Origin of the sequence: Paludisphaera soli (genome assembly GCF_011064595.1) — a bacterium.
Classification (GTDB): Bacteria; Planctomycetota; Planctomycetia; order Isosphaerales; family Isosphaeraceae; genus Paludisphaera; species Paludisphaera soli.
The window spans coordinates 115,344-173,014 of record NZ_JAALJI010000014.1; the positions used below are offsets into that span (position 1 = coordinate 115,344).

Below are 57,671 nucleotides of genomic sequence, written 5' to 3' on the forward strand. Positions count from 1 at the left end.
CGGGCGCCCGCTTGTCGCCCCGGGCCTTCGGTACCCAGATGCGGCCGTCGTTGCGGAGCGACTCCGACATCAGGGTCAGCTTGCTCTGGTGGTCGCCGGTCACCGGGATGCAGGTCGGGTGGATCTGCGTGTAGCAGGGGTTGGCGAAGGCCGCCCCCTTCTTGTACGCCCGCCAGATCGCCGTGCAGTTCGCGCCCTTGGCGTAGGTCGCCAGGTAGAAGACCGTGCCGTAGCCTCCCGTCGCCAGGATGACGGCGTCGGCCGCGTGCGACTCGATCTCACCCGTCTCCAGGTTCCGGACCACGATCCCTCGCGCCTTCCCCTCGACCTTGACGACCTGCTGCATCTCGTGCCGCGTGTACATCTTCACCGCGCCCAGGCCGACCTGCCGCTCCAGCGCCTGATAGGCTCCGAGGAGGAGCTGCTGACCGGTCTGGCCGCGGGCGTAGAAGGTCCGCGAGACCTGGGCCCCTCCGAACGAGCGGTTCGCCAGCAGGCCGCTGTACTCGCGCGCGAACGGCACGCCCTGGGCGACGCACTGGTCGATGATGTTGACCGACACCTCGGCCAGGCGATGGACGTTGGCCTCGCGGGCGCGGAAGTCGCCGCCCTTGATGGTGTCGTAGAAGAGGCGCTGGACGCTGTCGCCGTCGTTCTGGTAGTTCTTGGCGGCGTTGATGCCGCCCTGGGCGGCGATCGAGTGCGCCCGCCGGGGGCTGTCCTGGTAGCAGAAGCAGGAGACCTGATAGCCGAGCTCGGCCAGCGAGGCGGCGGCCGAGGCCCCGGCGAGTCCCGATCCCACGACGATCACGGAATACTTCCGCTTGTTCGCCGGGTTGATCAGCTTCATGTCGAACTTATGCTGCGTCCACTTGGTCTCCAGCGGACCGGGAGGGACGTTCGATTTCAGTTCCACGTTCGAGCTCCGATCACAGATGGAGGACGCCGGTCAGGACGGCGAGGGGGACGGTCGCGAAACCCACCGTGACCAGGATGGTGAAGATCGTGGCGACCGTCCGGCCCAGCGACCCGTAACGTCCCTCCGGGAGGCCGAGGGTCAGCATCATGCTCCAGACGCCGTGCCACAGGTGGAACGCCAGCATGGCCATCGCGGCGATATAGATGAGGCCGTTCACCCCGCCGAGTCCGGTCACCAGGTTGTGATACACGGCGCCTTCCTCGTAATCCGGATGCACCGTCCCGGTCGTCAGGTGGAGGATGTGATAGACGATGAACGCCAGGAGCAGGGGCCCGGTGAGAGTCATCGACCGCGAGGCGTAGCTCGACTCGCGCCACTTCCGCTGCCGGTAGCCCTTCGGCCGCGCCGTGTTGTTTCGACGCGTGAGGGCCAGGTACGCGAAGATGTGCATACCCACGAGCCCCAGCAGGCCGAGCCGGACCCCCCAGAGAAGCGCGGGCTCCTTGTGGAGCAGCGCCCCGTAGGCGTCGAGCGCCTCGGCCCCTTGATAGGCCTGGAGGTTGCCGAGCATGTGGCCCAGGGCGAACAGGGAGAGGAAGACGCCGGAGAACGCCATGATCAGCTTCAGCCCGATCGACGAGGTCAAGAACCTCTGGAGGCGCGATCGGGGGGCCGGCCTCCGTCCGGCGGCGGGACTCGAGGCAACCACGCTCATTTCGTGTTCCTATTCAACGAGGAAAAGGGCCGGTGGGACGCCGAGGCGACGACGCCTCCGGCTCGACGAATCGAGGTCGACGCGGACGGAGGGGGCCCGTTCCGCGCTTTCGCTTCATTCTATGCAGGGAGGTCCAGCCCGGGGAGGAATCGCCCCCACGATCGAGGCCTACAGGCGCCTCGATCCGGGCGGAAGGCTGTCAGTGCGGCTCCTTCACGACCTCGCAAAGCTCGGTCAGGACGCCGAACGTGCTTTTGGGATGGACGAAGGCGATCTGGAGGTGGTGCGACCCGGCGCGAGGCTTCTCGTCGACCATCCGCAGCCCTTTCGCCTTCACGTCGGCGATGCGGGCCTCGATGTCCTCGACTTCCAGAGCCACGTGGTGCAGGCCCTCGCCCTTCTTCTCCAGGAAGGCGGCCACGGTGCTCGTCGGGTCGGTCGGCTCGAGCAGCTCCATCCGTACGTCGCCGATCCGGAAGAAGCCGACCTTGACCTTCTGGTCGGCCACGACCTCCTCGCCCTCGAAGACGGCGCCGAGGACGTTGGTGTAGTAGTCCTTCTGGGCCTCGATCGACCGCACGGCGATCCCGATGTGGTTGACGGCCTTGACGGGCGTCATGACTGGCTCCTTGAAACGTCCCCGATCGGCGCCGGAAGGCGGCGGACGCATCGACCGCCGCCCGGCCCGGCCGGGGTTATTCGAATTCGATGAGGACCTGTCCCTGCTTCACGGCGTCGCCGGCGGCGACGTTGATCTTGGCGATCTTGCCGGCCGCGGGGGCCGTGATCGAGGTCTCCATCTTCATCGCTTCGATGACGACGAGCACCTCGTGGGGCTGGATCTTGGCCCCCACCTGCGCCTCGACGCGCGACACGGTCCCGGCGAACGGGCTGCGGCAGACCTTGGTCTCGTCGCCCACGGTCTCGACGGCGAGGGAAGGGGCGGGTGCCACGGGTGAGGCCGGCACGCGGACCTGGCCGATCGGCGGGACGAAGCCGGGCTTCGCCCGCTCGGGTTCCGAAACCTCGACGTCGACCTCGTACAGCTTCCCGTCTACGGTGATCTTGAGTTTCAAGGCTGACTCCTCGCCGTGCTCAGGGCGTGCGACGCCTGGATGGTGACCCGGCCTTGCTGGGCCCAGGCGGCGGAGCCGAGCAACTGAATCTGCCGGATGTGGGCTTTCTTGCCGAGGAAGGCCGCGATCGCCGCGCCGATGACGAGGATCGTCTCATCGCTCAGCACCGGGCCGTCCCGAGTCGGTTCCCCGGCCGAGGCCGAGTTCGAGGAGGGGCGGGGGGCGGCCGCCTCGAGGGCGGCGATCCGCTCGCCCATGCGGGCGAGTTCGGCCTGGATCGCGGCCAGGGCGCTCGCGACGTCGGCCAGGCTGGGCGTCTCCGTTTTCATGGGTCTCGCTCCAGCTCAGAGGGGGATCAGGCCGTGTTTCTTGGGCGGCCGCTGTTCGCGCTTGGTGCTGAGGTACTCGAGCGCCTGCGCCAGGTGGCGCCGCGTATCGGCCGGCTCGATGATATCGTCGACCAGGCGGCGTCCGGCGGACGCGAAGGGCGACGAGAAGGTCGCCTTGTACTGCTGAATCAGCTCGGCCCGCTTGGCGGCCTTGTCCTCGGCCTGGTCCATCTCCTTGCGGAAGACGATCTCCACGGCCCCTTCGGCGCCCATTACCGCGACCTCGGCCGTCGGCCACGCGAACACCCGGTCGGCGCCCAGGTCCTTCGATCCCATCGCCAGGTGCGCCCCGCCGTAAGACTTGCGGAGGATCACCTGGATCTTCGGGACGGTGGTCGCCGAGTACGCGAACAGCAGCTTCGCCCCATGGCGGATGATGCCGCCGTACTCCTGCTGGACGCCGGGGAGGAACCCGGGGACGTCGACGAACGTCACCAGCGGGATGTTGAATGCGTTGCAGAACCGGATGAACCGGCTCCCCTTGGTCGACGCGTTGATGTCGATGGCGCCGGAGAGGACCTGGGGCTGATTCGCCACGATCCCCACCGGACGCCCCAGGATCCGGGCGAAGCCGACGACCATGTTCATGGCGTAGCCGGCCTGGACCTCCAGGAAGTCCCCCTGGTCGACCACCGCGGCGACGACCTTCCGCACGTCGTAGGCCTGCTTCGGCTCGACGGGGACGATCGTGTTCAGCTCGGGGTTGGGGTCGACGTTGTTCGGGGCCTCGATGCGGGGCGGGTCCTCCAGGTTGTTCGACGGCAGGAAGCTCAGGAGCCTCCGGCAGAGGTACAGGGCCTCCTGATCGTCCTCGGCGACGAAGTGGAGGACGCCCGAGTTCCCCATGTGGGAGTCGGCCCCGCCGAGCGCGTCGGCGCTGATCTGCTCGCCCGTGACCTGCTTGATCACCTGCGGCCCCGTGATGAACATCTGGGCCTTGCGGGTCATGATGATGAAGTCGGTCAGGGCCGGCGAGTAGGCCGCCCCCCCCGCGCAAGGCCCGCATATCAGGGAGATCTGCGGCACCGCGCCGGACAGCGAGACGTTCGTGAAGAACACCTTCCCGTAACCCGAGAGCGAGTCGATCCCCTCCTGGACGCGCGCGCCGCCTGAATCGTTGATGAAGACGAACGGGCTCCCGGTGTGGAGCGACATCTCCATCACCTCGGCGACCTTCAGCGAGTGGACCTCGCCGGCCGAGCCCCCCAGGACGGTGAAATCCTGGCTCGCCAGGTGGACGAGGCGGCCGTCGATCGAGGCCGCGCCGGTCACCACGCCGTCGGCCGGGACTTCCTTGCCGAGCATGCCGAACTCGACCTGGCGGTGTCGCGCGAACAGGCCGATCTCCTCGAAGCTCCCCTCGTCCACCAGGGTTGCGACCCGTTCGCGGGCGGTGAGCTTCCCGTCCTTCTTCTGCTTCTCCAGCCGCGCCGGGCCGCCCCCCTCGCGGATGTGGGCCCTGGCGGCGCGAAGCTCTTCGACGAGCTTCTCCATCGATTTCGATTCCGTGCTCATGATCGAGTCTCGCTTTCTCGGGTCAGGCCGGTTGGACGGTCACCTTGTGCGTCTTGTCGCCGACCTGCACATCGTAGGTGACCGGGCCGGTGATCGACCCGGAGCCGTCGAGCCCCATGGCCCCGGGGCTCGCCGACTTGGACGCCGCGGTGGCCGGGCTCTTGCAAGGGTCCTTGGGGCCCTCGGCCCGGCGTGCGAAGAATTTGGGGGCGACCTGGGGGAACATGGCGTAGGTGAGGGTGTCCTCGGGGGTGCCGTCGTTGCCCGGCAGCGCCTTGGCGGCCCGGTCCAGGGCCTCCCATTCGGGCTTCAGCAGGTCGGCGGGGCGCTCGGTGATGGACGACTTCTTGGCGTGCTTCTCGGCCGCCGCGATCACCTCGGGGTTCCGCTCGGCGATCGTCTCGCCGTAGTATCCCAGCATCAGGTCGGCGAACTCGCCGGTCAGCGCCTTGTACTCGCCCATCAGGACGTTGAAGACGGCCTGGGTGCCGACGATCTGGCTCGAAGGCGTCACCAGCGGCGGATAGCCGGCGTCCTTGCGGACCCGCGGCACTTCGGCGAGAACTTCCTTCAAACGGTCGCCAGCCCCCTGCTGCTTGAGCTGGCTTTCCATGTTGGAGATCATGCCGCCGGGGATCTGGCTGTCGAAGATCTCGGTCTCGACGCCGTAGATCTTCGACTCGAACTCGGCGTAGCGGGGGCGGACCTTGGCGAAATGCTCCTTGATCTTGAGCAGCCGTTCCTTGTCCAGCCTGGTCTCGTAGCCCGTATCCCTGAGCATCTCGACGAGCGCCTCGGTCGGGTTGTGCCCGGGGCCGAGGCTGAGCGAAGAGATGGCTGTGTCCACGATGTCGGCCCCGGCCTCGATGGCCTTCATCAGGCTGACCATCGTCACCCCGGTCGTCGAATGGACGTGGACGTGGACGAGCGTGTCCTCGCCGCATTTCTCCTTGATGCCGCGGACGATGTCGAAGGCGGGCCGGGGGCGGAGGAGGGCGGCCATGTCCTTGAGGCAGATCGATTGCGCGCCCATGTCCTTCAGACGCTGGGCCAGCTCGACGAACTTCTCGACCGTGTGCAGGGGGGAGGTCGTGTAGCAGATGGTCCCCTCGGCCCACTTGCCGGTCCGCTTCACGGCGTCCATCGCGCGCTTCAGGTTCCTCGGGTCGTTCAGGGCGTCGAAGACCCGGAAGACGTCCATGCCGTTCTCGGCGGACTTGTCGACGAATCGATCGACGACGCCGTCTTCATAATGACGATAACCCAGCAGGTTCTGGCCCCGAAGGAGCATCTGGAGGCGAGAGTTGGGCATCAACTTGCGGAAAGTCCGCAGCCGGTCCCAGGGATCCTCGTTGAGGAAACGTATGCACGAGTCGTACGTGGCTCCGCCCCAGCACTCGACGCTCCAGAAGCCCGCCTGGTCGATATCCTCGCAAGCCGGGATCATGTCCTCCAGCGTCATGCGAGTCGCCAACAAGCTCTGGTGGGCGTCGCGGAGGACCAGCTCCGTGACCTCGACCATGCGTGACATCTTGCCAAACTCCTCTGCAAAGTTCCGGCCGCCTCGCCGTGCGTGTACACGCCCGGCTGCGAGCCGAGATTCCAACAAGGTCGGGGCGGACGGGGAGTCCGGTATGATCCGGGGCCGTGCGCGGCGGCTTGCGTCTCATCGGGAAGGGGAGGACGACCTGAGGTCAAGTGAGGACCCGCTCGCCAGAATCTCATCATAGACGACCCGGCAGGGGAGTGCTATATCACAGGAAGGCTTTCCGCTTCAATTTTTCGACATTGCAGTCAAAACCGAAGACACGATCGCGGCTCCCTGGTCGGGACGCAGCCAGGAAGCGCGAAACGACTCAACGGCGTGCAAGAGGCAGGGGGAGGAGGGATTCATGAAAAAAGTATCCCTGGACGTCATCGTCCGATCGACCGAGATCGATGTGAATGCGCACGTCAACAACGCCAAGTTCGTCGAGTATCTGGAATGGGGTCGCGAGGAGTGGTACGACCGCAACGACCTGGGCTACGATCGGCTGAAAGCCCTGGGTGCGACCACCGTGACGGTCAACGTCGACGTCAATTACCGCAAGGAATGCGGCCAGGGCGAGGTCCTGACGATCCTGACCCGTCCCGGTCGGCTGGGGAGGACCAGCTTCGTCTTCGATCAGGAGATTCGGAAGGCCGACGGCTCCGTCGCCGTCGACGCCAAGGTCACTTTGGTGACCATCGACCCCGAATCCCGCAGGCCGCGGGTCGTGCCCGACGAGCTGGGCGCGGCCCTCACGGCCTGATTTCGAGCGGCCGTCTCATTCCGCCCGGGGGTCCGCGCCCTCCTTCCGCAAGATCGGCGGAAGGCGATGGGCGGGGCGGCCGGGCTCGTGGACGCTGTCGGAGATCGGATTGAGGGTCTCCCAGCGATGCTCGGCCTTGATCGTGCGGATGGTCCCGGATCGGGAACGCATGACCACGGACTCGGTGGTCGCCCCATCGGGGCTGTACCGCACGCCGCGAAGGAGCGAGCCGTCGGTGATGCCGGTGGCGGCGAAGAAGACGTCCTCGCCTCGGACGAGGTCGTCGGTGGTGAGGATGCGGTCCAGGTCGAAGCCGGCGTCCAGCACCGCGCGTCGCTCCCCGTCGCTCTTGGGGCAGAGACGGCCCTGGATCTCGCCGCCCAGGCACTTGAGGGCCGCCGCGGTAATCACCGCCTCCGGGGTCCCGCCGATGCCATACAGGAGGTCGATGCCCGTGCCGGGGGTCGCCGCCGCGATCGCGCCGGCGACGTCGCCGTCCGTGATGAGGTAGACGCGCGCGCCGGCCGCTCGGACGCGGGCCATGACCTGGTGATGCCTTTCGCGGTCGAGGATCACGACGGTCAGGTCTTCGACCTCCATCCCTCGGGCGCGGGCGACGTTCCGAACGTTGTCCTCGATGGGAGCGGACACGTCGAGGACGCGGCCCCCTTCGCGGCCGGCGGCGATCTTCTCCATGTAATAACAGGGGCCGGGGTCGAACATCGTCCCCCGCTCGGAGACGGCGACGACGGCCACCGCGTTCGCCTGGCCGCCGGCGACGAGCTTGGTGCCGTCGATGGGATCGACGGCGATGTCGACCCGGGGGCCGTCGCCGGTCCCCAGGCGTTCGCCGTTGAACAGCATCGGCGCCTCGTCCTTCTCCCCCTCGCCGATCACGACGACGCCGTCGAACTGCATGGAGTTGAAGAGCAGGCGCATCGCGTCGACGGCCGCGCCGTCGGCGGCGTTCTTGTCGCCGCGGCCGACCCAGCGCGCGGCCGCGAGCGCCGCGGCCTCGGTGGTGCGTACCAGGTCGAGGGCCAGGTTGTGGTCCGGCGTGATCTGCGGTCGAGGCCGATTCATCGGTCGCCTCCTTGGCGCCGGGGGCTCGCGGCGGGGCGGGCGGGCCGCCGGGCCGCGAAGGGGACGGGGGCGGCGGTCAGGCCTGGGGATGCCAGCCGGCGTCGGCCCAGAGCTGGCCGCTGACGGCCGAATTGCAGATCAGGAAGTAGATCGCGTCGGCGATCTCCGACGGGGCGATCAGTCGGCGGAGCTGGGTGTAGGGGAGGATGTTCTTCTCGATGTACTCCTCGCCCAGTGCGCGGGTCATCGGCGTGTCGGTGTAGCCGGGGTGGATCACGGCGCAGCGGACGCCGAAATTGATGGCCTCCTTGGCGAGCGTCGAGGCGACGCCTTCCAGGCCCGATTTGGCCGCGGCGTAGGCGACCTGCCCGGAGTTCCCGTGGGACGAGACGGCGCCGAGGAAGATGATCGTGCCCTGGATCCCCTCGTCGGGATCCCAGGTCTTGCGGCCCCGCTTGTGGCGGTCCTGGGCGATCCGGGCGATGGTCTCGATGGCCCAGGCGGCGGGGGCGATCAGGTTGACCTCGGCGACTTCGCGGAACTTCTCCAGCGGGTAGGTCACGGCCTTCCCCGTCGCCTCGTCGATCTGGACGGCGAGCTGGTCCCGGCTCACGCCCGCGGCCGGGATGCAGATGCTGGGCGCGCCGTACTTGTCGGTTATCAGGTCGAAGGCGTGGGAACGGAAGGCCGGATCGGTCACGTCGCCGATGATCGCCTCGGCCACCGGCCGCTCCATGCGGTCGTTGATCGCCCGGGCCACGTTGATGACGCTCTCGCTGCTGTCGACCAGGCCGACGGCGCCCACGCCGCGCTCGGCCAGTTCCATGGCAACGGCCTGGCCGATGCCGCTGCCGGCGCCGGTGATGACGGCCGATTTCCCCTTGATGATCATGGCGAAACTCCCGAAGAACTGGCGGACTTTGTACGCCGTCGCTCGGCACTCCCCCCCGGGCCGGCGGGTGGGGGGCGACGGGCTCCCTCGCCCGATGGGCGACGGCGACTCGGTTTATCGTGGCAGATTCCCGGGGCCTGTCAAGGCCGTGGCGGAGTAAACGTTCAAGAATTTGTTTACCTGATGTTGGAGCTTCCGGCCCGTTCGCAAGGGCCGGAATCGACGCCTCCGGCGAAAATGGCGAAATGTCGGAAACTCGCCGAAGCCGCGCTTCCGCGATGGCCGAGGCCCTCCGGAACGGGTATCCTTGCACGAACAGAACACCCCGATGCGGTCGCCGATCGCGTCGCTCGGGGCCCCGCCTCCGATCGCGGGACGCGTCCAAGCGCCCGCGGACGACGAGCGGATCGCACATTTCCAGGGACCAGCGTCGTCGATGACCAGGCCTGGTGCGGGGCGTTCACGCCTTCGAAAATCCGGGCGATGAAGGATATGCGCCGCGGTGATCCCCACTTCAAGCTGAGGGATGAGAGGCCCGATAACGATGAGCGAGTCATTGCCCAACTCCTCGAACCTGGGCGGCTGGGAGAAGGCCGCGGCGAAATTCGCCCCCGGGAACAAGGTCGAAAATCTCGATTGGAGGACGCCGGAAGGCGTCGACGTCAAGCCGCTGTACACCCGTCGCGACGTGGAGGGCCTGCCCTTCGCGGACACCCTCCCCGGCTTCGAGCCCTTCGTCCGCGGCCCTCAGGCGACGATGTACGCCGTCCGCCCCTGGACGATCCGCCAGTACGCCGGCTTCTCGACCGCCGAGGAATCCAACGCCTTCTACAAGCGGGCCCTGGCCGCCGGGGGCCAGGGGGTCTCGGTGGCGTTCGACCTGGCCACCCACCGCGGCTACGACTCCGACCACCCCCGCGTCCAGGGCGACGTCGGCAAGGCCGGCGTGGCGATCGACTCCGTCGAGGACATGAAGCTCCTCTTCGACGCCATCCCGCTCGACAAGGTGTCGGTCTCCATGACCATGAACGGCGCCGTCCTGCCGATCCTCGCCGGCTACATCGTCGCGGCGGAAGAGCAGGGCGTCGCGCTCGACGCGCTCTCCGGGACCATCCAGAACGACATCCTCAAGGAGTTCATGGTCCGCAATACGTACATCTATCCCCCCGAACCCTCGATGCGCATCGTCGGCGACATCATCGAGTACACGGCGCGGAAGATGCCCAAGTTCAACTCGATCTCGATCTCGGGCTATCACATGCAGGAGGCCGGCGCCACCCAGGCGCTGGAACTCGGCCTTACGCTCGCCGACGGCCAGGAGTACGTGAAGACGGCCCTCGCCAAGGGCCTCGACGTCGACGACTTCGCCGGCCGGCTGAGCTTTTTCTTCGCGGTGGGGATGAACTTCTACCTGGAAGTCGCCAAGCTCCGCGCGGCGCGGCTCCTGTGGTGGAAGATCATGAAGGGCTTCGGCCCCAAGAAGCCGAAGTCGATGATGCTCCGGACCCACTGCCAGACCTCGGGGTGGTCGCTCACCGAGCAGGACCCGTACAACAACATCGTCCGAACCACGATCGAGGCGATGGCGGCCGTGTTCGGCGGGACGCAATCGCTCCACACCAACTCGTTCGACGAGGCGATCGCGCTGCCGACGGACTTCTCGTCGCGCATCGCCCGGAACACCCAGATCATCATCCAGGAGGAGACGCACATCACCAACGTCGTCGACCCCTGGGCCGGCTCGTACATGATGGAGAAGCTGACCCAGGATCTCGCCGATAAGGCGTGGGCCGTCATCGAGGAGGTCGAGAAGCTGGGCGGCATGACCAAGGCCGTCGAATCCGGCTGGGCCAAGCTCAAGATCGAGGAATGCGCCGCCGAGAAGCAGGCGCGGATCGACTCGGGCCGCGACGTGATCGTCGGGGTGAACAAGTACCGCCTCGAGACGGAAGATCCGGTCGAGATCCGCGAGATCGACAACTCGGCCGTACGCGACTCGCAGATCGCCCGCCTCAAGGCGGTCCGCGCCTCGCGGGACGCCGAGGCCGTCCTTCGGGCGCTCGACGAGTTGACCGAGGTCGCGCGCGGCGGGGAGGGCAACCTGCTCGACGCGACGCTCAAGGCGATGCGGCTCCGGGCGACCGTCGGCGAGGTCTCCGACGCCCTGGAGAAGGTGTGGGGCCGCTTCCGGGCGAACAATCAGGTGATCTCGGGCGTGTACGGCTCGGCCTTCGGCAAGGACCACGAGTGGGAGGACCTGAAGGCCGACGTCGAAAAATTCGCCGCCGACGAAGGTCGTCGGCCGCGCGTGATGATCGCCAAGCTCGGCCAGGACGGCCACGACCGGGGCGCCAAGGTCGTCGCCACGGCGCTCGCCGACCTCGGCTTCGACATCGACATCGGCCCGCTCTTCCAGACCCCGGAGGAGGCGGCCCGGCAGGCGGTCGAGAACGACTGCCACGCCGTCGGCGTCTCCACCCTCGCCGCCGGCCACAAGACCCTCGTCCCCGCCTTGATCGCGGCGCTCAAGGAACTCGACGCCGACGACGTCTGCGTCTTCGTCGGCGGCGTCATCCCGGCCCAGGACTACGAGTTCCTGAACCAGGCCGGGGCGGTGGGGATCTTCGGGCCGGGAACTCCGATCCCGGCCTGCGCCCGCCAGATCCTCGACGCCATCCGTCGGACCCGCGTCTCGGCATGACACGGTCCGGCCCGGATCTCGGCCGATCGCGAACGGGGGCCGGGGCGAGACGACGCCCCGGCCCCCGTCGATTGACGCGGGCGGCGCCCCGGGCGGACAATCCTGTTCCATCCGGGGCCGAAGCCGCGAAGATTCCCTCCAACCCTCGAAGATCCGCTCCATGTACGACGAATCGACGCCGAGCCGCGTGACCCTGGAAGCCTCCGACCAGGCGCTCGTCGACGGGATCCTGAAGCGACATCCTCGCGCGCTGGCCAAGGCCATCACCCTCGTCGAGTCCACCCGGCCGGACCATCGTCGTCGCGCGGCGGGCTTGCTGGATGCGATCCTGCCGCACACGGGCCGCTCCATCCGGCTGGGGATCAGCGGCTCGCCGGGGGCGGGGAAGTCGACGTTCATCGAGGCCCTCGGCCTCAACCTGATCGGCCGCGGACATCGCGTCGCCGTCCTGGCCATCGACCCCTCCAGCAGCATCTCCGGCGGCTCCATTCTGGGCGACAAGACCCGGATGGAGCATCTCTCGGTGAACCCGGACGCCTATATCCGACCCTCGCCCTCACGGGGCTCGCTCGGCGGGGTCGCCGACAAGACCCGCGAGGCCATGCTGATCTGCGAGGCCGCCGGCTTCGACGTCATCCTGGTCGAGACCGTCGGCGTCGGCCAGTCGGAGACGACCGTGGCCGGCATGGTCGACGCATTCGTCCTGATCCAGCTCCCCAACGCGGGCGACGACCTCCAGGCCATCAAGAAGGGGATCGTCGAGGTCGCCGACGTGATCGTCGTGAATAAGGCCGACATCGACCCCGACGCCGCCGAGCTCGCTCGCGCTCAACTCGCCGGAGCTCTCTCGCTGCTGCGGCACGCCTCGCCGAACTGGAACCCCGTGGTCGTCGCCCTGAGCGCGGCCAGGAATCAGGGCATCGACGAGTTCTGGGGCGAGATCGAACGACTCCGCGAGGCGTTCTCGTCGTCCGGCGAGCTGGAAGCGAAGCGTCGCCGGCAGTCGGTGGACTGGATGTGGAGCCTGATCGACTCGGGGCTCCGCTCGCGGTTTCGCGAGAATCCCAGGGTGCGTCGCGACCTCGACTCCGTCAGCCGATCGGTGTCCGAAGGGGCGATGACGGCGGCGGCGGCGGCCTACCGACTGCTCGATTACGTCGAGGCCGCCGACGGCTGAGCCAACCCCTTTGATCGTCGTCCTTCGCGAGGCCGCCCATGCACGAGATCATCCGTCAGCTCGATGAGAAGCGCGCCGCGGCCCGGATGGGCGGGGGTGAGAAGCGGATCGCGGCCCAGCACGCCAAGGGCAAGCTCACCGCCCGTGAGCGGCTGGAACTCCTTCTGGATCCCGGGTCGTTCGAAGAATGGGATATGTTCAAGGGCCACCGCTGCACCGACTTCGGCATGGACGCGAACGTCGTCCCCGGGGACGGCGTGGTGACCGGCTACGGCACGATCAACGGCCGGCTCGTCTTCGTGTTCAGCCAGGACTTCACCGTCTTCGGCGGCTCGCTCTCCGAGGCGCACGCCGAGAAGATCTGCAAGATCATGGACCAGGCCGTGAACGTCGGCGCCCCGGTCATCGGCATCAACGACTCGGGCGGGGCGAGGATCCAGGAGGGCGTCGCCTCGCTCGGAGGTTACGCGGACGTCTTCCTACGCAACGTCACGGCGTCGGGCGTCGTCCCGCAGATCTCGCTCGTCATGGGCCCTTGCGCGGGCGGTGCGGTGTATTCGCCGGCGATGACCGACTTCATCTTCATGGTGAAGGACTCGTCCTACATGTTCGTCACCGGGCCGGACGTGGTGAAGACCGTCACCCACGAGTCCGTCACCCCCGAGGAGCTGGGGGGCGCCGTCACCCACACGACCCGTTCCGGTGTGGCCGATCTTGCGTTCGAGAACGACGTCGAGGCCCTCATGATGACCCGGCGCCTCTTCACGTTCCTGCCCTCGAACAATCGCGAGAGCCCGCCCGTCGTCCCGACGGAGGCGCCGGTGGACGAGGTGGACCGCTCGCTCGATTCCCTCGTCCCCGACGACCCGAATCGGCCGTACGACGTCCGCGAGCTGATCCTCAAGGTCGTCGACGAGTGGGACTTCTTCGAGCTGATGCCCGACCACGCGAAGAACATCGTCATCGGCTTCGGCCGGATCGACGGCCGGAGCGTCGGCTTCGTGGCGAACCAGCCGCTGGTGCTCGCGGGCTGCCTCGACATCAAGAGCTCCATCAAGGCCGCGCGATTCGTCCGCTTCTGCGACGCGTTCAACATCCCGATCGTGACCTTCGTCGACGTCCCGGGCTTCATGCCCGGCACGGCCCAGGAATACGGCGGGATCATCAAGCACGGCTCCAAGCTGCTCTACGCCTACGCCGAGTGCACCGCGCCGAAGGTCACGGTCATCACGAGGAAGGCCTACGGAGGCGCCTACGACGTGATGTCGTCGAAGCACCTGCGGGGCGACGTGAACCTCGCCTGGCCGTCGGCGGAGATCGCCGTCATGGGCCCCAAGGGGGCCGTCGAGATCATCTTCCGCGAGGAGAAGGGGGACCCGGACCGGCTCGCCGCGCGCGAGCGGGAATATCGCGAGAAGTTCGCCAACCCCTTCATCGCCGGCCATCGCGGGTTCATCGACGACGTGATCATGCCCCGCGAGACCCGGCGGCGGCTGGCTCGCTCGCTCGAGATGCTCCGCAAGAAGCACGTCGAACGACCCTGGCGCAAACACGGAAACATCCCCCTCTGAGCGTCGAGGCCCGAATGTTCCAGAAGATCCTGATCGCCAACCGCGGGGAGATCGCCTGCCGGATCCTGCGCACGGCCCGCGCGATGGGGATCGCCACGGTCGCGGTCTACTCCGAGGCCGACAGGGACGCGCTCCACGTCGAGCTTTCCGATGAAGCGATCGCGATCGGGCCGCCGCCGCCTCGCGAGTCGTATCTCGACATCGACCGGATCGTCACGGCCTGCCGCTCGACGGGCGCGCAGGCGGTCCATCCGGGCTACGGATTCCTCTCGGAGAATGACGCGTTCGTGCGGCGGCTCGAAGCCGAGCGGATCGTCTTCATCGGCCCGGGTTCCGAAGCCATCGCCGCGATGGGCGACAAGATCGCTTCCAAGCGGATCGCCCGAGCGGCCGGCGTGAACGTCATCCCCGGGCACGACCAGGCGATCGGCTCGGCGAGCGAGGCGGTCCAGATCGCACGCGAGGTCGGATATCCGTTGATGATCAAGGCCTCGGCGGGCGGCGGCGGCAAGGGCCTGCGGATCGCACGCGACGAAGGCTCGTTCGTCGAGCAGTTCGACGCCTGCCGCGCCGAGGCCGCCGGGGCTTTCGGCGACGATCGGATCTTCCTGGAACGGTACATCGAGAACCCCCGTCATATCGAGATCCAGGTTCTCGCCGACTCGTTCGGGAGCACCGTGCATCTCGGCGAACGCGAGTGCTCGCTCCAGCGCCGGCATCAGAAGGTCGTCGAGGAGGCCCCGTCCCCATTCCTGGACGATGCCACGCGAGCGGCGATGGGCGAGCAGGCCGTGGCGCTCGCCAGGGCGGTCGGCTATCGCTCCGCCGGCACGGTCGAGTTCGTCGTGGCGAAGGATCGCCGCTTCTACTTCCTGGAGATGAACACGAGGCTCCAGGTCGAGCATCCCGTCACCGAAATGATCACCGGCCTCGATCTGGTGGAGCAGATGATCCGGATCGCCGCCGGCGAGCCCCTGGGGTTCACCCAGGAGCAGGTGCGAAGGGACGGATGGGCCGTCGAGTGCCGGATCAACGCGGAGGACCCGTCCCGCAACTTCCTGCCGTCCACCGGCCGCCTCGTCCGATACCAGCCTCCGGAGGACGAGTCGCGTTCGATCCGCGTCGATACGGGAGTGGTCGAGGGGGACGAGGTCCCGATTCACTACGACTCGATGATCGCCAAGGTGATCACCCACGGCTGGTCCCGCGGGGAGGCCCTCGCGAGGATTCACCAGGCTCTCGACGCCTTCCTGATCCGGGGCGTCGCGTCCAATCTCGCCTTCCAGGCCCGGCTGACCCGCCATCCCCGATTCCTCGCGGGAGATTTCGACACCGGCCTCATCCACGAGAGTTATCCCGATGGGTTCCAGCACGCGACCCCGACTGCAGAGGAATCAATCCTGCTGGCCGGCGTCGCCGCCTACGCGCGTCGCCGCTACATCAAGCGGGCGACCGCGACCAGCGGCCAGCTCAAGGGCCATGCCCGTCGCGTGGACGCCGACTGGGTCGTGCTCATGCCCGAGGGACGCGTCGAGCTGGGGGTCTTCCTGGAAGACCAGGGCTGCCAGATCCTGCACGGGGGCGTGGTTCATCATCTCCGAACCCAGTGGAGGCTCGGCGAGTTCCTCCTCAAGGGGACCTGGGACGGCGATCCCATCTGCGTGCAGGTCGAACGATCTGGCCTCAACTATCGCATCGCTCATCGCGGGCTGCAGGTCGACGCCATGGTCATGACTGCCAGGGCCGCCGAGTTGCTTGCCCTCATGCCCACGAAGGCCCCCCCGGACCTTTCCAAGCTCCTCCTGTCGCCCATGCCCGGGCTGCTCGTCGAGGTCGCCGCGGCCCCCGGTCGATCCGTCCGCGCGGGGGAGAACCTGGCGATCGTCGAGGCGATGAAGATGCGGAACGTCCTCAGGGCTGAACGCGACGGCCTCGTGGCCGAGGTCCTCGCAAACCCCGGCGACAGCCTGGCCGTCGATCAACCGATCCTGCGGTTCGAGTGAGCCGGTCGGACGCGGGCGAACGTCCGGTATTCACAACCGATTCGGAGTCGTATCGGTGAGGCTGGACCGAATGAACCCGGAATCGGCGGGGGCTTCGTAATCGATCCCGGCCAGGTCGGGCGTGTCGATCCGGCGGGAGCCCTGGATCCGGCTCTCCAGCGCCACGTCGAGGATCCCGCCGGAAAGCAAGGTCCGCCGGACGGGGTAGGGGGGGGCCGCTTCCCGGAAGAAGTCCTCGATCCGCAGCACCAGCGGGTTGAAGAAGCTGGCCCCGGGGGGAGCTGGGAGATAGGTCAGGGTCGAGGCGATCGTGTCCCTCCCCTGGGCGTCGACGGTGCGGACCGCCACCGTGGTGTCGTCGACGTGGCCGTTGAGGATCAGGACCGTCCCCCTCAGGCCGTCGACGTATTCCACCACGAAGGCGACCGGCCGATCGAGGATCGTCGCGGCGTCGCGCACGCCCGGCCGCTTGAAATCCTGCGTGTTCCGGCGGACGTCGCCGGGGTTGACCGTGTTGCTCCGGCCCAGCGCCTGCGCGAGCAGCTCCCACGACCAGACCCCCTTGTCGCCGGCCTCCCAGACGGCGTCGCCTTCGAGGCACGTGACGGCCGCCACGCCCTGGGGCTTGCCGCGCCGATCGCGACGTTCGGCCATGCACTGGAGGACTTCCAGCGCGTGAAACCCGAAAATCTCCAAGTTCCCGCGCGATGCGACGAGGACCTCGCTCATCGGCCGGCGCAGGGGGATCTCCAGCTCGGGCCGACGCCAGGTGATCGGCAGGCTGGACCCGGCCATGAGCGGGACCTTCATCGCCTCCGCCTGGTCGACCATCTCCGCCGCCTCGTCCCGCCTGTAGGAGAGATGCTTGTCTACGAAGACCGGCACCACCCGGCCCGAAGTGCGGAAGACGTCGAGGACCTCCCGAAAGTAGCGGCCCCGCGGATAGAGCTTCTGGAGCTTTTCGTTGATCGGGTAATCGCCGTGCTCGGCGATCAGCAGGACGCCATCGACCGCCAGGCCCCCGGTCCCCAGCGTCAGGGCGTCGGCGATGGTCGGGGAGAGGCGGACGCCGTGCCTCGCGGCCTTCGCTCGTCCCAGATCGGTGTCGTCGGCGACCTGTTCGATGAAGAGGCTGGCGATCTCGAACGGCGGCCTGTGCAGGTTCTGCTCCGGCGAGCGCCCCGGCCCGCCGTCGTAGACCGGGAATCCGTCGAGGAACCGACCGACGATGTGATAGGCGTGAGAGAGGTAGAAGTACGTCGAGGCGAGGGCCGCGATCCTCGGCGGACGAGCGGGTTCCTGGGCCCCGCCCCCCGACCTCGGGGCGACACCGCCCGCCAATCCGGCCGCGAGTCCGACACCTTCCAGAAACGTGCGGCGCGACGATCCCGATCTCACGACGGCTCCTCCTCGATGCGGACGTTTCAGGACCGGGTCGCCCCGACGCCGTCGGCCTTGTCGACGACGGTCGCCGGGGTCGTGGGCTTCGCCGGAGCCGTCGAAGGGGCCTCGTCGAGCGAGCCTTCCAGGGCGGTCGGCGACTGCCAGTCGACGCTCATGAGTTCGGCCCAGCGATTCAGCTCGGGGACGGTCTGGCAGACGATCTTCAGGGTCGCGGTGAACGGCATCGCGAGCACCAGGCCCGGGAGCCCCCAGATGTACCCCCAGAACAAGCAAGCGATCAGCACGGTCGTGCCGTTCAGGTCGAGCGACTTGCCCATGACCAGGGGCGTCACGACGTAGCCTTCCACCCCCAGGACCGCCAGGTACATCGAGGCCACGATCAGGGCGTCGCCCAGCGAGCCGGTCTGTCCCAGCGCGATCAGGGCCGGCAGGGCCCCACCCGCGAGCTGGCCGATATAGGGGATGTAGTTGGTCACGGCGGCGAACAGCCCGAGCGGGAGCGCAAAGTTCACGCCGAGCAGCCAGAGGCCGAGCGCCACGACCAGCCCGACCCCAAGATTGATGAGCGTCCGTGCGATCAGGTAGGCGCGGACCTTCCGCGTCACCTGATCCAGGATCGATCGCGCGTTGCGCGACGATTCCGGGGTCCGGGCGAAGAACCGGAGCACCTTGGTCGTGAGCATCTCGCTCTCGATCAGCAGGAAGATCACCAGGACCAGGACGATGAACCCCTGGACGACCCAGGTGGTGAAGTCCGACAGCCCGAGGCTCAGCTTCTCGATCAAGAGGGCCCGGTTGGTGTCGCCCAGGCGGTCGATGGTCCCTGGCTCGGGCAGGATGACGCGGAGCGAGGGCTGATCCCGGATCAGGTCGGTGAGACGGCCGCTGAGCTGACCCGCCAGCCGCTCCAGGTCCGACGGCAGGGTGTTCGCCGCATGGATCAGGCTCTCGGCGGCCAGGCTGGCGAGGTAGACGCCGCCGAGCACGAGCAGCAGGAAGACCGTCAGGACCCCGAACGGCCCGTAGGAGAGCCTCCGCCGGAAGAACGAGGCGAGCGGCGAGAGGATCGAGGCCAGGACTAGCGCGAAGGCGATCGGCGCCAGGATCGTCTTCAGCAGGTAGAGCGCGCCGATGACGCCGAGGACGGCCAGGATCACCTGAGACGAGGTGGCGTACTTCGCCGCTCGATCCAAGAGGACTCTCCCGGGTCGGAGTTCAAAGGGGCGGTCGTGGATCCCCGCGCGACGGCGGACCGTTCCATCATCGGGCCCCCGGCCGCCGGCCGCAAGCCCGCCGTCCCGGGCCCGGGTGCGATCCACGCATCTTGAAATCCGAATCATCCCCCGGGGCCGGCCGCACGCGAGGAGGCCCGCCCTCCGCCGCCCCGGACGCGCGAATCGGCCGGGCGTGACGACATTCCCCAAGGGGCCCGAATTGAGGGAACTCCGGCTGGCATCGCGCCGGCCCCTCAAGCCGCCCCCCAGCCCCTTTGACCGGGCCCGGCGGGGGGAGTACGATCCATAGGAGATGACAAGACGATCGCGGCGGGGACGTCCCAGGCCCGCCCTGGATCCTTCCTCGATTTCTCGTGCGAAAGGGAGCGGATCATGCCTCTCTTCGAGGTCGAAACGACGTCGCATATCATGATTGCATCCGCGGACGACGAGGACTCGGCCCGGACGTTCGCCCAGGCGAACTATCCCGCCGAGGAGATCCTCCGCGTGGCGCATCGCCCCCGCGACGCCTGGGTGATTTCCAAGAACCTGCTCGGCGTCCAGTCCGACGTCGACCCCTGCTCCACGGCCCGCGAGTGCCTCGCCAACGCGGCGGGGGACAAGCTGCACGCCGTCCGCCTCTACATGCAGAAGACGGGCGTCGACCTCGAGAAGGCCCGCAAGGTCGTCGAGTCGAACATGTCGCGGGGATGGTGAACCCGCGGGCGGTCGTCGGACTGTCCGTCGATCGTCCTCGCGACCGCCTCGCCTGCGCTCGGGGTCCGATCATATTACGCCCGCCCGCCGGCCCCTCGACGTGGCCGGCGTGGGGGCGGGCCAGGCCCTCGCCACGCTTCCCGGCGCGAGAATTGTAAGACGAAGCCTCGGACGCAGAGTCGAAGCCGTCACGAAGTCCAAAGCCGCATCCGCGGCCGTCGTACCACGCGACGGTTCGCCTCGCCCTTGAAGGAGGGTTCCATGCCTCGGGTCATCTCGTTGATCTTGGGCGGCGGGAGGGGCACTCGCCTCTACCCGCTCACCAAGTCGCGGAGCAAGCCCGCGGTGCCCATCGCCGGGAAGTATCGTCTCATCGACATCCCCGTGTCGAACTGCATTCACTCCGGGCTGCACCGCATTTTCGTCGTCACCCAGTTCAATTCCGTGAGCCTCCACCGGCACATCTACAACACCTACAAGTTCGACCCGTTCGAGGGGGGGTTCGTCGAGATCCTGGCCGCGCAGCAGACGATGCAGAACGAGTCCTGGTATCAGGGCACGGCCGACGCCGTCCGCCGCAACATCCCCTACTTCACCGACAGGGACTACGACCTGGTCCTGATCCTCTCGGGCGACCAGCTCTATCGGATGAACTTCCAGGAGATGATCAAGACCCACGTCGAGAGCAAGGCCGTCGCCACGATCGCCGCCCTTCCGGTGCCGGAGTCCGAGGCCCGCTCTTGCGGCATCATGCGGATCCAGGCCGACGGCCGGGTCATCGACTTCGAGGAGAAGCCCAAAACCCAGGAGAAGCTGAGCCGGGTCCGCACCGATCCCAACTGGCTCGACAAGCTCGGGCTCAAGGCCCAGGGCCGTCCGTACCTCGCCAGCATGGGGATCTACGTCTTCAACAGGAAGACGCTCGTCGACCTCCTGACCTCCAGCACCACGACCGATTTCGGCCACGAGCTGCTCCCGCAGCTCCTCAGCCAGCAGCGCGTGCAGGCGCACCTGTTCGACGGCTACTGGGAGGACATCGGGACCGTCGGGGCTTTTCACCAGGCCAACATCGACCTGACCCTGGACCACCCCCCGTTCGATTTCACGGTCGGCGAGCAGCCGATCTTCACGAGGCCCCGCTACCTCCCCAGCTCGCGGATCCTCGGGGCGACCGTCCGCAACAGCCTGATCTGCGACGGCTGCGTGATCGGTCGTGGATCGGTCATCGAGAACTCCGTCATCGGCGTCCGCTCGATCATCGGCGACAACGTGACCATCCGCGACTCCTACCTGATGGGCTCCGACTGGTACGAACAGGCCGCCGACGTGAGGCAGAACCAGGGCGAAGGGCTCGTCAACCTCGGCGTCGGGGCGGGCTCGGTCATCGAACGCGCCATCGTCGACAAGAATTCCCGGATCGGCCGCAACGTCAAGGTCCTCAACGAGACCGGCATCGTCGACTCGGAAGAGTGCTCGACCCACGTCATCCGGGACGGCGTCGTCGTGGTCCCCCGGAACACGGTCTTGCACGAGGGCTTCGGCGTCTGACCCGAGTCGGCGTCCGACGACGCCGGCGCGGGGAAGAGACGCACGAGGCCGCAGGAGGAGGACGGAGTGGCGACGGAGTCGGCGATTCGCGTCAAGGATTTACGCAAGCAGTACCCCGGCCGCGACGGGCCCATCGACGCCGTCGCCGGCGTCGACCTGGAGATCCGTCGCGGCGAGTGTTTCGGCCTGCTCGGTCCCAATGGGGCCGGCAAGACCACGACCGTCGAGATTCTGGAAGGCCTCAATCGACCAACTTCGGGAGATGTGGAGGTCCTCGGTCTTCGCTGGGAGCAGGACGCCCCCGCCATTCGCGAGCGGATCGGCGTCACGCTTCAGGAAACGAGGTTCCCGGAGAAGGAGACCGTCCGGGAACTTCTGACAGTCTTTCGCAGCTTCTACGGCCACGGATTGACGGTGGAGGAGGCGATCGCACGGGTCTCGCTGGAGACCAAGGCCAATGCGCTGGTCGAGCAGCTCTCGGGCGGCCAGCAGCAGCGGCTGGCGGTGGCCGTCGGGCTCATCGGCGACCCCGACATCCTCTTCCTGGACGAGCCGACGACGGGCCTCGACCCGCAGTCGCGACGCCAGCTCTGGGACGTCATCCTCGACCTTCGCGGTCGGGGCCGGACCGTGCTCCTGACGACGCACTACATGGACGAGGCCGAGCGGCTCTGCGACCGGGTCGCAGTCATCGACCACGGCCGGATCATCGCGCTCGGGTCGCCGGCCGAGCTGATCACCCGGCTCGGCGGCGAGCACGTCGTGGAGTTCGCCGTCGGCGAGGGGGATTCGCTGGACCTCTCCGCGATCGGCGGCCTCGACTCGGTGCTCGCGGCCCGGGCCGAGGCCGACGGCTACTCGCTGACCGTCGGCGAACCTCACCTGGCCATCCCGGCCCTCCTCGAAAGCCTGGCGACGAGCGGTCGGCCCCTCGCCCGCCTGACGACCCGGCACGTGAGCCTGGAGGACGTGTTCGTCTCGCTGACGGGGCGTCACCTGCGTGAGGACGAGGTGGTCGAGCCGGAAGCCGAACCCCGAGGGGGTCGCCGCGGCCGCCGCCGACGCGCCGCCCGCTGACCAACCCCCGCGGCCAGTCCAGGCCCGCGCAACGACGTGTCGCATTAAGGATCGTGCATGCTTCGCCACTCGCCCTTCTTCCAGCTCTACCTCGCACGCCTGCGCGAGTTCATCCGCCAGCCCGCGAGGATCTTCTGGGTCTACGGCTTCCCGATGCTCCTGGCGATCGTCCTGGGCTACGCCTTCCAGAGCCGACCGCCCGCGCCGGTCGAGGTCGACGTCGTCGCCGGCCCCGCGAGGGCCGGGATCGAGGAGGCCGTCGCCGCGCATAACGCGAGGCTCGCGGACGCGGGGTCGGCTTCCCTCGGCGCCACTTCCGGAGTGATCCTCCACGTCCACCCGGAAGCCGAGGCCCTGAATCGACTGAGGACGGGGCGGACGCCGGTCGTGGTCATGCCAGAGGAAGACGGCGGATTCTCCTACCGATATGACCCGACGCGCCCGGAGTCCGCGGCCGCCCGCCGGGCCGTCGATGAGGTCCTCCAGCGAGCCGCGGGCCGGGTCGACCCGATCGCGACCCGCGACGTCCTGGTGACGGAACCCGGCTCGCGGTACATCGATTTCCTCATCCCGGGGCTGATCGGACTGAACGCGATGGGGGGCGGCCTGTGGGGGGTGGGCTTCTTCCTGGTCAACATGCGGATCGCGAAGCTGCTGAAGTGCTTCGTCGCCACCCCCATGCCGCGGCGCGACTTCCTGGGCGCGATCCTGGCGGCCCGGCTCACGTTCCTGCTGCCCGACCTGGCTGTGCTCCTGCTCCTGGGCGTGTTGGCCTTCCACATGCCGATCCGGGGCAGCCTGGCCCTGGTGATCCTGCTGGACGTGGTGGGAGCCCTGGCTTTCGCGGGACTCGGGCTGCTGATCGCCAGCCGGGCTTCGACGACTGAGACCGTGAGCGGCCTCATGAACCTCGTCATGCTGCCGATGTGGCTCCTGTCGGGCGTCTTCTTCTCGGCCGACCGCTTCCCGGCGGTCGTCCAGCCGATCATCCAGGCCTTGCCGCTGACGCAGCTCGTCGGGGGCTTAAGGCTGGTCCTTCTGGAAGGGGCCGGGCTCGGCCGATTCGAGGTCGCTCGCGCCCTGGCGATCCTCGCCGCCTGGGCGGTCGGGACCTTCTGGCTAGCCTTGCGACTGTTCAAATGGTCGTGAGTCGGGCCCGAGCTCGGGCGGCCGTCGGAACGTGGGCCGTTTGAAGACCAAGGCCAGGTCGCGGAGACGCCCCCGCGTCCACGTCGGCCCCGGGAGCGCGGGAATCGTGGGCTCGTCGAGGACGTGGCCGAGGAACGTCGCCTTGGCCAGGATCTCGACGTCCACGAACGACGAGCCCGATTGCAGCGGGATCTCCCGTAGCTTCTCGGCGCGGTGCAGTCTCATCGTCGAGTGGACGTCGGCCACGGGCACGCCCAGCACGATCCGACGGACGATGCGAGCGAGGGCCCGCCACGCGGCGGCCGGAGGATTCGCGGACCGACCCCCGACGACGTGATCCGCCTGATCGAGGCCCTTGAGCAACGGCTCCCAGTGCTCGCGCGACGGCGGCCTCTCGGCGCGGCAGATTGCGACGATCGGCTGAGCCGAAGCGTCGAGGAACCGGCGAATCTGCTCACCGATCTGTGGTTCCGCGCCGTCGACGACCTCGGTGACGACCTCGACCGTTCGCCCCTCGGCCCTCAGCCAATCGACGCCGGCCTCCCAGGCCGAGGGGTCGGGATTCACCGCGGCGAAATCCCTCAGGACGAGGAGGTCGATCCCCACAGGGCCCAGGGGCTCGCGGTGGAAATGCAACGCGAAGGGATCGTCCGCGTCGAATGGCTCTGAAGTCGTCATGAGGCGGTCGCCGGGGCTTTCCTCATGCCGGGGGAGGGCCTTTCGGCGAGCCAGGCTTCAAGCTCCTCCACATAGGCGGCCTGGAGCTTCGCCGCGATGGGGCCGGGTGAGCCGGCGCCGATCGGCACGCCGTCGACTGTCGCCACCGGCATGATCTCGGTCGAGGTTCCGACCAGGATTGCCTCGTCGGCGGCCTGGAGCTCGGCGAGCGTCACGCGCGTCTCGACGAACGGGATCCCCACCTTCGCGGCGAGACGGACGGTGAGGTGGCGAGTCATGCCGATCAGGATCTCGGGCCCCTCCGGAGTGGCCTCGATCCGACCGTCCCGAACCCATAGGAGCGAGGTGTGGGTCGCCTCGGTGACGTAGCCGGCCGCGTCGATCAGGACGGCCTCGTACGCCCCCTCGCGATGCGCGGAGTCGTTGGCCAGGACGTTTCCGAGCAGGTTCGTGGTCTTGATGTCGCAGCGCTTCCAGCGGATGTCGGGCCGGCTGACGATCGGCACGCCCGTCTTGCGGAGCGCGGCCGAGGGAGCGTCGTCGTAGGGACGGACGATGATGACCTCGGTCGGCGGGACAGGAGGATTTGGGAAAGCGTGGGTCCGGGGAGCGACCCCTCGGGTCACCTGGACGTAGACCAGCCCTTCCTTCACGAAGCTCGCCCGGATCGTCCTGTAGATTCGCTCCACGAGGAGATCGAGGTCATACGGAGGAAACTCCAGCTCCTTGAGGCTCCGTTTCAGCCGGGCCAGGTGGTCGGATTCAAGCCAGCACCGGCCGTCGTAGATCCGGCAGACCTCGTAGACCGAATCGCCGAACAGGAAGCCCCGATCGTAGATCGGCACCGTCGCCTGCTCCGGCACCATCAGTTTCCCGTTGACGCAAGCCAAATCGCCCATCCAACCGATCCTTTCGCATGTCGATATCCGCCGCACTCCCTGCGACAGGATACCGACGCGACGCGGACGGCGACAATCCGGCCTGGCCGCGGAATGGGGGGGATTAGCTCTCGATGACCTCGCTGCGGGGGTAAGACCCGAGGACGTCGAGCCGTTCGCATCGTCGACGGATCGTCTCGACGGCCTTCTGGACGAGCGCGTCCTCGATATGGCCCTCGATGTCGAGGAAGAACAGGTAGGCGGGGTTCTTGTCGCCGGCCGCGGCTGGGATGGGGAAGGACTCGATCCAGGTCATGTTGACGCCGAGCTTCTCCAGCGGGGCGATGGTCTTGACCAGGGAGCCGGGATCATTCGGGATGCGAGCCATCAGCGTGGTCTTGTCCCGCCCGGTGCGCGTCTCGGGGGTCTCGGCGATCACGGCGAATCGGGTCACGTTGTTGGCCTGGTCCTCGATGTTCTCGGCCAGCAGATTGAGCCGATACGCCTGGGCTGCCGGCTTGCTCGCCACGGCCCCGGCGAATTCCTCGCGCTGGGCCAACTCGGCGGCGGCGGCCGTGGAAACGACCTCGATCTTCGCGGCCTGCGGGAGGTTTTTGCCGAGCCAGTTCCGGCACTGGGAGAGGGCCTGCGACTTCGAATAGACCCGACGCATCTGGCTCCACTCGCAACGCCCCAACAGGCAGTGGTGGATCCTCAGGCGGACCTCGGCCCGGATCTTGAGGTTCGGCAGCTTGGTGAACATGTCGAGCGTGTCGGCGATGCGTCCGTCGGTCGAGTTCTCGAGCGGCACGATCCCGAACTGGACGTGCCGACGGTTCACCTCCTCGAACACCGCCGCGATCGAACCGACCGACACATGCTCGACGGCCTCGCCGAACTTGGCGACCGAAGCCAGGTGGCTGTAGCTATATTTGGGCCCCAGGCACGCAACCCGGAGGGTGCGTTGCAAGGCCCGGGTGCCGCTCATCAATTCGCGAAAGATCAGGCGGAGAGTGTCCTGCGGCAGCGGCCCATGGCTGGCCCCCAGCACCTTGGCCAGGACCTCCTCCTCGCGGGCCGCCGAGAAGACCTCCAACCCGTTTGAACTCTTGACCTTGCCGATCTGGACCGCGATCTCCGCACGTCGATTCAGGATCGCCACCAGGTCCTTGTCGAGGCGGTCGATCTCGCTTCGCAGCGAAGCCAGCGAAGGCGACTTCTTGGGATCCGCGGGCTCGGCCGCCGGTCCGGTCGACGCGGCGGTGGGACGGGCGGGCGTGGGGGACTTACGGGCCATCGGTTCACTCTGAGAGAGACGATCGAATCGGGATGGCGGGCGAAGGCGTCCTAGATCAGGTCGCGGGCTGGACCCGATTCAGGCCGCCGGGGAACCTTTAACGCCCCCCGACTCTCGACGCAAGGTTCATAGTCATAAGGTATTAAAAGAAAAGTCCAACCCTGTCAAGTTATTTCCGAAGCCACCGCTGATGGATTCTAAACCGTGCTCGGACCGCCTATGATGGTGGGGGTGTGTTCGGTCTCTACTCCAGGTTCTCTGGGACGAATGGAACGAAAGTGCCAAAACGACAGGCAGCCCCGCCGACCTCCCGAGAGACTGCCATATCGACAGCCGCACAGGCGTAGGGCGATCCCGACGCCTTCGATCAATGAAGTCATAAGTTGATTTCTGAGAGAGACTTGAGGTCGAGGGCAAGCATCATTTCGGATCTGGCACGATGCTTGCGAATCCCGGTAGTTGTGAAGAGAGAGTCGGTGCACCCCCGGACGAACGGCCGTGGGCCGGCGATTCCGATTCGGAACGCGTCCATCGTTCCTGGTCTGATCGCTTCGCACGTCACTGTGACGCGCGGGTTTCCTCGTCACCGCTCGGCGCGAGATAAAGGAGATGGGACGTGGCGGAAGGTGAGAAGATCATCGGCATCGACCTGGGGACGACCAACAGCGTGGTTGCGGTCATGGAAGGCGGTGACGTCACGGTCATCCCCAACCAGGAAGGCAGCCGGCTGACGCCCTCGGTCGTGGCCTTCTCGTCGAAGGGGGAGATCCTCGTCGGCGACCCGGCCAAGCGGCAGGCCATCACCAACCCGGCCGGCACGGTCTACTCGATCAAGCGGTTCATGGGCCGCCGCCACGAGGAGGTCGGCTCGGAGGAGAAGATGGTCCCCTACAAGGTCGTGGGGGGCTCGTCCGACTACGTGAAGGTCCACGCCAACAACAAGGACTACACCCCGCCCGAGATCTCGGCCCTGATCCTGCGCAAGCTCAAGGAGGCCGCGGAGAGCTACCTCGGCCACAAGGTGCGCAAGGCCGTGATCACGGTGCCGGCGTACTTCAACGACAGCCAGCGCCAGGCCACCAAGGACGCCGGCCAGATCGCCGGGCTCGAGGTCGCGCGGATCATCAACGAGCCGACGGCGGCGGCCCTGGCCTACGGCCTCGACAAGAAGAAGAACGAGAAGATCGCGGTCTTCGACCTCGGCGGCGGCACGTTCGACATCTCGATCCTCGACGTGGCCGACGGCGTGTTTGAAGTTCTCTCCACCAACGGCGACACCCACCTGGGCGGCGACGACTGGGACGAGGCCCTCATCAACCACATCGCCGACGAGTTCAAGAAGGAGCAGTCCATCGACCTCCGCAAGGACGCGATGGCCCTCCAGCGACTCAAGGAGGCCGCCGAGAAGGCGAAGAAGGACCTGTCGTTCCAGGCCCAGGCCGACATCAACCTGCCGTTCATCACGGCCGACGCCTCGGGCCCGAAGCACCTGACGATGACCATCACCCGCGCCCAGTTCGAGAAGCTGACCGACAGCCTCTTCGAGCGCTGCCGCGGCCCGGTCCTCAAGGCGATGGACGACGCCAAACTCAAGCCCGCCCAGATCGACGAGGTCGTGATGGTCGGCGGCTCCACCCGCATGCCCCGCGTCCAGCAGATCGTCAAGGAGATCTTCGGCAAGGAGCCCCACAAGGGCGTCAACCCCGACGAGGTCGTCGCCGTCGGCGCGGCCATCCAGGGCGCGGTGCTCACGGGCGAGGTGAAGGAAGTCCTCCTGCTCGACGTCACCCCGCTGTCGCTCGGCCTGGAGACCAAGGGGGGCGTGATGACCGTCCTGGTCCCCCGCAACACCACGATCCCGACCGAGAAGAAGGAGACCTTCACCACCGCCGAGGACAATCAGTCGGCCGTGACGATCAAGGTCTACCAGGGCGAGCGGCCCATGGCGCAGGACAACCGCGCCCTCGGCGAGTTCAACCTGGAAGGGATCCCGCCGGCGCGGATGGGCGTGCCCCAGATCGAGGTCACGTTCAACATCGACGCCAACGGCCTGCTCAACGTCACCGCCCGCGACAAGGCCACCGGCAAGGAGCACACGATCCGCATCGAGTCCTCCGGCGGCCTCAGCAAGGAAGAGATCGAGCGGATGAACCGGGACGCCGAGTCCCACGCGGCCGAGGACAAGAAGCGTCGCGAGCTGGCCGAGGCGCGCAACAACGCCGAGCAGCAGGCCTACCGGATCGAGAAGCTGCTTGAGGAGAACAAGGACAAGCTCGGCGAGGGAGACCAGACGGCCCTGCGCTCCGCCATCGATAAGGTGAAAGAGGCGAAGAACGGGGACGACGCCGCCGCGATCAACCGCGCGGTCGACGAGCTCTCCCGGGCCGCCCAGGCGATGTCCGAGCACCTCTACGCCGCGGCCGGCGCGGGGGCGGGAGCGACCGGGCCCGGCGCGGCCCCCGGCGGCGGGGCGTCCGAGGCTCCGGGCGGCGCCAAGCCCGACGACGTGATCGACGTCGAGTTCGAGGAGAAGAAGTAACCTGCGGGGCGCCATAGCCCGAGCCCAACGAGAGCGGGACGGGACCCCGATCGCATCGCGGGCCCCGTCCCTTCTTCACGCGCGGAAGGCCCCCGCCCGCCGACGAACCTCGTCTCGCCAACACGCGTAGAAATGTGCACATACTCCGATAGATCGCATCGTGACGGCCCCGCGGCGGTGAGGCGTCTTCCGGCGGGCTCCAGCTCGACGCGACACCCGAAAGGCGGACACATCCCATGGCGTTCCGATTCGACAAGCTCACGCTCAAGAGCCAGGAGGCCCTCCAGGCCGCCCAGGCCCTCGCGGGCGAGCGCAGCCACCAGCGGCTGGAGCCGATGCACCTGCTGGCCTCGCTGCTAGACCCCAACCAGCAGGTCGTCCGGGCGCTCTTCACGCAGCTCGGCGTCAATCCGGCCCAGATCCTCCGCGCCGCCCTGCAGGGGCTCGACGCCCTGCCGCGCGTCACCGGCGGCGAGGTCTCCATCGGCCCCGACCTGGCTGCCGTCCTCGACGCCGCCCAGGCCGAGGCCGACGGCATGAAGGACCAGTACGTCTCCGTCGAGCACCTCCTGCTCGGTCTCGCGAAGGTCAAGAGCAAGACCCAGGCCCTGCTCGAATCCCTCGGCGTCACCGCGCCCGAGATCCTCAAGGCCCTCCAGAAAGTGCGGGGCGGCCAGGCGGTCACCGACCAGAACCCCGACGACAAGTACCAGGCGCTCGAACGCTACGGCCGCGACCTCGTGGAGGCCGCGCGCAAGGGCAAGATGGACCCGGTCATCGGCCGCGATTCCGAGATCCGCCGCGTCGTCCAGGTGCTCAGCCGACGGACCAAGAACAACCCCGTCCTCATCGGCGAGCCCGGCGTCGGCAAGACCGCCATCGCCGAGGGCCTGGCCCAGCGCATCGTCTCGGGCGACGTGCCCGAGAGCCTCCAGAATCGCAAGCTGATCGCCCTCGACATGGGGGCCCTCGTCGCCGGGGCCAAGTTCCGGGGCGAGTTCGAGGAGCGGCTCAAGGCGGTCCTCAAGGAAGTCACCGACTCCGAAGGCCGGATCATCCTCTTCATCGACGAACTCCACCTGGTCGTCGGCGCGGGCAAGGCCGACGGCGCCATGGACGCCGCCAACCTGCTCAAGCCCGCCCTGGCGCGCGGCGAGCTGCGCTGCATCGGGGCGACGACCCTCGACGAGTTCCGCGAGCACATCGAGAAGGACCCCGCCCTGGAGCGGCGGTTCCAGCCGGTCTTCGTCGGCGAGCCCTCGATCGACGACACCATCGCCATCCTCCGCGGCATCAAGGAGCGCTACGAGGTCCACCACAAGGTCAAGATCAAGGACTCCGCCCTGGTCTCGGCCGCGAAGCTCGCCTCGCGCTACATCACCGACCGCTTCCTCCCCGACAAGGCCATCGACCTCGTCGACGAGGCCGCGAGCCGGCTCTCGATGGAGCTGCAATCCGTCCCGACGGAGATCGACGTCCTCCAGCGACGGCTGCTCCAGCTCCAGCTCGCCCAGCGGATGCTCCAGAATGAAGAGGAGGAGCACGCCCTGGAGCGGCTCGCCGAGGTCGAGTCCGAAATCGAGCAGGTCGAGAAGCAGCTGCAGGACCTCCGCCGGCAGTGGGAGATGGAGAAGTCCGGCCTGGGCGACGTCCAGAAGGTCCGCGAGCGCCTGGAGGCCGTGAAGAACGACTACGCACGCCTCTGGGACGAGATCCGGCAGAAGCAGCAGCACGGCGAACGTCCCGACGAGTCCCATTTCCAGCAGCTCGCCACGCTCGATTCCGAGCGGAAGGCTCTGGAGAAGCGGATCGCCGAGACCGAGACCGCCGGCGACGACCAGCCCAAGGAGAAAGGTCAGCGGCTGCTCAAGCGCGAGGTCGACTCCGAGGAGATAGCCGAGGTCGTGAGCCAGTGGACCGGCGTCCCGGTCTCGCGGATGCTCGCCACCGAGCGCGAGAAGCTCCTCAAGCTGGAGGACCAGATCCACCTGCGGATGGTCGACCAGGAAGACGCCGTGCGCGCCGTGGCCGACGCCGTGCGCCGCAGCCGCGCGGGGCTCCAGGACCCGAACCGGCCGATCGGCTCGTTCCTGTTCCTCGGACCCACGGGCGTCGGCAAGACCGAGCTGGCCAAGGCCCTCGCCGAGTTCCTGTTCGACAGCGAGGCCGCCATGGTCCGCCTCGACATGAGCGAATACGGCGAGCGCCACAACGTCTCCCGGCTGATCGGCGCACCTCCGGGCTACGTCGGCTACGAGGAAGGGGGGCGGCTGACCGAGGCCGTGCGCCGGCGGCCCTACTCCGTCGTCCTGCTCGACGAGGTAGAGAAGGCCCACCGCGACGTCTTCAACGTGCTGCTCCAGGTCCTCGACGACGGCCGCCTGACCGACGGCCAGGGCCGTACGGTCGACTTCCGCAACACCGTCATCATCATGACCTCGAACCTGGGGAGCCATGTCATCGCGGAACTCTCCGCGAAGGGGGCCGACGAGTCGACCATGCGAAGCCAGGTCCAGGAGGTCCTCCGCCGCGAGTTCCTGCCGGAGTTCCTGAACCGCATCGACGAGACGATCATTTTCCATCCGCTCGGTCGGAAGGAACTTGGGCAAATCGTCGGCATCCAGCTCAAGCGGTTGGAGAAGCAGCTCGCCGAGGCGAACCTCTCGATCAAGGTCACGCCGAAGGCGCAGGAGCAGCTCGCCGAGGAAGGCTTCGATCCGACCTACGGCGCCCGGCCGCTCAAGCGAGTGATCCAGCAACGGCTGGCCAACCCGCTCGCCAGGGCCCTGCTCGATCAGAGCGTCAACCCGTCCGACGTGGTCCAGATCGACTGGGACGGCCAGAACTTCACGTTCTCGCCGACGAAGGCCTGACGGTCGATCAAGGCGGCCCGCGTCGAACGCGGCGGGGGCCGCCACGCCTCGTCCCCGCCCTGCCCCGGCCCGTGCCGAGGGTTTCGCCGCCTCGGGGTCCCTGGGTATAGTGGGAGATGTCGATCCTGCCTCGCCCAGGACCCCGCGTCGTGCTACCGCATCCCGCACCAGCCTCGCTCCGGAGGGCTCGACCTTGCGTCCCAGCCTCTCTTCCGGCCTTGCCGCCGCTTGCCTCCTGCTCGCAGCGAACCTGCCCGCCCCCGCATTCGCGAAGGATCGGATCGAGTTCAACCGCGACGTCCGCCCGATCCTCTCGGAGAACTGCTACGCCTGCCACGGCCCGGACAAGAGCCAGCGCAAGGCCAAGCTGAGGCTCGACGAGCGAGAGGCGGCGACCCAGCACGGGGCCATCCTGCCGGGCAACCCCGACGACAGCGAGTTGGTCCTCCGGATTCTCAGCGAGGACGACGACGTCATGCCGCCGGCCGAGGCCCACAAGACGCTCTCGGCCGAGCAGAAGCAGACGCTCCAGGACTGGATCGCCCAGGGCGCCGAGTATCAGGCCCACTGGGCTTACGTCCCACCCGTCAGGCATGCGACACCGGAAGTCCGTCGCGGGGATTGGGTCCGCAACCCGATCGACGCATTCCTGCTCGCCACGCTCGAATCCCGGAATGTCGAGCCCTCGCCCGAAGCTCCCCGAAACCGACTGATCCGTCGAGTGTCGCTCGATCTCATCGGACTTCCGCCGACCCCCGACGAGGTGCGAGCGTTCGAAGAGGATCCCGATCCGAAGGCTTACGAGAGGCTCGTCGAACGTCTGCTTGACTCGCCCCATTACGGCGAACGGATGGCCGTGGCCTGGCTGGACCTCGCCCGGTTCGCGGACACGGTCGGCTACCACGGCGACCAGGGTCAGCGGGTCTTCCCGTATCGCGACTACGTCGTCGACTCGTTCAACCGCAACAAGCCGTTCGACGCCTTCACCACCGAACAGCTCGCTGGCGACCTGCTGCCCGACCCCACTCCCGAGCAACTCGTCGCGACGGGATTCAATCGCCTCAACATGATGACCCGCGAGGGGGGGGCCCAGCCGGAGGAGTACCTGGCGAAATACGCCGCCGACCGCGTGCGGACGGTCGGCCAGACATTCCTCGGCTCCACCTTCGGCTGTGCCGAGTGTCATGACCACAAGTATGACCCGATCACCCAGCGCGATTTCTACACCATGTCGGCGTTCTTCGCCGACGTGAAACAATGGGGCGTCTACAACGATTACGACTACACGCCCAACCCCGAGCTGAAGGGCTGGAGCAACGACCACCCCTTCCCGCCCGAGATCGAGGTCCAGAGCCCTTATCTCAAGGCCCGCCGGGCGCAACTCGTCGAGCGGTTGCGGGAGGTCGCCGGCCGCCCGGCCGATGTGAAAGACCTCGACGCCTGGCTCGACGCGACGCGGGCCTTCGTGACATCCTCGGAATCCGGCTGGCTCGCGATGAAGCCGACGGGGGATCAGGGCTCGATCCTCGCCGATGAGAGCTTGCTCGTGAAAACCGCCGCCCAGGCCGACACCAAAACCCGAAACTCCACCGCCGCGATGCATTTCGTGACCGGGGGCGAGCCGCGATGGGTCGCCCGAATCCGCGTGGAGATGCTCCCGCCGGAGCAGGGGGGACGGATCGTCCGCGACGGGGCCGAGGTTGCGTCCGTCGCACTCACTGCGACCCTGAATGCCGGGGAGGGCAAGCCCGGACCCGCGCTGAAGTTCCACTTCGCCGACGCCGACTTCAAGTCGCCTCGCTACTTCAACGGCGACGAGGTCCCGGGCGTGCTCGCAGGCTGGCGGACCTCGAAAGAGCACGTCGAGAGCCCGCAGACGGCCGTCTGGTCCCTCGATCCGCCCATCCAGCTCAAGGAGGGCGAGTCGCTCGGGGTCGCGATCAAGAGCCCGGAAGCCGTCCGCCTCCGCGTTTCCGTCAGCCCCTTCGGCCTGCCGGAAGACGGCGATCCGCTCGGCGGGCTGGACGGCGACGATCGAGCGGCGATCCTGTCCGCAGAGCCGGATCGGACCCCCGAGCAATCCGCGCGAGTCCGACGGCTGTTCCACCTGGGGACGGCCGCCGACGCCGAGGTGTGGAGCCGGTCGAAGTCGCTCGCCACGGAGATCCAGGCGTGTCGCGACGGCAGGGCCACCAGCCTCGTAACGCGATCCGCGCCCCCGATGGAGACCCGCGTGCTGCCTAGGGGCGACTGGCAGAATCGAACGGGCGAGGTCGTCGAGCCCGAGGTCCCGGGCTTCCTGCCGCACGACTCCGTGGCGACCGGCCGTCGATTGACGCGGCTCGACCTGGGGCGCTGGATCACCGCCCCCGAGAACCCGCTTACGGCCCGAGTCTTCGTGAACCGGCTCTGGAAGCAGATCTTCGGGGTCGGCCTCAGCAGCGTGATGGAGGACGTCGGCGGCCAGGGAGAATGGCCCGTGCATCCCGAACTTCTCGACTGGCTGGCGGTCGAGTTCCGGGAATCGGGCTGGGACGTCAAGCGGATGGTGAGGCTGATGGTCACGTCGTCCGCCTATCGCCAGGACTCGCGGTCCCGCCCCGAGTTGAAGGACCTGGACCCCGGGAATCGGTGGGTCGCGTTTCTCTCGCCACGACGCCTGGAGGCCGAGTTCGTCCGCGACAACCTCCTCGCCGTCGCAGGCCTGCTGAACCCGGACGTCGGCGGGCCGAGCGCGTTCCCCTATCAGCCCGCCGGCTATTACGCCAACATCCAGTTCCCGAATCGCGACTACATCGCCAGCGAAGGCGACCTCCAGTACCGGCGCGGCCTCTATTCGCACTGGCAGCGGACGTTCCTCCACCCGATGCTGGCCAACTTCGACGCCCCGGCGCGCGAGGAATGCACGGCCTCGCGGAACTCCGCCAACACCCCCCAGCAGGCGCTCACGCTGCTCAACGACCCGACCTTCGTGGAGGGCGCCCGGGTCCTGGCCGCGAAGCTGCTCGCGGAGACCGGCTCGACGAGCGACGAGGATCGTTTGGACGGCTTGTTCAAGATCGTCCTCGCACGCCCGATCCTGCCTGCGGAACGGGTGTCGCTGCTGACGTTCCTCGCGGAGCGTCGGCGGGCCTTCCGCGAGGATCCGGCCGCCGCCGAGGCGTTGCTCAATGTCGGCCAGGCCCCGGCCCCCGAGGACGCCGATCCGGCCGAGGTCGCGGCCTGGGCGGCGACGTGCCGCGTCGTGCTGAACCTCCATGAAACGATCACCAGGTATTGAATCATGAATCGCCCGATCGATCGCGACGCCTGGCGCACGGACCTCCAGCGGCGAGCCTTCCTCCGGAACTCGACCTACGGCCTGGGCTCCCTGGCCCTCGCCGGCCTCCTCGACCCCGGCCTCTTCGCGAGGCCCGCCCGCGGTGCCGAGGCCGACGCGAGCCGCCCCGAAGATCGGTGGCGCGGCGTGGTCCGGACGCCCCACTTCCCGGTGAAGGCCAAGCGGGTGATCCACCTCTGCATGGCCGGCGGCCCCTCGCAATTCGAAAGCCTGGACTACAAGCCCCGACTGCGGCAACTGGACGGCCAGCCGTTCCCGGAGTCGTTCACGAAGGGCCAGCAGCTCGCCCAGCTCCAGAACAAGACGTTGATCGCGCGGGGCCCTTTCTGCGACTTCCGCAAGCACGGCGAATCCGGTCAGGAGATCTCCGACCTCTTCCCGCACATCGCCACGGTCGCGGACAAGATCGCGATCGTGCGTTCGATGACCACCGAGCAGATCAACCACGACCCGGCCCACGCGTTCATGAACAGCGGCTCCATCATCAAGGGCCGCCCGAGCATGGGGTCGTGGCTCCTCTACGGCCTCGGATCGGAGACCGAGGAGCTTCCCGGCTTCGTCGTGCTCACCTCGGCCGGCGCGACCGGGCTGCAGCCGGTGTCGGCGCGGCAGTGGTCGGCCGGCTTCCTGCCCAGCAAATTCCAGGGCATCCAGTTCCAGTCGAAGGGGGACGCCGTCCATTACATCAGCAACCCCCCCGGGCTGAACGGCGACGCCCAGCGCGCCTCGATCGCCGAGATCAACCGCCTGAACGGCCTGCTCGCCGCCGATCGACTCGATCCCGAGATCCAGACCCGGATCGCGCAGTATGAGCTGGCCTCGCGGATGCAGGCGAGCGTCCCCGAGCTGACCGACTTCGGCAGCGAGCCGCGATCGACGCTCGAGATGTACGGCGTCTCGACCCCCGGCGACGGCAGCTTCGCCTCCAACTGCCTGATGGCCCGCCGACTGGCCGAGCGCGGCGTCCGGATGATCCAGCTCTACCACCGCGCCTGGGATCACCACGGCGACATCGAAAGGGGTATGACGCTCGCCGCGGCCGACGTCGACCAGGCCTGCGCCGCGCTCGTCAAGGACCTCGACCAGCGCGGGATGCTGGAGGACACGCTGGTGATCTGGGGGGGCGAGTTCGGCCGGACGCCCATGGGGCAGGGGACCGGCCGCGACCACCACATCCTGAGCTTCTCGCTCTGGATGGCCGGCGGCGGGATCAAGGGGGGCGTCACCTACGGCGGCACGGACGAACTCGGCTACAAAGCCGTCGAAGACGTGGTCCACGTCCGCGACCTGCACGCGACGATCCTGGCCCTCTGCGGGATCGACCACGCGCGCCTGGGTTACAAGTTCCAGGGCCTCGACGTCCGATTGACGGGCGTCGAGCCGGCGCGCGTGGTCCGGGAGATCCTCGCCTGACGCGGCTCAGGCCTCCGGCGACCCCGCCGTCTGGATCTCGTGCAACTCCCGCAGGATCGCCTGGATCGGGATGCCCACCCAGGCCGGGCGCCGGGCCAGGTCGCGGCCCACGTCGTCCAGCGTGCGGTCGAGCAGCAGGATGTTCAGCAAGCGATCGACGTCCGCCCTCTCGTCGGGGATGAGGCCCGATCCTTCCATGTCCTCCAGATAGGCGTCGACGAACTGCTGCGTGACCCGAGCGAGCCATCGCCGAGCCCACGGCTCGAGGGCCGAGCGGTCTTCCTCGCGGACCATGCCCGGGGGACGGGTCTGGTTCTTCTCCAGGTCGAACAGGACGCTGTGCGCGGCGTAGTCGAACGAACGGATCATCGACGCCACGTCGCGGAGCGGCGAGCGCTTAACCCGGCGCTCGCCCGACGAGTCGTCGGCGTCGCCCTCGAAGTCGTAGACGACGAAGTCGGCCCCGGTGTAGAGGATCTGGTCCAGCTCGTAATCGCCGTGGATGCGGATCCGCGAGCCGCCGTAGGGCCGATCCGAGACCTGCTGGAACCTTGCCAGGAGCGCCTCGCGATGTCCCAGGAGACGCTCGCCGTCGGCCCGGGTCGTCTCGGGCAGCTTGTTGAGGACGCCGGACAGCCGCGTGAAGACCTGATGGGTCAGGTTGCGCATCGACTGGTAGATCGAGCGTTGATAGAGCCGCCCGAAGGACTCGGGCCGGAACTCGGGAGTCCGCTTGTCCGACGCCAGGGTGCGATGCAGCATCGCCGTCCGGACGCCGAGATTCCGCGCGTGGACTTCGAAGCCCGCCATGAGGCCTTCGAGGATCGTCTCGTCGACCGCCGCGGGATCGGCCGGCTCGCCGTCCGGCCTGACGTCGGCGCCGCGACGGTGCAGATGCGCGGCGACGCGCTCGTAGAACTGGCTGAGCTGATTCAGGGTCATCGACCAGGCCGAACCCTGATTGGGGATGAACTGATTCAGGACGGCGACGGTGACGGGAGCCCCGTGCACCCGGCGATACTCCAGATAGCCCAGCACCGGAGCGACGATCAGCGATTCCTGGCGGGCGGACAGGAACGAACGCATCTCGAAGTCGGGGTTGATCTCCGCATCGATGCAACGGAAGGTCTTGAGGGTCAGGCGCTCGTCGAAAATGAGCGTTGTGTTGAACCGCTCGCTGCGGATGAGCTGCGTAGGGACCAGCGGCGACTCGCCGAGATCCACCTCGGTCAGGCCGCGAAGCGGCACGGCGGCCAGTTCGCCGTCGGCCAGCGACACGGACAGGCCCGAGCGAATCGCCTTCACGATCTCCTCGCCGCAGGACGGGACCGCGAGGGCGTCGCACAGGACCCCGTTGTGGTTCTCGACGGCCCGCGCGAGGAACGTGCCCGCCCCCGGATCCAGCAAGCTCCCCATAGCTTCCTCGGGGACGAGCATCAGCGGCAGGATGTTCGTCTCCGCGTCGCCCGACTCCAGCTCGGCCCGGACGACGAGCCACTGAACGTCTCCGGAGCCCATCGGGTCCGAGACCGCCCGGGTTACGTCGACCGCCGTGATCCTCGGCAGCCCGGCAGGCCGTCGCCGCTCGAGAAAAGCGGGGAGCAACGGATCGAGCCGCACGGACTCGACGCGGGCCAACTCGGCCCGCCAGTCCCGATCGACGGGCACGGCCGGGAGATCGGCGATCCGCATCGGCTCGCGATCGACCGCGTGGGTCCCCACCTCGGGGGGCTTGAGCAGGAACCAGTAGAAGCCGTAGGCGGAGAGCGTCAGGCGATACGGCCGATCGTCGACCGGGGGCAGGAGGCTGTGCCCGGAAAGCTCCTCCGGCGAATAGCCCTGGAACTCGCGCAGGTCGAGGTCGACGAACTGCATGAATCGCGAGAGGTTCGCGACGACCAGGATCGACTCGTCGCCGTAACGCCGGACGAACGCCAGGATTCGCGCGTTGTCCGGCTTAAGGAACTCGATCGTCCCCCGGCCGAACGCCTGATGCTGCTTCCGAAGCGCGATCAGCCGCTTGACCCACCAGAGGAGCGAGCTGGGGTTCTCCTGCTGACTCTCGACGTTGATCGCCTCGTAGTGGTACTCCGGGTCGATGATGACCGGGAAGTAGAGCTTCTGCGGGTTGCAGGTCGAGAAGCCGGCATTGCGATCGGGCGACCACTGCATCGGCGTGCGGACGCCGTTGCGATCGCCGAGATAGATGTTGTCCCCCATGCCGATCTCGTCGCCGTAGTACAGGACCGGCGTCCCGGGGAGCGAGAACAGCAGGCCCGTCATCAGTTCGATGCGGCGGCGATCGTTGTACAGCAACGGGGCGAGCCGGTGGCGGATGCCCAGGTTGATGCGCGCCTCAGGGTCGTGGGCGTAGGCGCGGTACATGGTGTCGCGCTCCTCGTCGGTGACCATCTCGAGCGTCAGCTCGTCGTGGTTCCGCAGGAACATGCACCACTGGGAGTTCTCCGGGATCGCCGGTGTCTGGGCCAGGATGTCCAGGATCGGATACCGGTCTTCCTGGTGCAACGCCATGAACAGACGCGGCATGACCGGGAAATGGAACGCCATGTGGCATTCGTCGCCGTCGCCGAAGTAGACCACGGCGTCCTCGGGCCACTGGTTGGCCTCGGCCAGGAACATCCGCGGCGGCGAGGGGAACTTCTCATCGAGCCGTTTGCGCAGGACCTTCAGGAACGCGTGGGTCTCGGGGAGGTTCTCGCAGTTCGTCCCCGGCCGCTCGTAAAGGTAGGGGATCGCGTCGAGCCGGAGCCCGTCGACGCCCATGTTGAACCAGAAGTCCAGGAGCGGGAAGATGGCCTCCCAGACGGCCGGGTTGTCGTAATTCAGATCCGGCTGGTGCGAGTAGAACCGGTGCCAGTAGTAGGCGTCGGCCACCGGGTCCCACGTCCAGTTGGAAAGTTCGAAGTCCTTGAAGATGATTCGGGCTTCGGAGTAAAGCTCGGGGTTGTCGCTCCAGACGTAGAAGTCGCGCTCGACGCTCCCCGCCGGGGCGTTGCGGGCGCGCTGGAACCACGGGTGCTGGTCCGAGGTGTGGTTGAGCACCAGCTCGGTGATGACCTTCAGGCCCAGCTCATGCGCCCTGTCGAGGAACTCGCGGAAGTCCGAGAGCCGTCCATACTGCTTGTTGACGGTCGTGTAGTCGGCGATGTCGTAGCCGTCGTCGCGCAGAGGGGACGGGTAGAAAGGCAGGAGCCAGATCGCGGTGATGCCCAGGTCGCGAAGATAGGGGAGCTTCTGCGTCAGGCCGGGGAAGTCGCCGATGCCGTCGCCATTGCTATCGTAGAAGGCCCGAACGTGGGCCTCGTAGATGATGGCGTCCTTGTACCACAAACCGTCGTCAGACACCGCCGAGTCTCCGTCTCTAGGGGACGCATCGAGGCGCCTGCCGGGGCCGCCCGAAGGATCGAGGCGGATTCAAGCAGATTCGATGCCGATGAACCGGGAGACGCACGCTCGCGTCCCGACCTCCGTGCCGTCGATCCCCCGAGCTGGAGCGATCGAACCTCCGGCCCTTTAGAGTATGCTCCGCACAAGGCCGCCGTCGACCCGGAGGGCGGCCCCATTGATCGCCGAGGCGCGCGAGCTGCACACGAACGCGACGAGGTCGGCGATCTCAGCCGGATCGATCAGCCGGGAGATCAGCGAGGTGGGGCGGTTCTCGGCCATGAATCGACGCTCGGCCTCGCTCGGGTCCAGCTCCGGGAAGAGGTCCCGGATAAACTTGTCGACCCCCTCGGTCCTGGTAGAGCCCGGCAGGACGGTGTTCACGGTCACGGCCGTGCCTTTGGTAAGCTCGGCCACGCTGCGCGAGATCGAGAGCTGCATCGTCTTGGTCGCGCTGTAGTGGGCCATCTCCGGGGCCGGGCTCACGGCCGACTCGCTGGATACGAAGACGATCCGGCCGGTATTCCTCGCGAGCATCCCCGGAAGATAACCACGCGCCAGCCGCACGCCGCTCAGGATGTTGACCTCGAACAGCCGCCGCCAGTCGTCGTCGGTCTCGTCGAGGAAGCCGACCGCCTCGTAGATGCCGAGGTTGTTGACGAGGATGTCGACCTCCGGGAGCCTCTGCAGGATGGCGTCACATCCTTCAGCCGTCCCGGCGTCGGCGGCCAGCAGATCCAGCTTCGCCTCGGGGACGCGCTCGCGGATCGAGCGGATCGCGCGTTCGACGTTCGCCTCCGATCGGCCGTTGATTATCACCCGGGCCCCTTCCGCGGCCAGGGCCTGCGCGATGGCAAGGCCGATTCCCCCGGAGGAGGCCGTCACCAGAGCCGACTTGCCGGAAAGTTCGAGATCCACGGCGGCGTCTCCCGGAGAATCCTCGTTCCCGCCCGTCCGAAGCCGCGCGGGGGCGTCGGTGCGCGACTCTACCCGGTCCTCCCGCGCGGATCCAGCGGGTATGCTCCGACTGGAGGAAGAACGCGATGGAGAGGCGATTGGAGATCTCCAGATTCTCGATGACGAAGATGCGATCGCTGCTGGGATCCGGCGATCGGGCGGCCATCGAGCGCATCGATCGACCGCTGGAGATCAACTCCTACGAATGGCCCGCGAACCGACTCCATGCGAGGCGGGTTCTGGAAGCCGCGATCCTGCACGGCGTCCCCTTTCCCGCCGTGGGGATGGAGACCGTGGTGCATTTCCAGGTGGCGGTCGCCCTGGCCCTGGACGATCAGGACCATTTCTGGACCGAGGCCGCTTACCACACAGCCGATCGGTTCGAGTTCGAGCTACGGCGGATGGCTCGCCGGCATGCAGGCGTCCGGACGCGAAGGATCCTCAACGGTATCGCCCGGGGACTGCCCCTGTTCGGCCTGGGCACGATCGAGGGGGGGGCCGGTCTACGCGGCCGTGCGCCGGGACAGGCTCCTCGCGCACCGGCCGGGGCTGGAAGAGCTTCGCGATCGCATCATCGCAGGTGAAGGCCGGGACGCGGAGGCGACCTTCGCGTCCGGGTTCTGCGGCTGGATCGGCGAGATCGTCGACGCGGGCCTCGATCTCTGGTGCACGGCGCGATGACCCGGCCTTGTCAGCCCCGGATCACGTCCTTGACGACTTCGCCGGCCACGTCGGTGAGCCGGAAGTAACGGCCCTGGAACTTGTAAGTCAGCCGCTCGTGATCGATGCCCAGCAGCGCCAGGACGGTCGCGTGGAAGTCGTGGACGTGGACGGGATCGGCTACGACGTTGTAGCCGAATTCGTCGGTCTCGCCGAACGTGAAGCCCGGCTTCACGCCGCCGCCGGCCGCCCAGGCGGTGAAGCAGCGCGGGTGGTGGTCGCGGCCGTAGTCGGTGGGCGTGAGCTTACCCTGGCTGTAGTTCGTGCGGCCGAACTCGCCGCCCCAGAGGACGAGGGTGTCGTCGAGCATCCCGCGCTGCTTGAGGTCCTGGATCAGGGCCGCGCAGCCCTGGTCGGTCTCTTTGGTAAGCTGTCGGATCCCGGCCGGGAGGCCGCCGTGGTGGTCCCATCCGGGATGATAGAGCTGGATGAAGCGGACGCCCCTCTCGGCGAGTCGGCGGGCGAGCAGGCAGTTGGCCGCGAAGCTACCCGGCTTGCGGGCGTCGGGACCGTAAAGGTCGTAGATATGTTCCGGCTCGCTCGCGACGCCCGCCGCCTCCGGCACCGAGGTCTGCATCCGGTAGGCCATCTCGTACTGCGCGATCCGCGCGGCGACGGCCGGGTCCAGGTTCGCCTCGTACTCCTTCCGGTGCAACTCCCCCAGGCGGTCGAGCATCTTGCGACGGCTCGCGGCGCCCGTGCCGGGCGGATTTTCCAAGTAGAGCACCGGCTCCGCGCCCGATCGGAACTGGACCCCCTGGTGAATCGACGGCAGGAACCCGTTGCCCCAGAGCCGCGAGTAGAGCGGCTGGTCGACGGGACGGCGGCTGATCAGCACGGTGAACGTCGGCAGGTTCTCATTCATCGATCCCAGGCCGTAGCTCAGCCAGGCGCCCATCGACGGCCGCCCGGCGATCTGCGAGCCGGTCTGGAAGAACGTGATCGCCGGGTCGTGATTGATCGCCTCGGTGTGCAGCGAGCGGATGAAGCAGAGGTCGTCGGCCACCCGGGCCGTGTGCGGCAGGAGGTCGCTGATCCAGGCCCCCGAGTCGCCATGCCTGCTGAAGCCGAACAGCGAGCCGGCCAGGGGCAGCGCCGCCTGATTCGAGGACATGCCCGTCAGGCGCTGGCCCTGTCGCACCGAGTCCGGCAGGTCCCGGCCGTTCATCTTGTTGAGCAGCGGCTTGTAGTCGAACAGGTCGAGCTGCGACGGTCCGCCGCTCATGAACAGGTAGATGACCCGTTTCGCCTTCGGGGCGAAATGCGGCCCTCCCAGGGCTCCCCGAGCGGCCTCGGGCGACGCGGCCGGCGATGGATCGGCCGCCCCACCCATCAGGGTGGCGAGGGCCGCGCCGCCGAGCCCCAGGCTGGTCCGCGAGAAGAAATGGCGACGGGTGCCGAACAGGCGGGGGTCGTCGCCGATTTCGCGAGGTTGGGACATGGCCGGGAGGCTCCTCTCAGTGCTTCGTGACGGTCTCGTCGTAGCTCAGCAACGCCTGAGCCACCACGGTCATCGCGGCGCAGCCGGCGGGGTCGAACGCCGGGTCGCGCGGGGCGTCGCCGACGGCGAGCAGCTTCTCGGCGTCGGATCGTCCCGAGGCGAACTCGTCGTATTGCTCGCGGTAGAGGCCCTCCAGGATCGCCAGGTCGCCCTCGTCGGCGCGACGGCCGGTGAGGACCCGGAACACGAAGCCCACGCGGTCGCGAGGCGTCGTCCCTCCCTCTCGGAAGGAGCGCTCGGCCAGCCCGCGAGCGGCCTCGACGAACTGGGGGTCGTTCAGGAGGACCAGCGCCTGCAAGGGCGTGGCCGTCGGCTGCCGCTTCACGGCGCAGACCTCGCGATTGGCGGCGTCGAAGGTCAGCATGGCGGGCGGCGGGGAGGTCCGCTTCCAGTAGGTGTAGAGGCTCCGGCGGTGGCTCCCCGGGCCGACGTCGCGGACGTACGGGAGGTTCGACTTTTCCTCCCACAACCCGTCGGGCTGGAACGGCTTGACCGGCGGCCCGCCCAGGGTCCCCACCAGCAGCCCGCTCGCGGCCAGGGCGTTGTCGCGGACCATCTCGGCGGAGAGGCGTTCGCGAGGCCCGCGGGCCAGCAGGATGTTGTCCGGATCGCGGGCGAACAGCTCGGTCGTCGCGTCCGACGATTGCCGGTAGGTGGCCGAGGCCACCATCAGCCGCATTGTCCGCTTCACATCCCAGCCCGAGTCGACGAGTTCGCGGGCCAGCCAGTCGAGCAGCTCCGGGTGCGAGGGGAGCCTGCCCTGCGAGCCGAAATCCTCGGGGGTCGCGACGAGCCCGCGCCCGAACAGCGACTGCCACCAGCGGTTGACCGTCACCCGGGCCGTCAGGGGGTTACGGGGATCGGTCGTCCAGCGCGCCAGGCCCAGGCGATTGCGGGGTTGATCGGCCGGGAAGGGGAGCAGGCTCGCCGGCGTCGCCGAGGTCACTCGCTCGCCGGGGGCGTCGTAGGCGCCCCGGTTCAGGACGAACGTCGGCCTGGGCTCGGCCATCTCCCTCATCACCATGATCTCGTCGATCGGGTCGGCGAGCCGGGCGAGTTCCTTGCGAGCGTCGCGGACGGCGGCCAGGCGGGACTTGTGATCGACGTTTGCGACGGCGAGGTAGTAGGCGAAAAGTCGCGAACGGTCGTCCGGCGAGAGCCCCGCGGGGTCCGCTTCCAGGAGTTCGTTAAGGGACCGGCCGTCGTGGATCTGGGCGACCTCGACCGAAGTCAGCTCCCGGTCGAAGACCTGAAGTTCGTCGACCTCGCCCCCCTGAAACCCCCGGTCGCGGAACCGCTGGCCGATCACCAGGTCGTCGGCACCGCCGCCCGTGATGGTCTTGGTGAGCTTGTCGCGAACGACTTCCAGTTCGGCTGGTCGACCGTCGAGGTAGAGCCTCAACCCGGACGCCCGGCTTGAACCGTCGTAGGTGAGGGCCACGTGGACCCAGCGGTCGAGGGCCAGCGGCTCGCGGGCGGCCACGCCGACGGCGTTCCCGGGCCAGAAATGGACGAGCGCGGCCGTGAGCCGGCCGTCCTCGATGAGCAATTGGTAGCCTCGGCTGCCGGCGTCGGTCCAGGCCGCCGACCGACGGAGCACGACGGCCCGATCCTTCCGATCGGGCGATTTGACCCAGAGCGCCAGCGAGAAAGGCTGGTCGCGGTCGAAGTTCCCCATCGGCAGCGTCACGCTGTTTTCGCCGTCGAACCGAAAGGCCTGGCCGACTCGCCCCGGGACGACCTTCGGACCCTCGGCCGCCGAGCCGAGCTTTGCCGGATCGACGCGGTTCGCGGTCTTCCCGCCTTCCAGCGCGTCGAGCGGGAAGTCGCCGATGCGGCCGGGCAAGGCGGCCGCCGGCCGGCCGTTTCGATCGCGGCCGCTCAACCACAGCTCGAAGGCGGCTCGTTGCTCATCCGAGAGTCGAGTCAGTTCGGCCTCGGCGGATCGCACGCGCTCGCCTGCCTGGGCCAGCTCCCTCTCGCGTGGATCGTCGGCGAGCCAGAGCGTGGGCGTGGGGACGGCGGGGGTGAAGTGGGAGTAGAGGCCGGACTCGTCGATGTTGTTGAAGAAGCTGAAGAGCGAGTAGAAGTCCTTCTGCGTGATCGGATCATACTTATGCGTATGGCAGCGGGCGCACTCCAGCGTCAGGCCGAGGAACGCGGAGCCGTAGGTGATCGTGCGGTCGGCGACGTACTCGGTCCGCCACTCGGCCTCGATCGATCCCCCCTCGTTGGTCTGCCGGTGATGGCGGTTGAAGGCGGTGGCGAGGATCATCTCGCGCGTCGGGTTGGGAAGGAGGTCGCCCGCGAGCTGCCAGGTGATGAACCGGTCGTAGGGCAGGTTCGCATTGAAGGCGCCGACCACCCAGTCGCGCCAGGGCCACATGGCGCGGTAGACGTCGGCCTGGTAGCCGAAGGTGTCGGCGTAGCGGGCCACGTCGAGCCAGTCCACGGCCATGCGCTCGCCGAACCGCGGCGACGCCAGCAGCCGGTCGACGAGCTTCTCGTAGGCGTCCGGTCGAGCGTCGGCGAGGAATGCGTCGATCTCGTCGAGCGTCGGCGGCAGCCCCGTCAGGTCGAAGCTCAGGCGGCGGATCAGCCGCTCGCGCGAGGCCTCGGGAGACGGGGCGAGGCCCTCGGATTCCAGGCGGGCGAGGACGAACCGGTCGATGGGGTTGGCGGCCCAGCCCCCAGCGGTCGGCTCGGGCACGGGGGGCCGCTCGGGGGGGATGAAGGCCCAGTGGTCCTTCCATTCCGCCCCCTGCTGGATCCAGCGCGTGAGAACTTCGACCTCGCGAGGGGACAGCTCTCGGCCCAGCGAGCGGGGCGGCATGCGGTCGCCGTCGTCCTCGCTGGTGATCCGGGCGACGAGTTCGCTCTCCCCCATGTCGCCGGGGACGATGGCGTGGAGGCCCGTCGTGGTCTCGCCGAACGCGCCGTCCTTGGTGTCGAGCCGCAGCCCGGCTTTGCGGTTTTTCGGGTCGGGCCCGTGGCAGTGGAAGCACTTGTCGGAGAGGATCGCCCGGACTTCGCGATTGAAGTCGACCTTCTCCGTCGTCGGCCGATCGTCGGCCCGGACGAAACCCCAGGCGCCCAGGGCCAGCCAGCACCCGACAGCCAGCCCGATCCCGACGTTCCGACCTTCGCGCATCGTGCGTCCCTCAAGCGGCCGACCGCGTCCCCTATCCGCCTCGCTACGGAGAGGCCGCGGGCGAGGAACCTTTGTTAAATCTTATCAGGAGTTCCGATCCGGGGTAAAGGAGCGGTCCCCGCGAATGCGAACGGGCCGCCCCGCCCGCGGAGTTGCGAGCGGGCCGGTTCGAGCCTCGGATCTCAAGGCGCACGCGAATTCAACAGCAGTCGGGTCGCCCGTCTCGCCACTGGGTGCGAGCCAAGAGCGTGGCCGAGGCGATGCAGTTCTTCACAAGGCTCGGAATTCATCCAGGTCGTCTATCCGGGAGGATTTTGCTCATGGAAAGGATGCACGGCGAGTCGCCCGGGCACCGAATCACGGTCGTCATCCACGAACGCACGGGGGCATGGGCGAGACGGCTTCGGACCCGGATCGACGACACTCGAGTCTCGTGGTTCGAGACGAGGACGACGGCCGAGCTGCTGGACGCGATCGCGGCCACGTCCTCGCCCGTGGTACTCATCGAGGTCGGGCCCGATCCCGAGCGGGCATTGCGCGACCTCGCCGAGCTGCAATCCCGTTGCAACGGATCTTTGATCCTGGTCCTCGACCCGGCGGATCGGCCGTCGGTCCGCGAGTTGGCTGCCGAATTCGGGGCCGTCCACGCCGCGTCGGGGTCCGTGACGCCGCCCGAGGTGGCGGGATGGCTGGACCGCTGGATCGCGCTTGGGGCCGATCGGATCGCGCGGGAAGGGTGGACCCGCGTGCCGCCGGCGGACCCGATCCTCGACCCCGTCGCCTGGCTCGCGGAGCAGGAGGCCTGTGCGGAGCGGCGCGGCCCCGATCTGGAGTCCTAGTCGCCGACGGGACATTCCCCTAGAATGGACTCGTCGAGTCGCGGGCAGGATGCGGAGCGGTCGGATCACCGGGGAATTGGCATCGGGTCGTCGTAATGCGGGGATGACGCGGAATGTTGGGCAAGTCGGATATCGTGCTCACCGAGAAGGACGTGCTGCAGGCCCTGAAAGGCGTCAAGGACCCCGACCTCGGCCGGGACCTCGTGGACCTGGGGATGATCCGGAACATCCGGATCGGCGAGGGGAAGGTTGCGCTGACGGTCAACCTCACGACCCCGGCCTGCCCGCTGAAGGCGAAGATCGAGGCCGACGTCCGGTCCGCCCTCCAGGCTCGCCTCCCCGCCGGACTGACGATCCAGATCGACATGACCGCCGAGGTCCGGGGCAAGGGTGCCGCCGAAGCCGGCGACATCCCCGGCGTCAAGAACGTGATCGCGGTCGGCTCGGGGAAGGGGGGCGTCGGCAAGTCGACGATGGCGGCGACGATCGCCCTCGGCCTGAAGGCTCACGGCGCATCGGTCGGCCTCATGGACGCCGACGTCTACGGGCCCTCGATCCCCCACCTGCTCGGTGCCTCCGGCCGGCCGATGGCGCGCGGCGAGCAGATCGTCCCCATCGAGGCCGCCGGTCTCAAGCTCATGTCGATGGGCTTCCTGCTGGAAGCCGAGCAGGCCGTGGTCATGCGCGGGCCCATGCTTCACGGGATCATGCAGCAGTTCCTCCGCAAGGTCGATTGGGGCGAGCTGGACTATCTGGTCATCGACCTGCCGCCGGGCACGGGCGACGTGCCGCTGACGCTCTCGCAGACCCTCCCGCTGACCGGGGCGGTGGTCGTCTGCACCCCGCAGGAGGTCGCCCTGCTCGACGCCGTTCGGGCCATCGCCATGTTCCGGCAACTCCGCGTGCCGGTGCTGGGGATGATCGAGAACATGTCCTTCTTCGACGTCCTGGCCTATCTCCAGGATCGCGGCGGGCCCGAGGCCCGCAAGCTCGTCGAGGGCAAGAGCTTCTTCGACGAGGCCGGCGACGAGCGTGCGTATCTCTTCGGCCAGGGTGGGGCCCGGCGCAAGGCCGAGGCGATGCAGGTCCCGTTCCTCGGCGAAGTGCCCCTCAACCTCTTCCTCCGCGAGAGCGGCGACGTCGGCCGGATCGACCAGGCCTTCCGTGACGGCTCGCCCTCGAAGCCCTACCTGATGGCGATGGTGGAGAACCTCGCCGCGCAGATCAGCATCCGGAATCTCAAGAACCCCAAGATGCCCAAGCTTGAGATCCTCAACTGATCCGGCCACGTCCTGAGCCTCGCCGCCCCGACCAACGGCCGCGAATTTGCGTAATGAAATTACAGATGAGCACGGCGGGCACCCTTCCGCCGCGACTTCCTCGATTTCACCACGGAGATTCCGATGCGATCCAAGATATTGATCCTGGCCTCTGCGTTTGCGGCCTTCAGCGCCGTCGACGCGCGGGCCCAGTACTGGGGCGGGACGGTGGTCACGGGCGGCCCTGGCTACGTGGCGTTCGGCTCGTCGCCGTTCCTGGCGCCTTCGCTGGGCCCGGTCGTCGCCAGCCCCTACACCGTCGTGGCACCGACCTCCCGCGTGATCGTGACGAATCCGGGATACTACGCGGCGCCGGCCCCCGTCATCGTGCCTCGCGCCTACCCCGTCGTCCGTCCCGGTTGGGGGCCCGGCTTCTACGGGCCGGTCGGTCCTCGCGTCTGGGGCGGCCGAGGATGGCGTCGCTGGTGAGCCGCTTCTATCGGTCCTTCGGAACCGTCGCGCCATGACCCTTCGCCGAGTCGCCGCCCTATCGATCCTCCTCACGGCCCCCTGGACCACGCACGCCGTCGGTCAGGGGGCCGATCTCGTCATCGACGACCCATCCCGGGTCGGCGTCGTCGCCGAACGGCTCCCCCGGATCTCCGAGGCCGTCCGGCGTCGGATCGAGGCCCGCGAGATCGCCGGAGCGGTGACCCTTGTGGCCCGTCACGGGCGGATCGTCCACTTCGAGGCCCAGGGCGCCCTGGACGTCCAGTCCGGGGCCCCGATGACTCGCGAGGCCCTCTTCCGGATGGCTTCGACCACCAAGCCGGTGACGGCCGCCGCGGTCGTCATCTTGATCGAGGAGGGCAAGGTCCGGCTCACCGATCCGGTCTCCCGCTTCATCCCCGAATTCCGCAACCCGAGAGTGGCCGTGGAGCGTGACGGCCGAGTCGAGCTGGTCCCGGCAAGCCGCGAGATCCAGGTCCTGGACCTGCTGACGCACACCTCGGGATTGCTCAGCGGCGGACTCGGTCAGAAGCAGCTTCCTGGCGATTCGACCTTCCCGAAAAAGGGCGACACGCTGGCCGACTATGTCGGGCGGATCGCGACGGCTCCCCTGGATTTCGAGCCGGGCTCACGATGGGCGTACAGCCCGTTCGCCGGGATCGACACGCTGGCGCGGATCGTCGAAGTGGCCTCGGAGCGGCCGTTCGACGACTTCCTCCGCGAGCGTCTCTTCGACCCGATGGGGATGCACGACACCTCCTTCGTCGTCCGGGCCGACCAGGCCCCGCGATACGCGTCCTTGCACGCGCGGGAGGGGACGGAACTGAAGAAGGCCGATTACTCCTTCGCCTTCGACCCGCCTTATAACTCGGGCGCTGCGGGCCTCATCTCATCGGCTGCGGACTTCTTTCGCTTCGCGCAAATGTTGGCCAACGGTGGAGAGCTGGAGGGACGCCGGGTCCTGAGCCCGCGCGGGGTCGAACTGCTGTCGGCGAACCACGTCGGCGATCGCTTCCAGGGGAGCCTGGGCCGGCCCGAGGGCATGGGCTTCGGTTTCGCCGTCGAGGTCGTCGTCGACCCGATCCGCGCGGCGACGTTTCGTGGGGCGGGGAGTTACGGCTGGGACGGCGCCTTCGGCACCCAGTTCTGGGTGGACCCTCGCGAAGGCATCGTCGCCGTCTTCATGGTCCAGGCGTCCGGAGTTCGGCCCATCCAGAACGACTTCGGCACGGCCGTCATGCAGGCCGTGGGCAACCTGGACCATCCTCGCTGACGATCAGCGCTGGTCCAGGCTCCGCCAGAGATACCAGCTCGCGACCGAGCGATACGGTCGCCAGTGCTCGGTCAGGTCGTGGCAATCCGGAGGCTTGGGCAGCTCGGCCAGCTCATGGATGGCCTTGATCGCCGCGCGGACGCCCAGGTCGCCGACCGGCAGCACGTCCGGGCGATTCATCGCGAAGATCAGGAACATGTGCGCCGTCCAGATGCCGACCCCCTTGATCGAGGTCAGGGCGGCGATGATCGCGTCGTCGTCCCAATCGTCGTCGAATCGGTCGACAGGGGCCGAACCGTCGGCGACGGCTGCGGCGAGGTTCAGGACGTATCGGGCCTTGCTCGCGGAGAGCCCGCAGCCTCGAAGGGGTTCCTCGCCGAGTTCCAGCAATCGGTGCGGATCGTAAGGGCGGCCCGCCAGGGCGTGCAATCGCTCGCTGATCGAGGCCGCCGCCTTGGTCGAGATCTGCTGCGCGACGATCGCGCCCACGAGCGTCCCCAGGCGATCCTCGCGGGGGGCGAGCAGGCAGGGCCCGACGCGCCCGATGACCGACTTGAGGTGGGGGTCGACCTTCTTCAGGTGGCGAATCGCCTTCGCCCAGGGGTCGACCGTAGTCTTTCGGCTCATCGGGGGCGTCCGGAAGCGGGAGGGACGAGGTCAGGACCGAGCGACCGATCCTCGTCAGCGCGAGGCGATCACCTGGGCCAGCGGACGGACGATCCGGGGGATGACCGAGCGCTCCAGCATCTCCTCGCCGATCTCGCGCTGGCGTCGGAACGACTCCAGGAACGACATCTCGGGGCCGTTGCCCCAGTACTGGCGGATCGTCAGGTAGAGGCTGATCTGGTCGTCGGCGAAATCGCCCGTGCGGACCTGATAGGCGCTGCTGCGGGTTTCAATCGTGAGCCGGGCCTGGAGCTGGCACGCGTCGTCGAGGGCCAGGGTCAGCGACGGCTCGAAGTTCACGACCTTCTTCGACCGGGGCGATTCGAGCAGCCCTTCGAGGGCGCTGCCGACGCCCAGGGCCTCGGCGACGACCTCGTCGTGATTGCCGTCGTAGGTGAAGTCGAAGCCGAACATCACGTCGAGGGCCTCGCAGTCCAGCAGGCTGATCGACAGCAGCGGCGGCGCGAGGTCCAGCAGCAGCTCATGCTGCCGGTACGCGTCGGTGAGGGCCTCCGGATTCGTGCAGCCGGACGCCAGCCGTCTCGTCTCGATCGCCACGGTGCGATAGGCGTCCTCTTCCTTGTCGCTCTCCAGGACGAGATCGCCGTTGTCGCGCGACTGGAAATTGCGCAGCTCCGGGAACCCCTTCTTCATCTGCTCGAAAAAATGCAGGACCGTGTCGCGATTGCTCGGAAGCTCCATCTCGGTATTCAGATTGACGTTCACATAGTAATCGTCGGCGTCGCGATTGTAGCGATTCATCCGTCGGGCCTCGTCGTCTTCCTCAAGTTCAGCCATCTTCGCCGCCGGCGGTGGGGGGGAGGTCCCTCTTGGCGGCCGACAAGCCGGTTCCGGTGTACGGCCATCCCCGCAATTCTACCAGATCGCGGAGGGGCTGGGAACGAACCGAGTCGACGCGGTCGGCCCCGGCCCGGCCGGTTCACCCTAAGGATCGTTCACGAAACTCTTTCAATCTCGGCGTCGTCAGACCCGGGCGCGGCCGATCTCGGGGTGGCGGATGCGGATCGGCCGGGTGCCGTCGGGATCGCGGGAGGCGTCGAGGAACGCCCGGACCCCTTCGACGGTGAGGCGGGGGTCGGGATTGATGGCGTAATGGCCCCCGTCGCGGCCGGCCGGGAGCCTCGCCAGGACGTCGCCGTCCTCGACCGAGACGGGGACGGCTCGCTCGTTCGCCACCAGCACGAGCGGCGGGACCTCGGACCCTGCCGGTTCGGTGCGGACCGTCAGCGTCCAGGGCCGACCGGGGAACCAGGGCCGCCTCAATTGGTAGGCGACGGTCACCTCAGGATGGGGGCCGGGCGCGACCGTCTCCGCCGTGGGCTCGACGCCAGGCGAGAACGTGGTCGTCCCGTCCCGGTCGTCGCGAGCATAAACCCGGATGTGCCAGTGGTTTCCCAGCGGGCCGCCGGTATCGGCACCGTCCGTCAGGGCGGGGGCCAGGAGGATCCAGGAGCCGCCGCGGTCGTAGGTCTCGCGAGGCACGTCGAAACGGAGGGCGGCCGGGTCGGCCGGGCCGTCGGGCGGCTCGCCGCGACGGGCCGCGACCCGGGCGGATCGTGCGTCTCGCGGCCAGGACCAGCGGAGCTGCACCCGCGTCACCCCCGGCGCCCCGGCGGGGGGATCGAGCCGCACGGCCCGGAGGTCCGTCGGGTCGGCGAGACGCGAGAGGGACGCTGCGCGACCGACGATCAGGTCGCCGTTCCAGGAGGTGACCGGCGTGTAGAACCGAGAGGCCGACCCCGGCGGGGCGAAATCCTCGGCGCGACCGGGTCCCGTCGCGGCGATCCAGTCGCCAGGTTGGGCCTCGATCTGGGCCTCGGACGTCTCCGTCCCCGGTGCCGGGGCGAGCGGTTCGGCCGTCCGACGCAGTCGCACCGTGCCGCGCGCCGGCTCGTCCCACTCGATACGCAGGCGTCCCGTCGCCTCGACGGTCAGCCGAGGCGGCCCGACCGGCGAGGCCGGCGAGTCGGCCGACGCCGAGACCAGGACGCCCGGCGAGGGGAACCGATCCCCCTCGGGCGTTCGATAGATCGCGAAGACGGCGTAATGGTAGACCCTTCCCTCCGCCACGTCCCGGTCCACGGCCCCCTCGCGCGAGGCGGGGACGCGGTCGCCGTCGCGAGGATCCCTGGGGACGCCCTCGCGACCGCGGAGCACGCGGATCTCGGCGACGCCGGCCGGCGGCTCCCAGGCCAGCACGATCTCCCCAGGATGGGCGTGCGCCCGGAGCATGCGGACGTCGGGCAGGAAGACGAGCGGCCCGGCGGCCACGGCGGCCAGCGACTCGGCCTCCCCTCGCTTGCTCAGGACCGCATAGCTGACCGTCGCGCCCGGCTCCACCCCCCGATCCTCGAACACGGCGGTCGAGGTCTCGGCGATGCGGGCTCCGTCCCCCGGATGCGCGGGCAGCCCGCCGGGTTTCCGAAGCACGACGAAGCGGGGCGGGGCCAGCCCGTCGGGCTCGGGGGGGCTCCAGGCGAGCCGGACCCGGCCGTCGACCACGCGTGCGTCGAGGTTCGACGGGGGGTCGGGGGGGCATCGGACGATCCCCTCCAGCGCGGCGGGGAGGTCGGCCGCCAGGGCGAGGCTCCGACCGTACAGCCGGCGGGACTCGGCGGGGTCCACGCGCTCCAGGCGGCGAGCCTTCGCCGCGAGCGTCTCGGCCTTCCGCAGCCGCTCGACGATCCGATCGCGGGCCGCCGCGACCTCGGGAGAGCCGGCCGCGACGATCCGACGCCAGGACGCCAACGCCTTGGCCGCGGCCGAGAGCCGGCCGCCGGCCTCGGCCAGCTCGAAGGCCATGCGGAGCTGGTCGATTTCGCGCTCGCGATCGACGATCCGCGCCATCCCGTTCCTCGCTCCGACGTGCTGGGGGGCGTAGCGCTGCACCTCTTCCAGGTGCCGGCGAGCGGCGGCCAGGTCGTGCGAACGGTAAGCGTGCAGGGCCGCCGCGAAATGCTGGACGAGCGGCTCGCGGAGCGACCGGCGGAAGCCGCAGACGCAACGCGCCGCGTCCACCAGATTGGAGCGCCGGCAGACCGGGCAGTCCCACTTGAGCGAGGCGCCGCAGTGCTTGCAGCGCACCGCGCCGACGCCCCTCGCGGTCGGGCTCAACTCCGTCACCCCCGCGCAGTTCCTGCAACGGAGGATCTTGTAGGCCGACTTCCCCGTGCCAGGACCCGTCGACCGAGCTGGGGCGGGCGCGGTCGCGTGAACTTCGACCGAAACGCCCGCCTTCAGGCAGGCCCGGCGGATCAGCCCGTGGGCTCGATCGGGCGGGATGCCCTTCGATCCCGCCTCGTCGATCAGGGCGACGTGCGTCCCGGGATCGATCCGGACGAGCCCCTGGACGGCGAACGCCGCCGTCCGCTCGAAACGCTCCTCGGCCTCCAGGATCAGGGTCCGATCGTAGCGGGCCCGCGACTTCGCGTTACCCAGGTGCGTCTGGGCGTGGGAGACGACCTCGAGCCACGCGGTCTTCTCGGCCGTGACCTGGGCCTTCTTCATCCAACGCTGACGCTCCTCGTCGGCGCGCGAGGCGATCACGACGAGCGGGGCGTCTCGGAAGAGCCCCAGCGCGTCGTAGAGGTCGCGGCGGTCAAGGTGGTCCAGGGCCATCCGGATCTGCCGACGGGTCGACGGATCGAGCACGTCGGCGGGGGGCGCGGCGTCCGGGACGCCCTCGTCGGCGGCGGGACCGTCCTCGACCAGGAATGGGATCGGCTTCATCAGCCGGTCGAGGGACTCGGCGTCGATCGCGAGGCGGTCGGCCTCGCCGCGGAGGAGGTCGCGGTCGGCCGCGTTCAGGCCCCCCTTGGCCGCTCGCAGGCGGACCAGGCGGTGCAATTCATCGAGCCTTTCCTCGCGACGGGCGATCTCGGCGGCGGCCAGCTCGGCGTCGTAGGCCGAGCGGTTCACCGGCCCGCTCAGGAGCGCCGCGCGGAGGGCGGGGATCTCGTCGAGGTAGAGTTGGTTGGCGTGGCGAGTCTTGGGGTTGCGGGTTCCCATCGACCAGGCGGGCTGCTTCTTCTTGAGCGCGGATTCGATCTCGGCGGGGGTCGCCCCCGGGTCGACTCCCAGTCGTTCGTAATAATCCGGGCTCATGTCTGGATCGATCGTCCCGCCTGTGACATACGCCGAATCTTCACCGCCCGCTTCGTCGTATGGATTCATTCTCGGGGCGGGAGGGCCGATCGTCCAGCCCCGCCTACCGAGGTTTGGGGCCTTGTCCGCCGCGGTGACGGCCACTACGCTGGCCGCATGCGGATCGTCGCAGGATCCGTCGCCACGATCGCAGGGGACTTCCAGGGAGCCAGCCAGAGCCATGACCTCGAGAGTGAAGATCACCACGACCCAGCAGAACGGCCGGACGCACGCCTCCAGCGGCTCGTCCTGGGAGAGCGTCATCGGCTACTCGCGGGCCGTGCGCGTGAGGGACCAGGTCCATGTCACCGGCACCGTCGGCGTCGAGGCCGACGGCAAGTACGCGCCGACGCTCGCCGCCCAGTCCCGCCGCGCCTTCGAGATCATCACCGCCGCGCTGGAGGCCCTGGGGGCCAAGCCGGCCGACGTGGTCCGCACGCGGATCTACGTCACCGACATCTCCAAATGGAAGGAGGTCGGCGAGGTGCACGGCGAGATCTTCGGCGAGATCCGGCCGGCGCTGACCATGGTCCAGGTCGCCGCCCTGATCGACGCCGAGGCCCTCGTCGAGATCGAGGTCGAGGCCGTGGTCCTGGGAGATGAGCATCGCCTCGCCTGAGCCATGGCGTCCGGTCGGGCCCCGCCCTCAGCGCGGCCCGACCGCCGGCTCGCCCTCGGGCTTCCGGAGCGAATCCGGGACCGGCATCTTGGACAGGGCGTAGCAGTACGCCGCGACGGAGCGCATCTGCGCGTCTTCGAGCAGCGGTCCCCAAGGGGCCATCCGCGTGCCCGGCACGCCGACCCGGATGACGCGGAGGACGTCTTCCGGCTTCTCGCCGTGCTTCCACTTGCCGTCGGTCAGGTCGCCGACCTGCTCGCCGCCGAGGCTGGCGGCCAGCGGGCCGTTCCCCTTGCCGGCGACGCCGTGGCACGGCACGCAGCGCGACAGGAAGACGCTCCGCCCTTCCATCAGGAAAGGGTCGTTCGCCACCTCCGGCGGCGGGGGCTCGATCGGCGGCGCGAAGCTGAGATAGCCCACGGCGGCCGAGGCGAGCAGGATCGCCAGGCCGATGATGATCCACTTGCCCGCCGAGAAGTCCGTCGGGGCGTCGTTCGGGGGGGCGATTTCAGGGCTCGACAAGGTGGGGACCAGCAACCGGGACAGTGAAGACGAGGGGGGGACGTCGCACCTCAACGCGATTCCACCTTACCCACCGACCCGCGAGGCCGACAAGCCTCGCCGAGCCCGCCGGATTGTCGCTCCGAGCAAAAGGGGCCGATCTTCGTCGCCGACTCCGAATCTCGAACCACCCTACAAGATGGAGGATGGTGCGCGCCGCGAGGATCGACCCTGGATGTGTCTCGCGTGCAGATCCCTCGTCAGAAGCGTTCCTTCATGGATTCGACCAACGGGATCGGGGGACCGAGGATTACGGCCTGAGGTCCCGCGGAAACAACTCGATTCCGCGCGAACGAACCCAAGCTAAATCCACCGTAAACCCATATCAATAAACCACATAACACGCTACGACGCCCGAGGAACGAACCCAAATCGAACCCAATCACGGCTCACGACGGAGCTGTGTCCAAACCTTGCCCGACGGCGGAATGAACGACGTCGATCCTGTCGAACGAAGCCAATCCTCGAAGACAGCTTAAGTGTTTCTAAATTCTAAACTTAGATCGAGTCCCGCCGCCGATGGACGCTACGAACGAACCCAAATCGAAGCCAATCCTTGGCTTAGCTCGGACTCCCGGCGTTGATCGACGTCCGCTCAGGATTCGGCCCCCGCCCTGCCCACGAGTTCCGGTCGAGGTCGGATGGCGAGGACGACTGCCGCGGAGGCCAGCGCGATCAGGGCGAAGACGCCGAAGATGACAGCCAGGGGCGCATGCCGGTCGCGGAGGGCGCCGAAGCCCCAGTCGGCGAAGCCGCCACAACTGATGCTCACCAGGTTCATGACGCCGTAGCCCGTGGCCCGGCGATCGGCCGGGACGATCTGCGAGAGGATCGGCATGTTGTTGCAGTCGAAGAACCCCCAGCCGATCCCATAAAGGATCAGGAAGGCGACCGCCAGGCCCAGGTGCTCCGAGAACCCCACCCCGAAGAGCGCCGGCAGGAACAGCAGCATCCCGAAGGCGCTGACTTGGATCCGGCCCCGGACGGTCCGCCGCATGGCCGAGTCGGCGAGCCAGCCGCCGAAGAGCACGCCGACCAGCGAGGCGATCTGGACCGGAAGCACCGCGTAGACCCCCGCATTCCCCTGCGTCAGGTCGAACCGCTCCTTGAGGATGTCGGGCATCCAGTCCTTGACCACCCAGCCGGCCATCGCGGGGAGGGTGAAATAGACGACCAGCAGCAGGTAGTCGCGGTTGCGGGCCAGCTCCCCGAGCGCGGACGTGAGCGAGGCCGACTGATGCGCGCGTTCGGCCGCCGTCTCCCGGGCGGGCGGGTCGCGAAGGACCAGCAGCAGGGGGAGGGCGTACAGGATGCCGACCAGGCCGCTCGCCTGGAAGGCGAACCGCCACCCCAGCGCGGGAGCGTCGGCGACGTGGCCGGCGAAACCGCCCAGGATCAGGCCCGCGTAGATCCCCGTCTGATGAATGCCGACCGCCCGCGACCGCGTGGAGCCGCGATGGAAGTCGGTGATGAGCGCCAGCGCGGCGGGGATGTAGAAGGCTTCGCTGATCCCCATCAGGGCCCGGGTGGCGACGAGGCTCTCGTAGGTCGTGACGTAGCCGGTCGCCCAGGTCACGGCCGACCAGA

42 protein-coding genes (2 of these 42 cut by a window edge) are annotated in these 57,671 nt (G+C 68.2%); 19 read left to right on the top strand and 23 right to left on the bottom strand.

Annotated features, from left to right (window positions below):
- From G6O68_RS18125 to G6O68_RS18155, 7 genes are all read right to left on the bottom strand, one after another.
- A protein-coding gene (locus G6O68_RS18125) for a fumarate reductase/succinate dehydrogenase flavoprotein subunit (RefSeq protein ID WP_165250047.1) crosses the window boundary here: on the bottom strand, window positions 1-916 show its 5' portion. Its footprint begins 1,001 nt before the window's first position; only the first 916 of its 1,917 coding nucleotides appear in the window; the start codon lies at window positions 914-916; its stop codon lies off the left edge, out of view.
- A 13-nt stretch (window positions 917-929) separates the two neighbouring features.
- On the bottom strand, window positions 930-1,565 hold the full coding sequence (locus tag G6O68_RS18130) for a succinate dehydrogenase cytochrome b subunit (RefSeq protein ID WP_165250048.1): 636 nt from the start codon (window positions 1,563-1,565) through the stop codon (window positions 930-932).
- A gap of 268 nt (window positions 1,566-1,833) precedes the next feature.
- Entirely contained in the window at window positions 1,834-2,253 is a 420-nt protein-coding gene (mce, locus tag G6O68_RS18135; RefSeq protein ID WP_165250049.1) for a methylmalonyl-CoA epimerase, read from the bottom strand.
- Between the two features lie 76 nt (window positions 2,254-2,329).
- A complete protein-coding gene (locus G6O68_RS18140) occupies window positions 2,330-2,710 on the bottom strand; it encodes a biotin/lipoyl-containing protein (RefSeq protein ID WP_165250050.1) in 381 nt (126 codons plus the stop codon).
- Window positions 2,707-3,039, bottom strand: a complete 333-nt coding sequence (locus tag G6O68_RS18145) for a hypothetical protein (RefSeq protein WP_165250051.1) — start codon at window positions 3,037-3,039, stop codon at window positions 2,707-2,709. The genes G6O68_RS18140 and G6O68_RS18145 overlap by 4 nt, the downstream gene beginning before the upstream one ends.
- A 15-nt stretch (window positions 3,040-3,054) precedes the next feature.
- Window positions 3,055-4,614 carry an acyl-CoA carboxylase subunit beta gene (locus G6O68_RS18150; protein WP_165250052.1) on the bottom strand — a complete coding sequence of 520 codons (1,560 nt, stop codon included), beginning with the start codon at window positions 4,612-4,614 and terminating at the stop codon, window positions 3,055-3,057.
- Between the two features lie 22 nt (window positions 4,615-4,636).
- Window positions 4,637-6,145, bottom strand: a complete 1,509-nt coding sequence (locus tag G6O68_RS18155) for a methylmalonyl-CoA carboxytransferase subunit 5S (RefSeq protein WP_165250053.1) — start codon at window positions 6,143-6,145, stop codon at window positions 4,637-4,639.
- A gap of 361 nt (window positions 6,146-6,506) precedes the next feature.
- Here G6O68_RS18155 and G6O68_RS18160 point away from each other — a divergent pair, with 361 nt between their 5' ends.
- Entirely contained in the window at window positions 6,507-6,905 is a 399-nt protein-coding gene (locus tag G6O68_RS18160; protein ID WP_206108129.1) for an acyl-CoA thioesterase, read from the top strand.
- A gap of 15 nt (window positions 6,906-6,920) precedes the next feature.
- On the opposite strand, the gene glpX is transcribed toward G6O68_RS18160, so the two are convergent.
- Together glpX and G6O68_RS18170 are read right to left on the bottom strand one after the other, a co-directional pair.
- Window positions 6,921-7,988 (bottom strand): class II fructose-bisphosphatase, encoded by a 1,068-nt coding sequence (gene glpX / locus G6O68_RS18165; protein WP_165250054.1) that lies wholly within the window; start codon window positions 7,986-7,988, stop codon window positions 6,921-6,923.
- Window positions 7,989-8,064: 76 nt separating this feature from the next.
- Window positions 8,065-8,880 (bottom strand): SDR family NAD(P)-dependent oxidoreductase, encoded by an 816-nt coding sequence (locus tag G6O68_RS18170; RefSeq protein ID WP_165250055.1) that lies wholly within the window; start codon window positions 8,878-8,880, stop codon window positions 8,065-8,067.
- Between the two features lie 544 nt (window positions 8,881-9,424).
- Between G6O68_RS18170 and scpA the strand changes: the two genes are divergently transcribed.
- The 4 genes from scpA to G6O68_RS18190 all read left to right on the top strand — a co-directional run bounded on the left by scpA (window position 9,425) and on the right by G6O68_RS18190 (window position 16,332).
- Window positions 9,425-11,581, top strand: a complete 2,157-nt coding sequence (gene scpA, locus G6O68_RS18175; protein ID WP_165250056.1) for a methylmalonyl-CoA mutase — start codon at window positions 9,425-9,427, stop codon at window positions 11,579-11,581.
- 160 nt (window positions 11,582-11,741) lie between these two features.
- Window positions 11,742-12,758: a methylmalonyl Co-A mutase-associated GTPase MeaB gene (gene meaB / locus G6O68_RS18180; protein WP_165250057.1), complete on the top strand. Its 1,017-nt coding sequence runs from the start codon at window positions 11,742-11,744 to the stop codon at window positions 12,756-12,758.
- A 38-nt stretch (window positions 12,759-12,796) separates the two neighbouring features.
- Window positions 12,797-14,329: an acyl-CoA carboxylase subunit beta gene (locus tag G6O68_RS18185; protein ID WP_165250058.1), complete on the top strand. Its 1,533-nt coding sequence runs from the start codon at window positions 12,797-12,799 to the stop codon at window positions 14,327-14,329.
- 14 nt (window positions 14,330-14,343) lie between these two features.
- Window positions 14,344-16,332, top strand: coding sequence for an acetyl-CoA carboxylase biotin carboxylase subunit (locus tag G6O68_RS18190; protein ID WP_165250059.1), 1,989 nt, complete (start codon window positions 14,344-14,346; stop codon window positions 16,330-16,332).
- Between the two features lie 30 nt (window positions 16,333-16,362).
- Here G6O68_RS18190 and G6O68_RS18195 read toward each other — a convergent pair whose 3' ends face one another.
- Entirely contained in the window at window positions 16,363-17,730 is a 1,368-nt protein-coding gene (locus G6O68_RS18195; protein WP_165250060.1) for a hypothetical protein, read from the bottom strand.
- A gap of 26 nt (window positions 17,731-17,756) precedes the next feature.
- Window positions 17,757-18,929: an AI-2E family transporter gene (locus G6O68_RS18200; RefSeq protein ID WP_165250061.1), complete on the bottom strand. Its 1,173-nt coding sequence runs from the start codon at window positions 18,927-18,929 to the stop codon at window positions 17,757-17,759.
- 414 nt (window positions 18,930-19,343) lie between these two features.
- Between G6O68_RS18200 and G6O68_RS18205 the strand changes: the two genes are divergently transcribed.
- From G6O68_RS18205 to G6O68_RS18220, 4 genes are all read left to right on the top strand, one after another.
- Window positions 19,344-19,667 carry a DUF6793 family protein gene (locus tag G6O68_RS18205; protein WP_165250062.1) on the top strand — a complete coding sequence of 108 codons (324 nt, stop codon included), beginning with the start codon at window positions 19,344-19,346 and terminating at the stop codon, window positions 19,665-19,667.
- A gap of 261 nt (window positions 19,668-19,928) precedes the next feature.
- Window positions 19,929-21,215 carry a glucose-1-phosphate adenylyltransferase gene (locus G6O68_RS18210; RefSeq protein WP_165250063.1) on the top strand — a complete coding sequence of 429 codons (1,287 nt, stop codon included), beginning with the start codon at window positions 19,929-19,931 and terminating at the stop codon, window positions 21,213-21,215.
- A 66-nt stretch (window positions 21,216-21,281) separates the two neighbouring features.
- The gene (locus G6O68_RS18215) at window positions 21,282-22,292 is read left to right on the top strand and encodes an ABC transporter ATP-binding protein (protein WP_165250064.1); all 1,011 of its coding nucleotides are present in this window, start codon (window positions 21,282-21,284) and stop codon (window positions 22,290-22,292) included.
- 57 nt (window positions 22,293-22,349) lie between these two features.
- A complete protein-coding gene (locus G6O68_RS18220) occupies window positions 22,350-23,441 on the top strand; it encodes an ABC transporter permease (RefSeq protein WP_165250065.1) in 1,092 nt (363 codons plus the stop codon).
- On the opposite strand, the gene G6O68_RS18225 is transcribed toward G6O68_RS18220, so the two are convergent.
- From G6O68_RS18225 to pheA, 3 genes are all read right to left on the bottom strand, one after another.
- A complete protein-coding gene (locus G6O68_RS18225; protein ID WP_165250066.1) occupies window positions 23,412-24,119 on the bottom strand; it encodes a hypothetical protein in 708 nt (235 codons plus the stop codon). The genes G6O68_RS18220 and G6O68_RS18225 overlap by 30 nt on opposite strands.
- Window positions 24,116-25,018 (bottom strand): aminotransferase class IV, encoded by a 903-nt coding sequence (locus G6O68_RS18230; protein ID WP_165250067.1) that lies wholly within the window; start codon window positions 25,016-25,018, stop codon window positions 24,116-24,118. The genes G6O68_RS18225 and G6O68_RS18230 overlap by 4 nt, the downstream gene beginning before the upstream one ends.
- A 103-nt stretch (window positions 25,019-25,121) precedes the next feature.
- Window positions 25,122-26,294: a prephenate dehydratase gene (gene pheA, locus G6O68_RS18235; RefSeq protein ID WP_165250068.1), complete on the bottom strand. Its 1,173-nt coding sequence runs from the start codon at window positions 26,292-26,294 to the stop codon at window positions 25,122-25,124.
- 616 nt (window positions 26,295-26,910) lie between these two features.
- On the opposite strand from pheA, the gene dnaK reads away from it, so the two are divergent.
- The 4 genes from dnaK (at window position 26,911) to G6O68_RS18255 (ending at window position 36,459) form a co-directional block, all read left to right on the top strand.
- On the top strand, window positions 26,911-28,833 hold the full coding sequence (gene dnaK / locus G6O68_RS18240; protein ID WP_165250069.1) for a molecular chaperone DnaK: 1,923 nt from the start codon (window positions 26,911-26,913) through the stop codon (window positions 28,831-28,833).
- Between the two features lie 236 nt (window positions 28,834-29,069).
- The gene (gene clpB, locus G6O68_RS18245; RefSeq protein WP_165250070.1) at window positions 29,070-31,706 is read left to right on the top strand and encodes an ATP-dependent chaperone ClpB; all 2,637 of its coding nucleotides are present in this window, start codon (window positions 29,070-29,072) and stop codon (window positions 31,704-31,706) included.
- A gap of 193 nt (window positions 31,707-31,899) precedes the next feature.
- A complete protein-coding gene (locus G6O68_RS18250) occupies window positions 31,900-34,986 on the top strand; it encodes a PSD1 and planctomycete cytochrome C domain-containing protein (RefSeq protein WP_165250071.1) in 3,087 nt (1,028 codons plus the stop codon).
- 3 nt (window positions 34,987-34,989) lie between these two features.
- Entirely contained in the window at window positions 34,990-36,459 is a 1,470-nt protein-coding gene (locus G6O68_RS18255; protein WP_165250072.1) for a DUF1501 domain-containing protein, read from the top strand.
- A gap of 6 nt (window positions 36,460-36,465) precedes the next feature.
- Here the strand turns inward: G6O68_RS18255 and treS are convergent, their stop codons facing one another.
- Window positions 36,466-39,825 (bottom strand): maltose alpha-D-glucosyltransferase, encoded by a 3,360-nt coding sequence (treS, locus tag G6O68_RS18260; protein ID WP_165250073.1) that lies wholly within the window; start codon window positions 39,823-39,825, stop codon window positions 36,466-36,468.
- Between the two features lie 168 nt (window positions 39,826-39,993).
- Entirely contained in the window at window positions 39,994-40,782 is a 789-nt protein-coding gene (locus tag G6O68_RS18265) for an SDR family NAD(P)-dependent oxidoreductase (protein WP_165250074.1), read from the bottom strand.
- Between the two features lie 125 nt (window positions 40,783-40,907).
- Between G6O68_RS18265 and G6O68_RS18270 the strand changes: the two genes are divergently transcribed.
- Complete coding sequence (locus G6O68_RS18270) at window positions 40,908-41,405, top strand: hypothetical protein (RefSeq protein ID WP_165250075.1); 498 nt, start codon at window positions 40,908-40,910, stop codon at window positions 41,403-41,405.
- A 107-nt stretch (window positions 41,406-41,512) separates the two neighbouring features.
- Here G6O68_RS18270 and G6O68_RS18275 read toward each other — a convergent pair whose 3' ends face one another.
- Complete coding sequence (locus G6O68_RS18275; protein ID WP_165250076.1) at window positions 41,513-42,982, bottom strand: DUF1501 domain-containing protein; 1,470 nt, start codon at window positions 42,980-42,982, stop codon at window positions 41,513-41,515.
- Between the two features lie 16 nt (window positions 42,983-42,998).
- Window positions 42,999-46,193, bottom strand: coding sequence for a DUF1553 domain-containing protein (locus tag G6O68_RS18280; RefSeq protein ID WP_165250077.1), 3,195 nt, complete (start codon window positions 46,191-46,193; stop codon window positions 42,999-43,001).
- Window positions 46,194-46,513: 320 nt separating this feature from the next.
- On the opposite strand from G6O68_RS18280, the gene G6O68_RS18285 reads away from it, so the two are divergent.
- The 4 genes from G6O68_RS18285 (at window position 46,514) to G6O68_RS18300 (ending at window position 50,074) form a co-directional block, all read left to right on the top strand.
- Window positions 46,514-47,032, top strand: a complete 519-nt coding sequence (locus tag G6O68_RS18285; RefSeq protein WP_165250078.1) for a hypothetical protein — start codon at window positions 46,514-46,516, stop codon at window positions 47,030-47,032.
- A 113-nt stretch (window positions 47,033-47,145) separates the two neighbouring features.
- Window positions 47,146-48,312 (top strand): Mrp/NBP35 family ATP-binding protein, encoded by a 1,167-nt coding sequence (locus tag G6O68_RS18290; protein ID WP_165250079.1) that lies wholly within the window; start codon window positions 47,146-47,148, stop codon window positions 48,310-48,312.
- Between the two features lie 123 nt (window positions 48,313-48,435).
- Window positions 48,436-48,780, top strand: coding sequence for a hypothetical protein (locus G6O68_RS18295; RefSeq protein ID WP_165250080.1), 345 nt, complete (start codon window positions 48,436-48,438; stop codon window positions 48,778-48,780).
- Window positions 48,781-48,814: 34 nt separating this feature from the next.
- Complete coding sequence (locus G6O68_RS18300; RefSeq protein ID WP_165250081.1) at window positions 48,815-50,074, top strand: serine hydrolase domain-containing protein; 1,260 nt, start codon at window positions 48,815-48,817, stop codon at window positions 50,072-50,074.
- A 3-nt stretch (window positions 50,075-50,077) separates the two neighbouring features.
- Here the strand turns inward: G6O68_RS18300 and G6O68_RS18305 are convergent, their stop codons facing one another.
- The 3 genes from G6O68_RS18305 to G6O68_RS18315 all read right to left on the bottom strand — a co-directional run bounded on the left by G6O68_RS18305 (window position 50,078) and on the right by G6O68_RS18315 (window position 54,865).
- Window positions 50,078-50,701 carry a DNA-3-methyladenine glycosylase family protein gene (locus G6O68_RS18305; RefSeq protein WP_165250082.1) on the bottom strand — a complete coding sequence of 208 codons (624 nt, stop codon included), beginning with the start codon at window positions 50,699-50,701 and terminating at the stop codon, window positions 50,078-50,080.
- A 54-nt stretch (window positions 50,702-50,755) separates the two neighbouring features.
- Window positions 50,756-51,502, bottom strand: coding sequence for a hypothetical protein (locus G6O68_RS18310; protein ID WP_165250083.1), 747 nt, complete (start codon window positions 51,500-51,502; stop codon window positions 50,756-50,758).
- Window positions 51,503-51,724: 222 nt separating this feature from the next.
- Window positions 51,725-54,865: a hypothetical protein gene (locus G6O68_RS18315; protein WP_165250084.1), complete on the bottom strand. Its 3,141-nt coding sequence runs from the start codon at window positions 54,863-54,865 to the stop codon at window positions 51,725-51,727.
- Between the two features lie 220 nt (window positions 54,866-55,085).
- On the opposite strand from G6O68_RS18315, the gene G6O68_RS18320 reads away from it, so the two are divergent.
- On the top strand, window positions 55,086-55,523 hold the full coding sequence (locus tag G6O68_RS18320; protein WP_165250085.1) for a RidA family protein: 438 nt from the start codon (window positions 55,086-55,088) through the stop codon (window positions 55,521-55,523).
- A gap of 27 nt (window positions 55,524-55,550) precedes the next feature.
- On the opposite strand, the gene G6O68_RS18325 is transcribed toward G6O68_RS18320, so the two are convergent.
- Both G6O68_RS18325 and G6O68_RS18330 read right to left on the bottom strand, forming a co-directional pair.
- Window positions 55,551-56,045 (bottom strand): c-type cytochrome, encoded by a 495-nt coding sequence (locus tag G6O68_RS18325; RefSeq protein WP_165250086.1) that lies wholly within the window; start codon window positions 56,043-56,045, stop codon window positions 55,551-55,553.
- Between the two features lie 634 nt (window positions 56,046-56,679).
- Window positions 56,680-57,671: the 3' portion of an MFS transporter gene (locus tag G6O68_RS18330; protein WP_165250087.1), read on the bottom strand. The gene runs 295 nt beyond the window's last position; only the last 992 of its 1,287 coding nucleotides appear in the window; its start codon lies off the right edge, out of view; the stop codon is at window positions 56,680-56,682.

Coding starts and splice junctions, on each gene's coding strand:
- glpX (WP_165250054.1), bottom strand. CDS start 7,988: ATGAATCGGCCTCGACCGCAGATCACGCCGGACCACAACCTGGCCCTC.
- pheA (WP_165250068.1), bottom strand. CDS start 26,294: ATGGCCCGTAAGTCCCCCACGCCCGCCCGTCCCACCGCCGCGTCGACC.
- G6O68_RS18230 (WP_165250067.1), bottom strand. CDS start 25,018: ATGGGCGATTTGGCTTGCGTCAACGGGAAACTGATGGTGCCGGAGCAG.
- G6O68_RS18145 (WP_165250051.1), bottom strand. CDS start 3,039: ATGAAAACGGAGACGCCCAGCCTGGCCGACGTCGCGAGCGCCCTGGCC.
- scpA (WP_165250056.1), top strand. CDS start 9,425: ATGAGCGAGTCATTGCCCAACTCCTCGAACCTGGGCGGCTGGGAGAAG.
- mce (WP_165250049.1), bottom strand. CDS start 2,253: ATGACGCCCGTCAAGGCCGTCAACCACATCGGGATCGCCGTGCGGTCG.
- G6O68_RS18225 (WP_165250066.1), bottom strand. CDS start 24,119: ATGACGACTTCAGAGCCATTCGACGCGGACGATCCCTTCGCGTTGCAT.
- G6O68_RS18300 (WP_165250081.1), top strand. CDS start 48,815: ATGACCCTTCGCCGAGTCGCCGCCCTATCGATCCTCCTCACGGCCCCC.
- G6O68_RS18185 (WP_165250058.1), top strand. CDS start 12,797: ATGCACGAGATCATCCGTCAGCTCGATGAGAAGCGCGCCGCGGCCCGG.
- G6O68_RS18315 (WP_165250084.1), bottom strand. CDS start 54,865: ATGAGCCCGGATTATTACGAACGACTGGGAGTCGACCCGGGGGCGACC.
- G6O68_RS18150 (WP_165250052.1), bottom strand. CDS start 4,614: ATGAGCACGGAATCGAAATCGATGGAGAAGCTCGTCGAAGAGCTTCGC.
- G6O68_RS18255 (WP_165250072.1), top strand. CDS start 34,990: ATGAATCGCCCGATCGATCGCGACGCCTGGCGCACGGACCTCCAGCGG.
- G6O68_RS18205 (WP_165250062.1), top strand. CDS start 19,344: ATGCCTCTCTTCGAGGTCGAAACGACGTCGCATATCATGATTGCATCC.
- G6O68_RS18320 (WP_165250085.1), top strand. CDS start 55,086: ATGACCTCGAGAGTGAAGATCACCACGACCCAGCAGAACGGCCGGACG.
- G6O68_RS18295 (WP_165250080.1), top strand. CDS start 48,436: ATGCGATCCAAGATATTGATCCTGGCCTCTGCGTTTGCGGCCTTCAGC.
- G6O68_RS18280 (WP_165250077.1), bottom strand. CDS start 46,193: ATGCGCGAAGGTCGGAACGTCGGGATCGGGCTGGCTGTCGGGTGCTGG.
- G6O68_RS18170 (WP_165250055.1), bottom strand. CDS start 8,880: ATGATCATCAAGGGGAAATCGGCCGTCATCACCGGCGCCGGCAGCGGC.
- clpB (WP_165250070.1), top strand. CDS start 29,070: ATGGCGTTCCGATTCGACAAGCTCACGCTCAAGAGCCAGGAGGCCCTC.
- G6O68_RS18305 (WP_165250082.1), bottom strand. CDS start 50,701: ATGAGCCGAAAGACTACGGTCGACCCCTGGGCGAAGGCGATTCGCCAC.
- G6O68_RS18220 (WP_165250065.1), top strand. CDS start 22,350: ATGCTTCGCCACTCGCCCTTCTTCCAGCTCTACCTCGCACGCCTGCGC.
- G6O68_RS18160 (WP_206108129.1), top strand. CDS start 6,507: ATGAAAAAAGTATCCCTGGACGTCATCGTCCGATCGACCGAGATCGAT.
- meaB (WP_165250057.1), top strand. CDS start 11,742: ATGTACGACGAATCGACGCCGAGCCGCGTGACCCTGGAAGCCTCCGAC.
- G6O68_RS18210 (WP_165250063.1), top strand. CDS start 19,929: ATGCCTCGGGTCATCTCGTTGATCTTGGGCGGCGGGAGGGGCACTCGC.
- G6O68_RS18310 (WP_165250083.1), bottom strand. CDS start 51,502: ATGAATCGCTACAATCGCGACGCCGACGATTACTATGTGAACGTCAAT.
- G6O68_RS18275 (WP_165250076.1), bottom strand. CDS start 42,982: ATGTCCCAACCTCGCGAAATCGGCGACGACCCCCGCCTGTTCGGCACC.
- G6O68_RS18285 (WP_165250078.1), top strand. CDS start 46,514: ATGGAAAGGATGCACGGCGAGTCGCCCGGGCACCGAATCACGGTCGTC.
- G6O68_RS18190 (WP_165250059.1), top strand. CDS start 14,344: ATGTTCCAGAAGATCCTGATCGCCAACCGCGGGGAGATCGCCTGCCGG.
- G6O68_RS18270 (WP_165250075.1), top strand. CDS start 40,908: ATGGAGAGGCGATTGGAGATCTCCAGATTCTCGATGACGAAGATGCGA.
- G6O68_RS18290 (WP_165250079.1), top strand. CDS start 47,146: ATGTTGGGCAAGTCGGATATCGTGCTCACCGAGAAGGACGTGCTGCAG.
- G6O68_RS18155 (WP_165250053.1), bottom strand. CDS start 6,145: ATGTCACGCATGGTCGAGGTCACGGAGCTGGTCCTCCGCGACGCCCAC.